46 protein-coding genes and 1 pseudogene (2 of these 47 running past the window's edge) are annotated in these 57,671 nt (G+C 71.2%); 26 read left to right on the forward strand and 21 right to left on the reverse strand.

The window, feature by feature from the left end; genetic code table 11:
* From AB0K00_RS03620 to AB0K00_RS03630, 3 genes and pseudogenes are all read left to right on the forward strand, one after another.
* A pseudogene (locus tag AB0K00_RS03620) lies at positions 1–1,603 on the forward strand (family 43 glycosylhydrolase) (its annotated part extends 191 nt beyond the left edge of the window); the annotation flags it as partial.
* A gap of 5 nt (positions 1,604–1,608) precedes the next feature.
* A complete protein-coding gene (locus tag AB0K00_RS03625) occupies positions 1,609–4,851 on the forward strand; it encodes a GH92 family glycosyl hydrolase (RefSeq protein ID WP_363514602.1) in 3,243 nt (1,080 codons plus the stop codon).
* A 5-nt stretch (positions 4,852–4,856) separates the two neighbouring features.
* The gene (locus AB0K00_RS03630) at positions 4,857–5,537 is read left to right on the forward strand and encodes an alpha/beta hydrolase (protein WP_363514605.1); all 681 of its coding nucleotides are present in this window, start codon (positions 4,857–4,859) and stop codon (positions 5,535–5,537) included.
* Between the two features lie 35 nt (positions 5,538–5,572).
* Here AB0K00_RS03630 and AB0K00_RS03635 read toward each other — a convergent pair whose 3' ends face one another.
* Positions 5,573–5,752: a DUF3073 domain-containing protein gene (locus tag AB0K00_RS03635; RefSeq protein ID WP_363514608.1), complete on the reverse strand. Its 180-nt coding sequence runs from the start codon at positions 5,750–5,752 to the stop codon at positions 5,573–5,575.
* Positions 5,753–5,912: 160 nt separating this feature from the next.
* On the reverse strand, positions 5,913–6,638 hold the full coding sequence (locus AB0K00_RS03640; RefSeq protein ID WP_363514611.1) for an SDR family oxidoreductase: 726 nt from the start codon (positions 6,636–6,638) through the stop codon (positions 5,913–5,915).
* A gap of 85 nt (positions 6,639–6,723) precedes the next feature.
* On the opposite strand from AB0K00_RS03640, the gene AB0K00_RS03645 reads away from it, so the two are divergent.
* Positions 6,724–7,401 carry a TetR/AcrR family transcriptional regulator gene (locus AB0K00_RS03645; RefSeq protein ID WP_363514614.1) on the forward strand — a complete coding sequence of 226 codons (678 nt, stop codon included), beginning with the start codon at positions 6,724–6,726 and terminating at the stop codon, positions 7,399–7,401.
* 9 nt (positions 7,402–7,410) lie between these two features.
* On the opposite strand, the gene AB0K00_RS03650 is transcribed toward AB0K00_RS03645, so the two are convergent.
* Positions 7,411–8,211 (reverse strand): LLM class flavin-dependent oxidoreductase, encoded by an 801-nt coding sequence (locus tag AB0K00_RS03650; protein ID WP_363514617.1) that lies wholly within the window; start codon positions 8,209–8,211, stop codon positions 7,411–7,413.
* Between the two features lie 23 nt (positions 8,212–8,234).
* Positions 8,235–8,789, reverse strand: coding sequence for a TetR/AcrR family transcriptional regulator (locus AB0K00_RS03655; protein WP_363514619.1), 555 nt, complete (start codon positions 8,787–8,789; stop codon positions 8,235–8,237).
* A gap of 79 nt (positions 8,790–8,868) precedes the next feature.
* Here AB0K00_RS03655 and AB0K00_RS03660 point away from each other — a divergent pair, with 79 nt between their 5' ends.
* The 3 genes from AB0K00_RS03660 to AB0K00_RS03670 all read left to right on the forward strand — a co-directional run bounded on the left by AB0K00_RS03660 (position 8,869) and on the right by AB0K00_RS03670 (position 13,019).
* Positions 8,869–10,077, forward strand: a complete 1,209-nt coding sequence (locus AB0K00_RS03660) for an FAD-dependent monooxygenase (RefSeq protein ID WP_363514622.1) — start codon at positions 8,869–8,871, stop codon at positions 10,075–10,077.
* Complete coding sequence (locus tag AB0K00_RS03665; RefSeq protein ID WP_363514625.1) at positions 10,074–11,042, forward strand: L-threonylcarbamoyladenylate synthase; 969 nt, start codon at positions 10,074–10,076, stop codon at positions 11,040–11,042. Before AB0K00_RS03660 ends, AB0K00_RS03665 begins: the two co-directional genes overlap by 4 nt.
* Positions 11,043–11,282: 240 nt before the next feature.
* Positions 11,283–13,019, forward strand: coding sequence for an AfsR/SARP family transcriptional regulator (locus AB0K00_RS03670; protein WP_363514628.1), 1,737 nt, complete (start codon positions 11,283–11,285; stop codon positions 13,017–13,019).
* 12 nt (positions 13,020–13,031) lie between these two features.
* Here AB0K00_RS03670 and AB0K00_RS03675 read toward each other — a convergent pair whose 3' ends face one another.
* The 3 genes from AB0K00_RS03675 to AB0K00_RS03685 all read right to left on the reverse strand — a co-directional run bounded on the left by AB0K00_RS03675 (position 13,032) and on the right by AB0K00_RS03685 (position 17,387).
* A complete protein-coding gene (locus AB0K00_RS03675; RefSeq protein ID WP_363514631.1) occupies positions 13,032–14,525 on the reverse strand; it encodes an amidohydrolase family protein in 1,494 nt (497 codons plus the stop codon).
* Between the two features lie 141 nt (positions 14,526–14,666).
* Positions 14,667–16,709 (reverse strand): glycosyl hydrolase family 28-related protein, encoded by a 2,043-nt coding sequence (locus tag AB0K00_RS03680; RefSeq protein ID WP_363514634.1) that lies wholly within the window; start codon positions 16,707–16,709, stop codon positions 14,667–14,669.
* A gap of 267 nt (positions 16,710–16,976) precedes the next feature.
* Positions 16,977–17,387: a VOC family protein gene (locus AB0K00_RS03685; protein WP_363514637.1), complete on the reverse strand. Its 411-nt coding sequence runs from the start codon at positions 17,385–17,387 to the stop codon at positions 16,977–16,979.
* 143 nt (positions 17,388–17,530) lie between these two features.
* On the opposite strand from AB0K00_RS03685, the gene AB0K00_RS03690 reads away from it, so the two are divergent.
* Together AB0K00_RS03690 and AB0K00_RS03695 are read left to right on the forward strand one after the other, a co-directional pair.
* Positions 17,531–17,923, forward strand: a complete 393-nt coding sequence (locus AB0K00_RS03690) for a hypothetical protein (RefSeq protein ID WP_363514639.1) — start codon at positions 17,531–17,533, stop codon at positions 17,921–17,923.
* Positions 17,920–19,296 (forward strand): hypothetical protein, encoded by a 1,377-nt coding sequence (locus tag AB0K00_RS03695; RefSeq protein ID WP_363514642.1) that lies wholly within the window; start codon positions 17,920–17,922, stop codon positions 19,294–19,296. The genes AB0K00_RS03690 and AB0K00_RS03695 overlap by 4 nt, the downstream gene beginning before the upstream one ends.
* On the opposite strand, the gene AB0K00_RS03700 is transcribed toward AB0K00_RS03695, so the two are convergent.
* Entirely contained in the window at positions 19,196–19,708 is a 513-nt protein-coding gene (locus AB0K00_RS03700) for a hypothetical protein (RefSeq protein WP_363514645.1), read from the reverse strand. The two genes, AB0K00_RS03695 and AB0K00_RS03700, sit on opposite strands and share 101 nt — an antisense overlap.
* 87 nt (positions 19,709–19,795) lie before the next feature.
* On the opposite strand from AB0K00_RS03700, the gene AB0K00_RS03705 reads away from it, so the two are divergent.
* Together AB0K00_RS03705 and AB0K00_RS03710 are read left to right on the forward strand one after the other, a co-directional pair.
* Positions 19,796–20,206 (forward strand): GNAT family N-acetyltransferase, encoded by a 411-nt coding sequence (locus AB0K00_RS03705; protein WP_363514648.1) that lies wholly within the window; start codon positions 19,796–19,798, stop codon positions 20,204–20,206.
* Between the two features lie 50 nt (positions 20,207–20,256).
* Complete coding sequence (locus AB0K00_RS03710; RefSeq protein WP_363514651.1) at positions 20,257–20,904, forward strand: LysE family translocator; 648 nt, start codon at positions 20,257–20,259, stop codon at positions 20,902–20,904.
* Here AB0K00_RS03710 and AB0K00_RS03715 read toward each other — a convergent pair.
* The 3 genes from AB0K00_RS03715 to AB0K00_RS03725 form a co-directional block, all read right to left on the reverse strand.
* Complete coding sequence (locus AB0K00_RS03715; protein ID WP_363514653.1) at positions 20,890–22,104, reverse strand: DUF6596 domain-containing protein; 1,215 nt, start codon at positions 22,102–22,104, stop codon at positions 20,890–20,892. The two genes, AB0K00_RS03710 and AB0K00_RS03715, sit on opposite strands and share 15 nt — an antisense overlap.
* 240 nt (positions 22,105–22,344) lie before the next feature.
* Positions 22,345–24,114: a gamma-glutamyltransferase gene (gene ggt / locus AB0K00_RS03720; protein ID WP_363515061.1), complete on the reverse strand. Its 1,770-nt coding sequence runs from the start codon at positions 24,112–24,114 to the stop codon at positions 22,345–22,347.
* Positions 24,115–24,195: 81 nt separating this feature from the next.
* Positions 24,196–25,179 (reverse strand): helix-turn-helix domain-containing protein, encoded by a 984-nt coding sequence (locus AB0K00_RS03725; protein WP_363514656.1) that lies wholly within the window; start codon positions 25,177–25,179, stop codon positions 24,196–24,198.
* 19 nt (positions 25,180–25,198) lie between these two features.
* On the opposite strand from AB0K00_RS03725, the gene AB0K00_RS03730 reads away from it, so the two are divergent.
* Positions 25,199–26,527, forward strand: coding sequence for an MFS transporter (locus AB0K00_RS03730; RefSeq protein ID WP_363514659.1), 1,329 nt, complete (start codon positions 25,199–25,201; stop codon positions 26,525–26,527).
* Between the two features lie 91 nt (positions 26,528–26,618).
* Here the strand turns inward: AB0K00_RS03730 and AB0K00_RS03735 are convergent, their stop codons facing one another.
* From AB0K00_RS03735 to AB0K00_RS03755, 5 genes are all read right to left on the reverse strand, one after another.
* Positions 26,619–28,901 carry a fibronectin type III domain-containing protein gene (locus tag AB0K00_RS03735; protein WP_363514662.1) on the reverse strand — a complete coding sequence of 761 codons (2,283 nt, stop codon included), beginning with the start codon at positions 28,899–28,901 and terminating at the stop codon, positions 26,619–26,621.
* A gap of 56 nt (positions 28,902–28,957) precedes the next feature.
* Positions 28,958–30,538 carry an aldehyde dehydrogenase family protein gene (locus tag AB0K00_RS03740; protein WP_363514665.1) on the reverse strand — a complete coding sequence of 527 codons (1,581 nt, stop codon included), beginning with the start codon at positions 30,536–30,538 and terminating at the stop codon, positions 28,958–28,960.
* Positions 30,535–31,005, reverse strand: a complete 471-nt coding sequence (locus AB0K00_RS03745) for a hypothetical protein (protein WP_363514668.1) — start codon at positions 31,003–31,005, stop codon at positions 30,535–30,537. Before AB0K00_RS03745 ends, AB0K00_RS03740 begins: the two co-directional genes overlap by 4 nt.
* A 33-nt stretch (positions 31,006–31,038) precedes the next feature.
* Positions 31,039–31,584, reverse strand: a complete 546-nt coding sequence (locus AB0K00_RS03750; protein ID WP_363514670.1) for a hypothetical protein — start codon at positions 31,582–31,584, stop codon at positions 31,039–31,041.
* A 374-nt stretch (positions 31,585–31,958) separates the two neighbouring features.
* Positions 31,959–32,369: a hypothetical protein gene (locus AB0K00_RS03755; RefSeq protein WP_363514673.1), complete on the reverse strand. Its 411-nt coding sequence runs from the start codon at positions 32,367–32,369 to the stop codon at positions 31,959–31,961.
* A gap of 85 nt (positions 32,370–32,454) precedes the next feature.
* On the opposite strand from AB0K00_RS03755, the gene AB0K00_RS03760 reads away from it, so the two are divergent.
* Positions 32,455–32,910 carry a MarR family winged helix-turn-helix transcriptional regulator gene (locus tag AB0K00_RS03760; RefSeq protein WP_363514676.1) on the forward strand — a complete coding sequence of 152 codons (456 nt, stop codon included), beginning with the start codon at positions 32,455–32,457 and terminating at the stop codon, positions 32,908–32,910.
* A gap of 108 nt (positions 32,911–33,018) precedes the next feature.
* Positions 33,019–38,754 (forward strand): pullulanase-type alpha-1,6-glucosidase, encoded by a 5,736-nt coding sequence (gene pulA, locus AB0K00_RS03765; protein ID WP_363514679.1) that lies wholly within the window; start codon positions 33,019–33,021, stop codon positions 38,752–38,754.
* A gap of 33 nt (positions 38,755–38,787) precedes the next feature.
* Here the strand turns inward: pulA and AB0K00_RS03770 are convergent, their stop codons facing one another.
* Entirely contained in the window at positions 38,788–39,099 is a 312-nt protein-coding gene (locus tag AB0K00_RS03770; protein ID WP_363514682.1) for a hypothetical protein, read from the reverse strand.
* 310 nt (positions 39,100–39,409) lie between these two features.
* On the opposite strand from AB0K00_RS03770, the gene AB0K00_RS03775 reads away from it, so the two are divergent.
* From AB0K00_RS03775 to AB0K00_RS03790, 4 genes are all read left to right on the forward strand, one after another.
* Positions 39,410–42,214: a nitrate- and nitrite sensing domain-containing protein gene (locus AB0K00_RS03775; protein WP_363514685.1), complete on the forward strand. Its 2,805-nt coding sequence runs from the start codon at positions 39,410–39,412 to the stop codon at positions 42,212–42,214.
* Entirely contained in the window at positions 42,214–42,636 is a 423-nt protein-coding gene (locus tag AB0K00_RS03780) for a roadblock/LC7 domain-containing protein (RefSeq protein ID WP_239136124.1), read from the forward strand. The genes AB0K00_RS03775 and AB0K00_RS03780 overlap by 1 nt, the downstream gene beginning before the upstream one ends.
* Entirely contained in the window at positions 42,633–43,604 is a 972-nt protein-coding gene (locus AB0K00_RS03785) for a TAXI family TRAP transporter solute-binding subunit (protein ID WP_363514689.1), read from the forward strand. Before AB0K00_RS03780 ends, AB0K00_RS03785 begins: the two co-directional genes overlap by 4 nt.
* A gap of 75 nt (positions 43,605–43,679) precedes the next feature.
* Entirely contained in the window at positions 43,680–44,639 is a 960-nt protein-coding gene (locus tag AB0K00_RS03790) for a threonine/serine dehydratase (protein WP_363514692.1), read from the forward strand.
* A gap of 739 nt (positions 44,640–45,378) precedes the next feature.
* Here the strand turns inward: AB0K00_RS03790 and AB0K00_RS03795 are convergent.
* Positions 45,379–47,454: a S9 family peptidase gene (locus AB0K00_RS03795; RefSeq protein WP_363515064.1), complete on the reverse strand. Its 2,076-nt coding sequence runs from the start codon at positions 47,452–47,454 to the stop codon at positions 45,379–45,381.
* A gap of 229 nt (positions 47,455–47,683) precedes the next feature.
* On the opposite strand from AB0K00_RS03795, the gene AB0K00_RS03800 reads away from it, so the two are divergent.
* Together AB0K00_RS03800 and AB0K00_RS03805 are read left to right on the forward strand one after the other, a co-directional pair.
* Positions 47,684–48,613 carry a hypothetical protein gene (locus AB0K00_RS03800; RefSeq protein ID WP_363514695.1) on the forward strand — a complete coding sequence of 310 codons (930 nt, stop codon included), beginning with the start codon at positions 47,684–47,686 and terminating at the stop codon, positions 48,611–48,613.
* A gap of 223 nt (positions 48,614–48,836) precedes the next feature.
* Positions 48,837–50,057 carry an FAD-binding oxidoreductase gene (locus AB0K00_RS03805; RefSeq protein WP_363514698.1) on the forward strand — a complete coding sequence of 407 codons (1,221 nt, stop codon included), beginning with the start codon at positions 48,837–48,839 and terminating at the stop codon, positions 50,055–50,057.
* Here AB0K00_RS03805 and AB0K00_RS03810 read toward each other — a convergent pair.
* On the reverse strand, positions 50,054–50,551 hold the full coding sequence (locus AB0K00_RS03810; RefSeq protein WP_363514701.1) for a GNAT family N-acetyltransferase: 498 nt from the start codon (positions 50,549–50,551) through the stop codon (positions 50,054–50,056). The two genes, AB0K00_RS03805 and AB0K00_RS03810, sit on opposite strands and share 4 nt — an antisense overlap.
* Positions 50,552–50,657: 106 nt before the next feature.
* Between AB0K00_RS03810 and AB0K00_RS03815 the strand changes: the two genes are divergently transcribed.
* The 6 genes from AB0K00_RS03815 to AB0K00_RS03840 all read left to right on the forward strand — a co-directional run bounded on the left by AB0K00_RS03815 (position 50,658) and on the right by AB0K00_RS03840 (position 56,419).
* On the forward strand, positions 50,658–50,903 hold the full coding sequence (locus tag AB0K00_RS03815) for an acyl carrier protein (protein ID WP_363514704.1): 246 nt from the start codon (positions 50,658–50,660) through the stop codon (positions 50,901–50,903).
* Positions 50,887–51,636: an SDR family NAD(P)-dependent oxidoreductase gene (locus tag AB0K00_RS03820; RefSeq protein ID WP_363514706.1), complete on the forward strand. Its 750-nt coding sequence runs from the start codon at positions 50,887–50,889 to the stop codon at positions 51,634–51,636. The genes AB0K00_RS03815 and AB0K00_RS03820 overlap by 17 nt, the downstream gene beginning before the upstream one ends.
* Before the next feature lie 111 nt (positions 51,637–51,747).
* A complete protein-coding gene (locus AB0K00_RS03825; protein WP_363514709.1) occupies positions 51,748–53,163 on the forward strand; it encodes an AMP-binding protein in 1,416 nt (471 codons plus the stop codon).
* Positions 53,160–54,206, forward strand: a complete 1,047-nt coding sequence (locus AB0K00_RS03830; protein ID WP_363514712.1) for an acyl-protein synthetase — start codon at positions 53,160–53,162, stop codon at positions 54,204–54,206. Before AB0K00_RS03825 ends, AB0K00_RS03830 begins: the two co-directional genes overlap by 4 nt.
* Positions 54,207–54,232: 26 nt before the next feature.
* Entirely contained in the window at positions 54,233–55,429 is a 1,197-nt protein-coding gene (locus AB0K00_RS03835) for an acyl-CoA reductase (protein ID WP_363515067.1), read from the forward strand.
* Positions 55,430–55,483: 54 nt separating this feature from the next.
* A complete protein-coding gene (locus AB0K00_RS03840; protein ID WP_363514715.1) occupies positions 55,484–56,419 on the forward strand; it encodes a glycosyltransferase family 2 protein in 936 nt (311 codons plus the stop codon).
* A gap of 9 nt (positions 56,420–56,428) precedes the next feature.
* On the opposite strand, the gene AB0K00_RS03845 is transcribed toward AB0K00_RS03840, so the two are convergent.
* Both AB0K00_RS03845 and rffA read right to left on the reverse strand, forming a co-directional pair.
* Positions 56,429–56,908, reverse strand: a complete 480-nt coding sequence (locus AB0K00_RS03845; protein ID WP_363514718.1) for a GtrA family protein — start codon at positions 56,906–56,908, stop codon at positions 56,429–56,431.
* Positions 56,905–57,671 carry the 3' portion of a dTDP-4-amino-4,6-dideoxygalactose transaminase gene (rffA, locus tag AB0K00_RS03850; protein ID WP_363514721.1) on the reverse strand. The gene runs 391 nt beyond the window's last position, so 767 of the gene's 1,158 nt are visible here — the last part of the coding sequence; its start codon lies off the right edge, out of view; its stop codon occupies positions 56,905–56,907. The genes AB0K00_RS03845 and rffA overlap by 4 nt, the downstream gene beginning before the upstream one ends.

Raw genomic sequence — 57,671 nt, forward strand, 5'->3', positions numbered from 1 at the left:
GGCGCCGGCGCCGGTGCAGCGCAACGGGAAGTACTACCTGTACTTCGCGGCGAACGACATCCAGAACAACTCTGCGCTCGGCGGGATCGGGGTCGCCGTCGCCGACAACCCGGCGGGACCTTACCGCGACGCGATCGGCAGGCCGCTGATCGGGCAGTTCTACAACGGTGCGCAGCCGATCGACCAGGACGTCTTCATCGACGACGACGGGCAGGCCTACATCTACTACGGCGGCTGGAGTCACGCCAACGTGGCCAAGCTCAACGCCGACATGATCAGTCTCGGCACGTTCAGCGACGGCAGCACGTTCAAGGAGATCACACCGTCGGGGTATGTCGAAGGTTCGCAGATGTTCAAGCGCAACGGGAAGTACTACCTGATGTGGTCCGAGGGTGGCTGGACCGGGCCTGACTACTCGGTGTCCTACGCGATGTCGAGCTCGCCGACCGGGCCGTTCACCAAGCTGGACAAGGTGCTCGCGCAGGACTCGGCGGTCGCCAAGGGCTCGGGGCACAACTCGGTGATCAACGTGCCGGGCACCGACACCTGGTACATCCTCTACCACCGGCGACCGCTGGCCGAGACCGACGGGAACCACCGGCAGCTCGCCTACGACCGGATGACGTTCAACGCCGACGGCACGATCCCGCGCATCACCATGCGGGTGAAGGACAACTTCGCCGACGGCAACGCGCTCGGGTGGAGGACCTACGGCGGCGCCTGGAGCACCGCGAACGGCAAGTACACGGCCGGCAACTCGCTGGGTGGCAAGGCGCAGCTGGACACGAACTTCGGCGACTTCTCCTACGACGCCGACGTCACCGTGACCAGCGGCGGCGGCGACGCGGGCCTGACGTTCCGGGTGACGAACCCGACCGCCGGCACCGACGGTTACAACGGCTACTACGCCGGGATCAGCCCGGCCGGCCGGGTCGTCCTGGGCCGCGCTGCCAACAACTGGACCCAGCTGGGCACCGCGAACCTGGCCGTCACCGCCGGCACCAGCTATCACCTGCGCGTCACCGCGATCGGGTCATCGCTCAAGGTGTACGTCGACGACATGGCCAGCCCGAAGATCAATGTCACGGACGGCACGTACGCGTCCGGTAGTGACGGGGTGCGGGTCTTCAACGCGGCGGCTACGTTCGACAACGTGGTGGTCGGGGCGCCGGTGGGCGCGGGTGTCAACGTCGCGCAGGGCAGGCCCGCCACCGGCAGCGCCGCGTGCGTGGCGGCGGAGGGCCCGGAGAAGGCCGTCAACGGCAGCGTGAGCGGCGGAAACTCCGACAAGTTCTGCTCGTCGGTCGCCGGCGCGTGGCTGCAGGTCGACCTCGGCAGCGCCAGGAGCATCACCCGGTTCGAGCTCGCCCACGCCCAGGCCGGTGGGGAGGCGGCGAGCCTCAACACCAGGGCGTTCACGATCTCGGTGTCCAACGACGGCACGACCTGGACCCAGGCAGTGAATGTGACCGGCAACACGGCGGCGAACACGAGTCACCCGGTCAGCGGTGTGACCGGCCGTTACGTGCGCCTCAACGTGGGTACCCCCACACAGACCAGCGAGGTTGCGACTCGCATCTATGAGCTGCGCGTGTTCGGCTAAGACCCGTGACCGAATCGTCTGTGCGTCGCCGTGCCTCGGTATGGGTTGCCGCGGGTGCCCTCGCCGCCAGCCTCGTCACCGTCATCACGACGCCGGCGACGGCGGCGCCGGGCGACTTCAGCTCCGGCTTCGAGGCCGGCGACGCGCAGCCCACCTGGACCAACAGCGTCGAGAGCAGCGCCGGCGTCGGCGGGTACTGCTGCGGCCTCACCGGCATGGAGAGCGGGACCCGCACCGAGCTCGCGCACACCGGCAGCGCCGCGCTGATGTACTCGGGCGCCGACACCAGCACCACCAGCAGCTACTCCTACAACCGGGTCTTCGACGTCGACATCGTGGTCGGCGCCTCGACGACGCTGTCCTACTGGGTGTTGCCGCAGCGTGGCGGGAACCTCGACGTGGCCGTCGACCTCGTCTTCACCGACGGCACGTATCTGCGCAACTCCGGCGCGGTCGATCAGCACGGGGTGCGGGTCAACCCGCGCGAGCAGGGCAGCGGCTGGGTCCTGAACTTCGACACGTGGAACTACGTCACGTCGGTCATCGGCGCCGCCGTCAGCGGCAAGACGATCGACCGGATCCTGATCGGCTACGACAAGCCCGAGGGCACCGGCACGTTCCGCGGCTACTTCGACGACATCCAGATCAGCGCCGGCACCGGCGGCAACCTCGCCGATCTCGTCGACACCCGGCGCGGCACGAACTCCGACGCGAACTACTCGCGGGGCAACACGTTCCCCGGTGCGACGGTCCCGCACGGGTTCAACTTCTGGACCCCGGTGACCAACGGCAACAACGACGGCTGGCTCTACCAGTACAACGCGGCGACCGTGCAGGGCTTCGCGATCAGTCACCAGCCCAGCCCGTGGATCGGCGACTACGGGCAGCTGCAGATCATGCCGATGACCGGCGGCGTCAAGTCCACCCCCGACGCGCGCAAGTCGATCTTCAACCACGCCAACGAGGTCGCGAAGCCGCACTACTACAAGACCAGGCTCGACACGTACGGGATCACCGCCGAGATCGCGCCGACGGACCATGCGGGTGTCCTGCGGTTCACGTTCCCGGCGGCGTCGGACTCCACCATCCTCTTCGACACGGTCGACAGCGCCGGCGGCTCGATCAGCGTCGACACCGCGGCGCGCACCATCTCCGGCGTCGTCGATCACCGGGGTCAGAAGCTGTACTTCTCCGCGACCGTCGACGCCGCGATCGCCGCGTCCGGTACGATCACCGGGCAGGGCGCGACGAGCTGGATCCGGGTCGCGACCACCGTCAACCAGCAGGTGACCCTGCGGACCGGCACCTCCTGGATCAGCGTCGCGCAGGCCGCGACGAACCGGAACCAGGAGATCGGCGCCAAGAGCCTGGACACGGTGCGGGACGAGGCCGCCGCCCAGTGGGACACGGCGCTGGGCAGGGTCAAGCTCGAGGGCGCGTCCGGCGACCAGCTCGTCACGTTCTACTCGAACCTGTACCGGTCGTTCATGTACCCGAACAACCGCAGCGAGATGGTCGGCGGCGTGCGCAGGTACCTCAGCCCGTACGACGGCCAGCTCCACGACGGTCAGATGTATGTGAACAACGGCTTCTGGGACACCGCGCGGGCCGAGTGGCCGCTGCTGACGCTGCTCGAACCGGGGCGGACCGGGGAGATGCTGGACGGGTTCGTCAACGCCTACAAGACCACCGGCTGGACGCCGAGCTGGTCGGGGCCGTGGAACCGGGCCGCGATGCCCGGCACCAACCAGGATCTCGCGTTCGCCGACGCCTACGCCAAGGGCGTGCGCAACTTCGACTACCAGGCCGCGTACGCGTCGATGGTCAAGAACGCCACCGTGTACTCGCCGTGGGTCAACGGGCGGATGGGGCTGGACGTGTCGACGTTCAAGGGCTACCTGCCCTCGGACGTGCGTGGGGACTCGGCGTCGTGGACCCTCGAGGACGCCACGAGTGACTTCGGCATCGCGCAGCTGGCGCAGGCACTCGGCTACACCGATGACGCCGCATACTTCCGCAACCGGTCCCTCGACTACGTGAACCTGTTCTCGCCGTCGGTCGGGTTCTTCCGCGGCCGGCAGAGCAACGGCGCGTGGCGCACCAGCGACGCCGACTTCAAACCCAACCTGTGGGGCTGCGAGTTCGTCGAGGGCGCGCCGTGGCACTACGCGACGCCGGCGCCGCAGGACCCGCAGGGCATGGCCAACCTCTACGGCGGCCGCGCCCAGCTGTCCACGAAACTCGACGCCATGCTCGCCGCCCCGCGGGACTACCTGACCGGCTGCTACGGCGGCATCATCCACGAGATGCGCGAGATCTACGACACCAACATGGGTCAGTACGCGCACGCCAACGAGCAGACGCATCACATGCTCTACATGTACAACTACGCGGGCACCCCGGCGAAGACACAGAACCAGGTCCGGCGCGTGCTCACCACGCTGTACAACTCGGGCGCCGGCACCGGCAACGGCTACCTCGGCGACGAGGACAACGGTGAGATGTCCGCCTGGTACGTGTTCTCCGCGCTGGGCTTCTACCCGGCGCGGATGGGCACCACGGAATACACGATCGGCGCGCCGCTGCACCCGAAGGCGACACTGACCCTGGAGAACGGGCGGACGTTCACCGTCAACGCGCCCGGGGTCAGCGACACCAACCGGTACATCCAGAGCGCCACCCTCAACGGCGTCACCTACACGAAGAACTACCTGACCCACGCCGACCTCACCGCCGGCGGCACACTGAACTTCGTGATGGGGCCGAGCCCGTCGTCGTGGGGCACCGGCACGAACGACATCCCCGGGTCCATCACCACCGGCACCGCGGCGCCGAAGCAGCTGGTCGACCTGGCGACCGGCGGCACCGTCGCGGTCAGCGGCGACACCGCCGCCGAGGGCCGCGCCAAGCTCACCGATGACTCGTCCCTGACGAAGTGGCTGACGGTCGCGAACACCGCCACCATCACCTGCCAGCTGACCTCGGCGGCGACGGTCACGCAGTACACCTTGACCTCCGCCGACGACCTGCCCGGCCGGGACCCGAAGAACTGGGTCCTGCAGGGCTCCAACGACGGGGTCACCTGGACGACGGTGGACACCCGCACCGACGTCGACTTCGCCGACCGCCGGCAGACGCGGGCGTTCACCGTCCCGGGAAGCACGGCCTATGCGCGGTTCCGGCTGCAGATCACCGCCAACCACGGCGCCGCCGAGACCCAGCTCGCCGAGCTGCAGCTCATCGGCTGAACCCCTTGGCCAGCAGCCACACCGGCCGGTTGCCGGGGGCCGCCCCGGTGCCGGTGGTGGCGGAACCCTACAGCGAGCTCGACGACATCGCCGCCGTGCTGGACGCGGCCGGGGTCGGCGCCGCCGTGCTGGTCGGGGTGTCCGACGGGGCGCGCCGGGCGCTGGCGTTCGCGCACCGGCATCCGGACCGGGTCCGCCGGGTTGTGGCGGTGGGCGGCGCGTTCGGCGACTTCCCGGATCCGGGTCTTGAGGAGTCTGCGGCCCGGCGGCAGATGCACGAGCACTTCGCCCGGATGGGACGCGCCCTGGCCGAGGAGGGCGTGCACGCAGCCGCCGCCGTGGACATCGGCGGGTGGGGCCCCGCGCTCGGCGAGCACGACCGGCGGCTGATGACCGGCCTGCAGGTCGCGAACTCCTACTGGGTGCTGTTGGAGGAGTCCCTCGGCACCGAGCTCGACCCGCCGGTCAAGACCCGCTTCCGGGAACTCACCACGCCGGTCGACGTCGTCGTCGGCGGTCACGACTTCCAGGCCACGCAGTTGTGGGCCCGGCGGCTCGCGGCGCAGGTGCCCGGCGCCACCCTCACGGTCATCCCCGAGGGTGATCACTTCCCGATGCTGTCGGCGCCCAGCCAGTTCGAGGGCGTCGTGCGGGAGGCGCTGCGGCAGGCAGGCATCGCGAGCTGACCGCCAGGGGCCAGCTCGCCGGGTGGCACCGCCGGCTAGCGGGGCGTGCGGTCGTCGCGGTCCGGGGTGTGATCGGTCGGGTCCGCGTCGTCGTGCTCGGGGAGGTGCACGCCGGCGAGCTCGTGCTGGAGGGCAGTGAGGTCGGTCGGCGGGGTGAAGTATTTCAGCTCCCGGGCGATCCGCGTCTGCTTGGCCTTGGCCCGTCCACGTCCCATGTCGGCTCCCCGTTTCCCGTGCGCCGAGGGGCGGTGGCAGTGCCGCGCCCGGCGTCGTGACAACTTGAATTCATCCTCGTGCCCGACACGGTACATCCCCGCCGCTGGTGTCGTCTGCCGGCGATGAGACAAGAGTCCGAAGACACTGTTTTGCGACGGGTCAGGCGACCCCGCCGTTGACATAGATCGTCTGCCCGTTGATCCAGCGCGCGGGCCCGGCCAGGGACGCGACGACCTCGGCGATGTCCTCCGGGGTGCCCAGGCGCTCCATCGGGTTCATCTTCGCCGTTCGCTCGATCGTGGCGGCGTCCTTGCCGTCGAGGAACAGGTCGGTCGCGGTCGGGCCGGGGGCGACGGCGTTGACGGTGATGTCGCGCCCGCGGAGCTCCTTGGCGAGGATCGGGCTGATCGCCTCGACGGCGGCCTTGCTTGCCGCGTACGCCGAATAGGTCGGCGCCGACAGGCGCGTGATCGAGGTGGAGAAGTTGACGATCGCGCCGCCGGAGCGGATCCGCCGGGTGGCCTCGCGGTCGACGACGAACGTGCCGCGGATGTTGGTGCGGTGCATCCGGTCCAGCTCGTCGAGGTCGATGTCGGCCAGCGGCGACAGGACCATGACGCCGGCCGCGTGCACGACCACGTCAACCCCGCCGAACTGCTGCTCAGCGGCGTCGAAGAGCGCGGCGACGGCGGTCTCGTCGGCGACGTCGGCGCGCACCGCGACCGCCTGCCCACCCTTGTCGGCGATCTCGGCCACCACGGCGTCGGCGGCGGAGGACGAGTGGCCGTATGCGATGACGACGGCCTGCCCGTCCGACGCGAGCCGCAGCGCGACGGCCCGGCCGATCCCACGAGAACCACCGGTGACGACGGCAACCCTGGTCATGACATCCTCCCGAAGGCGTGTTAGCGACGATAACGATTCGACGTTAGCACTAATCCGCTAACACACAAGTGTTAGCGTTGTTACCATGACCACTACCCGCGAACGGATCGTCGAAGCCACCGCGGCGCTGCTGAACGAGGGCGGCCGCGAGGCGATCTCCACCCGGGCGGTCAGCGCCGCCGCCGGCGTGCAGGCGCCGACCATCTACCGGATCTTCGGCGACAAGCAGGGCCTGCTCGACGCGGTCGCCAGCCACGGCTTCGAGTCCTACCTGCACGGCAAGACCGCCCTGGAGCACAGCGCCGACCCGGTCGAGGACCTGCGCCGCGGCTGGGACCTGCACGTCGCGTTCGGGCTCGAGCACCCCGCCGTCTACACCCTCATCTACGGCGAGCCCCGCCCCGGCGTCGAGTCGCCCGCGGCCCGGGCCGCCGCCGAGGTGCTCGCCGGCCAGGTGCGGCGGATCGCGGCGGCCGGCCGGCTGCGGGTCAGCGAGGAGCGGGCCGCGCACCTGATCCACGCCGCGGGCTGCGGCATGACGCTCACCCTGATCGCGCTGCCGCCGCGGCAGCGCGACCCGGCCCTGTCGGCGCTGGCCCGCGAGTCGATCATCGCCGCCGTCACCGGCGAGCGGGCGGGCCCGGGCGACGGCCTGGTCGGCACCGCCGGGGCGCTGCGCACGGCGCTGCCCGAGGTCACCGCGCTGAGCGTCGCGGAGCGGGCCCTGCTCGACGAGTGGCTGACGAGGATCGCGAGCGGCTGACGGAAGCGCTCAGCCGCTCGGGCCGGCCCGCAGCACGCCGCGCACCTCGTCGACGGTCACCGACTCGGGGTCGAAGGCGGTGAGCCACCACGTGGCGCCGGCCGCCGCGTAGGGCCCCGGGTCGACGCCCGGCGCGAGTTCGACCGCGATGTCATACGGCCCGGGCTCCCGCAGCCCGGCGATGGTCGCGGCCGCCTCGGCCAGCTGGTCCGGATGCTCGAGGTTGACCGGGAAGTAGCCGTCGTGCCGGGCGGCCCGCTGCATCGGGCGCCGCTTGCCGGGGAAGCCGGCGACCCACACGGGCACGCCGGGGCGCTGCACCGGCCGAGGCAGGAAGGTCAGCCCGTCCACGGTGTAGTGCGCGCCGGCGTGCCGCACCGGCTCGCCCGACCAGGCCGTGGCCAGGATCGCGAGCGCCTCGTCGAGCATCGCCGCGCGGGTCTTCTCGTCGCCGCCCTCCCCGGTCGCGGAGTACTCGGCGCCGAACCGGTCGCTGCCGACGCCGACGCCGAGCGTGAGCCGCCCGCCGCTGAGCACGTCGAGGCTCGCGGTCTCCCGGGCCACCTTGACCGGCCGGCGCCGGGCCAGCGGCGTGATCATCGGGCCGAGCCGGATCCGCTCGGTCACCATGGCCGCCGCGGTCAGCGCGATCCACGGGTCGGCCACGTCGCGCACCGGAGGGTGCCACCGCACGTGGTCCCACACGAAGAGGCCGTGCCAGCCGTGCTCCTCGGCCTCCGCGGCGAGCGTGGCCACGGTGCGGGGGTCGGCGAGCTGGTCGAAGAGCGGCAGCCACAGAGCGGATCGCATGCCGTCGACGCTAGGGCCTGGACCTAGTCCACGCCGAGCGTCGCGCAGACGGCGTCGAGCACGGCGGTCTTGAGCTCGGCCGCCGGCACGTCGATGAACATCACCGTGCAGTCGCCGAGGCCGCCGACCGCGACCGTCGCCCGCGTCTGCTGCGCGAGGGTGGGTGTCGGGCCGAACAGCAGGGTGGTGAGCCGGCGGCCCCACTCGGCGACCTCCGCCGCCAGGTTCAGGTCGGCGAGCACGCTCGGGTCCTGCATGACCATCTTGGTGATGTCGCGGTGGTGATACGTGACGTCGAAATACGCCCCGAGGACCGCCCGGCGGTCGGTGAGGTCGCCCGGCCAGCGGCCCGACTCGAAGTCGTCGAGGAGTGCCGACACGTCGTCGACCAGGGGCTGGAACAGGCTGCGGACGAGGTCCTCACGCGAGGCGAAGTGGTAATACAGCGCGGGCTTGCTGATGCCGACGCGCTCCGCGATCTCGCGCAGGCTGGCCTGCGCCACGCCCCGCTCGCCGATCAGCTCCATCGCCACGGCGCGGATGCGGTCGGCAGTCTCTGTGGTTCTCACCCTTGGCACGCGTCACATTCTACTTTACTTACCGGGAGGTAAGTGGTTCCCTTTACCTATCGGTAAGTAAACGAACGTAGGGGGAGTCATGCACGTGCTCATCTCCGGCGCCAGCGTCGCCGGGCCCGTCCTCGCCTACTGGCTGCACCGCAACGGGCATCAGGTCACCGTCGTGGAGCGGACCCCCGAGCTGCGGGTCGGCGACGGCGGCCAGGCGGTCGACCTGCTCGGGCCCGCCGTCGAGGTCATCGCCCGGATGGGGCTGCTGCCGCAGGTCGAGGCCGCGCGCACCACCACCGGCACGATGACGCTGATCCGGCCCGGCCGTCCCGACGTCACGATCGACGCCGCGCAGCTGCTCGCCGGGGTGTCCGACCGGCACATCGAGATCATGCGGGGCGACCTCGCACAGATCCTCTTCGACGCGACCCGCGACGACGTCACGTACACCTTCGGCACCACCATCGAACGGCTCCTGGAGCACGCCGACGGGGTCGACGCGACCTTCTCCGACGGGACCACCGCCACCTTCGACCTGGTCGTCGGCGCCGACGGCCTGCACTCCGGGGTCCGGCGGCTGGTGTTCGGCCCGGAGGAGGGCTACAGCCACTACCTCGGCGGCTGCCTCGCCGTGTTCAGCGTGCCCGACTTCATCGGCCTCGACGGGCGGGTCCTCGGCTACAACACCGTCGACCGGGCCGTCGCCCTCTACCCGACCCGCACCCCCGGCCGCACCCGGGTCGTCATCCTCTTCCGCGGGCCGCAGCCGGACCACCGCGACCAGGCCGCGCAGCGGCGGCTGCTGCGCACCGTCTGCGCCGACCTCGGCTGGGAGGTGCCGCAGCTGCTCGAGCACCTCGACACCGCCGACGACTTCTACCTCGACTCGATCAGCCAGATCCGGCTGCCGTCCTGGTCCCGCGGCCGGATCACGCTCGCCGGCGACGCGGGCTACGGGCCCGGCCCCGCGGTCGGCGGCGGCAGCAGCCTCGCGATCGTCGGGGCCTATGTCCTCGCCTCCGAGCTGGCGGCCGCCGGCGACGAGTATGCGGTGGCGTTCCCGGCGTACGAGCGGGCCCTCGCCGAAGCGGTCGCCGCCAGCCGGACGATCGGGCCTTCGGTCCTCGCCACCCTGATCCCGCGCAGCGACCTGCAGGTGTGGACGATGGCCCAGGCGATGCGCCTGCTGCCCCGGCTGCCCGGCTTCCTGCAGCGGAAACTGACCTCGTTCGGCGGTGGCCCGGCGGCCATGCTCAACGGGGTCGACCTGCGCGACCCTCTAGTCTTGCGCACATGACTGACGGGGTGGTCGCCGCCGACGCGGCCGGGCTCCGCCGCGCCGCCGAGCTGCTGCGCCAGGAGTCCGTCTGCGCGTTCCCGACCGAGACGGTCTACGGGCTCGGCGCGCACGCCTTCTCCGCCAAGGCCGTCGCGGAGGTGTACCGGCTGAAGCGCCGCCCCTCCTGGAATCCGTTGATCGTGCACGTCGCGTCGACCCCGGACGCGCGGGCCCTCGCGCACGAGTGGCCGGAGGCGGCGCGGCTGCTGGCGGCCCGGTTCTGGCCCGGCCCGCTCAGCCTCGTCGTGGAGCGGGCCCACCACCTGCCGGCCAACGGCGGCCCGGCGACCGTCGCCATCCGGGTCCCGGCGCACCCGGTCGCCCTGGCGCTGCTCCGGGAGTGCGGGCTGCCCCTGGCGGCGCCGAGCGCGAACCGGTCCGAGAGCATCTCCCCGACGACCGCCGAGCACGTGATCCGCAGCCTGCCCGACGTGCCGCTGGTCCTCGACGGCGGCCCGTGCCGCTTCGGCATCGAGTCCACAGTCGTCGACGTGACCGTCTCGCCGCCGCGGCTGCTGCGCCCGGGCGCGTTGAGCCTCCGCGCGATCCGCGAGGTGGTCGGCGCGCTGCAGCTGCCGGGTGAGGACGGCCCCGCGGCGGAGGTCCGCTCGCCGGGGCTCGCCCACCGCCACTACGCGCCGCGGGCCCGGCTGCACCTCGTGGACGACCCGGCGGTGCTGGCGGCGCGCGCGGAGGACGCGGACCCGGGCACCCTCGGCATCCTGACCCACCGCTCGACGGCGCCGCAGGGGGCGCACGTGGAGCTGCTGTCGGCCGACCCGCTCGAATACGCCGCCGACCTGTATGCCGCACTGCACCGCCTCGACGACGCCGGCGTGGCGACGATCCTCGCCCAGGCCCCGCCCGCCGGCGACGACTGGCTCGCGGTCCGCGACCGTCTCACCCGCGCCTCCGCCCGCTGACGGTTCGCCCGGAACCTTCGGCGGTCCGAGCGGGACGGCGACCCCCCGTTTGAGTCGCCGGCCCGTCCTGACTGCCGAAATGCTGCCGGTTCCCACTGCGGTGCCGCTGCCGATATGCTGCCGTCCGACCGTCTCCGCGGCTGACCAGCAGCTATCTCCACAGCTGTTGCCGCAGCTGGCGCCGCACCGTGGCTGTCGGCCGCACCGCAACTGTCGCCGCATCGCAGCTAGAGGAATGGGATGGACGGGGGCTTCCGCTTCGAGATCCTCGGCCCGCAACGCGCCTGGGCCGGCGAGCGACCGCTGGACCTCGGGCCCGCCAAGCAGCGCGCCGTCCTCGGGGTGCTGCTCCTGCAGCCGGGCCGCCCGGTGCCGACCGCGCAGATCATCGACGCGGTCTGGCCGCACGACCTGCCCGAGAACGCGACCAACGTGCTGCAGAAGTACGTCGCCGCGCTGCGCCGCCTGCTCGAGCCGGACCGGTCACCGCGGACCCCGTCGCGGCTGCTGACCCTCAGCGAGGCCGGGTACCGGCTGGCGATCGACCCGTTCAGCGTCGACGCGACCGAGTTCGAGGCCGCCGTCGACGCGGCCACGGCCGCGCACGCCGACGGGCGGGACGACGACGCCGCCGACGGGTTCCGGGCCGGGCTGCGGCTGTGGAAGGGCGAGCCGTTCGCCGGCCTCGGCGGCCCGGTGTTCGAGGCGGTGCGGGTGCGGCTGGGGGAGCGGCGCGTGTCGGCGTCGGAGGCCCTCGCCGAGATCCGGCTGCGCCGCGGCGACCACCGCGAGCTCATCGCCGACCTGGCCGCGCTGGTCGAGGAGTTCCCGCTGCACGAGCGGCTCCGGCTGCTGCTGATGCTGGCGTTGCACCGTAGCGGGCGCCCCACCGACGCGCTGCAGACGTTCCGTGAGCTGCGGGCGCTGCTCGACGAGGAGCACGGCATCGAGCCGGGCGAGGAGCTGCAGGACCTGCAGCGGCGGATCCTGCGGGCGGACCCCGCGCTGGCGTACCCGTCGTCGCTGCCGATGACCGCGCCGTCCGGGACGACCGCGCCGGCGCCGGTCTCGTCGGGCTCCTCGTGGGATCCGACCAGCCCGGCGCCCGGCGCGTCGCAGGACGAGGCACCAGTGAGCCCCGCACCGTTTCTGGTCGGCCCGCCGCCGGTCCGGTACCCACCCCTCCCGGCGCTCGTGCCGCCGTCGGTGGGTGCGCAGCGCTGGCCGCCGTTCGCGGTCGGCGTCGACCCGTTCTTCGGCACCGAGTTCAACCGGCATCCGTGGATCACCTGGCTGGAGACGATCCTCGGCGTCATCGCCGGCGCGTGCACGATGTGCGTGCTCGCCTGGGTCCCGATCCTGTATCACGCCGCCCGCCGGCACAGCGCGCCGCTGTTCGCTGCCGCGATCGGCTACTTCGGGCTGGCGGTCGTGTTCTGGGCCGTCATGACCACGACCGTCGAGGACGACCTCTCCCAGCCGGTCTGGGCCGAGGCGATCGCGATGCCGATCCTGTTCGGCGTCTCGCTGATCGTGCCGGTGCACGTGGTGCTGCTCAACGAGCACCTGCGGCACCTGTGGCAGCGCCGGCGCAACGGCCCGATCGAGCGGCGCGCGCAGGCCCGCCGGCTGCTGAACACCAGCCCGGCCGCCAGGTTCGCCCTGGCGATCGGCCGCCCCGACCTGGTGCGGACCCATAACGACGGCGGGCTCATCGACGTCAACGGCGTGCCCGACTTCGTGATCTTCAAGGTGTTCGGCACGCGCCGCGTCCTGGCCCGCCGGGTCGTGACCGAGCGCGCCGTCCGCGGCCCGTTCACCTCGATGCTGGACCTGACGATCCGCTGCGCGGTCAGCGCCGACGTCACCGCCGCGTACAACGACCGCCTGCTGTTCCTCCCGCCGCCGCCCCCGTCCCAGTACCCGCCGCTGCCCGCACCGCAGCTGCTGCAACCGCTGCAGCAGCCGCAGTCCTAGCCGGCCGCGGTCCTAGCAGCGACAGCCGATGCGGGCGGGGACCGGTGTCGCCGTGGCGGCGGCCGCGGCCACCGCCGCCAGCATCGCGTCGCGGCGCTCGGGGGTGATGAGCTCGCCCCGGACGACGACGGCGTGGATGTGGCGGGTGTTGCGGATGTCGGCGAGCGGGTCGGCGTCCAGCACCACCAGGTCGGCGGGTGCGCCCTGGCGGACCGTGCCCGAGCCGAGGCCCAGGAACCGCGCCGCGTCGCGGGTCGCCGCCTGCAGCGCGCGCAGCGCCGGTACCCCCGCCCGGACCAGCAGCTCCAGCTCGTCGTGGAGGCTGAACCCGGGGTACACGTAGGAGGTGCCGGTGTCGGTGCCGGCCAGCAGCGGCACGCCGGCGCGGTGCAGCGCCCCGACGAAGCGGCCGCGGTGCCCGAAGAGCTCCTGATGCTCGACCGCCTCCTGCGGGGTGCGCCCGTCGAGGTAGATCTCCTGCATCGCGAAGTCCCAGACGGCGCGGACCTCGGCCGGGATGTACCGCAGCCGCGGATCGTCCTGGTCGACGGTGCCGGGCAGGTCCAGGACGCGGTGCATGACCAGCGTCGGCGTCTGGTGGGAGTCGTTGGCCCGCAGCCGCCCGAACACCCGGGCCGCCCGCTGCGGGTCGTAGCCGCGTGCCGCGGCCAGTTCGAGGGGGTGGACGCGGTGCAGCCAGCCGTTGTAGTCGCCGGCCTCGACGGTCAGCTCCGACAGGACGCGGCGGATCTCGTCCTCGTGCCGGGACGTGGCGTACCAGCTGGTGAAGACGTGCTCGAAGCTGCGCTGCCCCAGGTCGCTGGCGACGGTCACCGGCACGTCGTCGGGGCAGTGCCCGGCGAACTCCAGGCCGAGCCGGTGCGACTCCTGCGCGATCGCGGTGAACGACTCCCGCGACAGCCGGCTGTACACCTTGACGAAGTCGGCGCCGTCGGCCGCGACCTGCCGCACCGCCGCCCTGGCCTGCGCGGCGTCAGCGACCTCGACGTACGGCGCGCCGAGGCCCGTCCACAGTGACGGCGAGCCGTCGATGAGCGGGCTGGCGATCACCGACCGCGGCCCGAAGAGCGTGCCGTCGGTGACCCGCTGCCGCCACTCGTGCAGTGTCGGGTACCCCGACATCTCCCGGACGGTGGTGACGCCGTTGGCGAGGAACAGCGGCGGGTCGATCGTGTCGATGCCGCTGCTGTGCACGTGCATGTCGGTGAGGCCGGGGATGACGAAGCGGCGTCGGCCGTCGACGACCGCGGCGTCGTCGGGGACCTTGACGGTCCGCGACGGGCCGAGCGCGGTGATCCGGTCGCCGCGGGCCACGACGGTCATGCCGGGCCGCGGCGGTGCGCCGGTCGCGTCGATGACGGTGCAACCGACGACCGCGACGGCGGGCCGTGTGGTGGCGGCCGCGGCGGGTGTACCGACGACGAGGCCGGCGCCGATGCCGACGCCGGAACCGAGGAGCGCGCGACGGGAAACGTTGATGTCCATGGCATCGACTCTTCGGCATGGGAGGCCGCGGGTCAGTGGCGCCAGGGAGCCGGTTGGGGTGGTGAAAAGTCCACCCTCCGGGGGCAGAAGAAAGGGCGGGCACCCCCCGAGGCACCCGCCCTTCCCGCTATCGGTGTCGCATCACCACGGCGCGGGCGCCGGCGGCACGACGACCGGCGGGCGGTCGTCGCAGGTGATGGTGTTCGGCAGCTCCCACGGGGCGAGCCACGGGCCCGTGGTGCCGCCGCCGTCGTTGCCACCCAGGTCGACGATCGAGAACTCCGAGCCGGCCGGGGTGAAGTGGAACGAGCCGCAGTTGTTGATGCCGACGGCACCGACATTGCGGGCGTCCACGTTCTCGAACGAGGCGGAGCCCGCGGCGCGGGCGCTGAGCACCGAGGTGCCCGTGCCGTCGACCTTGATGTCCTTGAAGTGGACGTTGGTGATGGAGTACAGGTCCTTCACCGGCCAGTCGGCGACGAGCATGATCGCGTTGTAGGTGTTGTCGAGGAAGTTGTCCCCGACGACCTGGATGTCCGCGTCGATGTTCTTCTCCAGCGCGAAGATCCAGATGGCACCGAGGCCGATGTTCCAGTTCAGCTCGTACGTGCCGGCGCGGACCGTGGTGTTGTTCGTGATCCGCACGTAGCCGGTGAACGGCTCGGCGCCGAAGCGGGAGCCGATGTGGATCGCGCTGCCCTCACGGATCGGGTCCGCGACGAGGTTGTTGGACACCGTGGTGTCCTTGCCGCCGTAGATCGCGATGCCGTTGGCGAGGACCGGCGTCTGCACCGTGTTGTGGTCGAACGTGTTGCCGGCGTTGGTGGTCTTCTCGGCCCACATGGCCAGGCCGTCGTCGCCGGAGTTGCGGACGAAGTTGTTGGACACGCTGGAGTTCGTCACGCCGGTGTGGAAGTTGAGCCCGTCGGCGATCTGGTCCACGATGACGTTGTTGGTGATCTTGGTGTTGGTCATCGGGCCGTCGAACCACAGGCCGACCTTGGTGTGCTGGATGTACAGGCCGTCGACGGTCGAGTTGCTCAGCGCGCCGCCGATGCCGTTGACCTGGTCGGTGTCGATGCGCTCGCGCACGTCACCGATGATCGAGAAGCCGGACAGGTGGACGTTGCTGCTGCCACCGTCCTGCGAGTACTTGCCGTAGAACCCGACCCCGGTGTGGATCGAGTTGTCCGGGGCGGGCGTGCTGAGCGCGACCTCTTTGCCCTTGATGATCGTGTACCAGGAGCCGGCGCCCTCGATCGTCACGTTGTCGACGATGATGTGACGGTTCACCTGGTACGTGCCCGGCGGGATGTAGACCTTCAGGTGGGTCTTCTTGGCGAACGCGACGGCCTTGTCGATCGCGTCGGCCGAGTCACGCCGGCCCGTCGGGTCCGCGCCGAACAGCAGCACGTTCGCGGCGATGATGTTGATCTTCGGGGCGCCGACCAGCTCGGAGTCGAGCAGGTCGATGACCGTCCACGCGGCGCTGTTGTTCGGCGCGGTGAGGCGGACCTTGTCGCCGGCCTTGTACGTCTTGCCCAGCAGCAGCCGCTGCTCGTCGTAGAAGTGGTTGGGCCGGAACGGTGTGGTGATCGTCGGCGTCGGCGTGGTGGCGGCCGGCACGCAGGCGCACTCGGTGATCCACCAGTCGGGGTGCAGCAGGCCGGCGTTCGGGTCGTTCGAGAACGGGTACTGGTTGTACAGCCACGAGTACTGCGACGTGAGCGTCATCGTGGTCTTCTTGCCGCCGTTGACCGTCACGTCCAGCGGCGAGGTGATGCCGCCGCCGTTGGGCGCGTCGGGAATGCTGTAGCGGACGTTGATCGCGTTCGCGGACTTCGGCAGCGTGAACTCCACGTACTGCCCAGGGGTCAGCTTGACCGCGCTGCGGCCAGAGGCCTCGGCGGGCAGCGTGTAGGCCGTGCGGTCCGGGCCGATGACGGTCCCGTTCGTCTTGGCCTTCTCGGCTTCCTGCTCGACGAAACCGACGCTGGCGCCGCGACCGGCGGTCAGCGCCGGGTCGATGGCGGCGCGGGTCACCGCTGGTGCTGATCCGGCCGCGGAGGCCGGGCCGGCGCCGGTGACCACGACGCCGAGACCGACGGCTGCGGCCGTTGCCGCCGCGGCCCAGCGCGGCGGACCGCTGGACCACCGCGATAAGGGTCCTGTGCTCCGTGACATCGATGACTCGATTCTCTCGGGAGGGGGCGGACGCCCGAGACGCTCTACGGCGGGGCGGCGCCATGAGGATGAGGGTGAGGTGACCTTAGGACCCGCATTCCCCACTCCACAAGGCTCTGCGAAATATTTACGCAACGTTGGAACCGGATCTGTCGTCGTCTTGTCGGTTTGTTGCGCAAAACTGCCGTCATCGTTGCGGCATCCGGACATGCGGAAGCGGCGGGACCCGATGCCGGATCCCGCCGCTTTTGCCAGACTTGAGAAGCGCTAGCCCTGCTGGGTGATGTTGACCATCCACGGGATGCCGAACTGGTCGACGCAGGCGCCGAACTCGTCGCCCCACATCTGCTTCTCCAGCGGGACGCTGATCTTGCCGCTCGTGGACAACTTGGTCCAGTAACCGTGCAGCTCGGCGCTGTCGTCGCCGCTGAGACTGACCGTGATGTTGTCGCCCGGGTTGTGCGCCATCTCCGGCGGCGTGTCGGAGGCCATGATCGTGTAACCGCCGGTGGTCTCCAGCATGCCGTGCATGATCTGGTCGGCGATCGGGCCGGCCTCCGGGTTGAACTCGCCGAACGTGTTCAACCGCAGGGTGCCGCCGAAGACGCCCTGGTAGAACTCCATCGCCTGCCGGGCGTTGCCCCGGAAGCTCAGGTACGGGTTGAGCCGAGAGGTCATCACAAACTCCCTTGGTCGCGATGCACGACGGATGTCAGCACGTCGATCCGAGACTATTCGCCCGCCGGGTCGCGCGAAGCCGAATCCGGCAGCCTGCCCCATACCGCTCCGCCAACCCGACACCGCTCTTCTAAGGTGGGGCGATGCGACGGTTGCCATCCCTTCATACGGCCGTGCGCCTGCTCGTCGCCGCGCTCTGCGGGCTGGCGCTGCTGCAGGCGATGCGCCCCGCCGTCTACTCGACCCGGATCGGCTGGGACACCGTGCGCACCGCCGGCCAGCAGCACCCGACCCGGCAGTACCGGGAGAAGCTCGAATACCTGAGCCGGGAACTGCACCGCCAGGTCCCGGCCGGGACCAAGGTCGTGATCGTGGAGAAGACCGTGGACCTGCAGATGCGGCTGGTGGAGTTCGCCACCCTGTACGGCATCGAGGTCGTGGACCTCACCGGCCGAGCCGACCTCGAGGTGTACCTGCAACCCGACCCGGCCGCCCCGCACGGCGTCCGGCTGCTGACCCGGAAGCCGGCCGCATGATCGAGACCCTGCTCGCGGTGCTCATCCTGGTCGTGACCGGGCTCCCGCTGAGCTACGCCCTGACCCGCGCCGTGCCGCTCGCCATCGTCCTCGCGCCGATCGCCGGAGCCGCCGTCGCCACCGCCGCGGTGCTGCTCATGCTCGCCTGCACCGGCCCACTGCTGCTGTGGTTCGTCCCCGTGTACCTGGCGACCGGGGTGCTCGCCTGGCGCCTGCGGGACCGGCCCCGGGTGCCGAGCAGCGGCTGGCGCGACGCCCTGCTGGTGACGCTGCCGCTGGTGCCGCCGTTCCTGCGCCTCGGCACCGAACCCGTCACCTGGGACACCCACCTGATCTGGTGGCTGCACGCCGGCTACTTCACCCAGGGCGGCGACTTCGCCCGCGCCGCGATCGGCAGCCCCGTGCTCGTCTTCAGCCACCCCGACTACCCGCCGCTCGCGTCCGCGCCGGTGGCGCTCGTGTGGCAGCTGCTGGACATCCGCGACTTCTACCCCGCCGCCTTCGTCACCGGCTTCCTGACCCTGTCCGCGATCGCCATGCTCATCCACGCGATCCGGGTCGCGACCGCGAAGGCGCACCCGCTGCTGTCCTGGCCGGCCGCGATCGCCGCCGGCTACGCCGCGTGGACCCCGCTCTGGCTCATCCCGACCGCCGGCTTCAGCGACGCGATGTGCGCGTGTGCCTTCGCCGCCGGGGCGGTGCTGCTGCTCTTCGCCCGGCCGTTCGCCGGGATGCTGCCCCTCGCACTGTTCCTGCTGTCCGCGGCCGCACTCATGAAGAACGAAGGCCTCAGCCTCGTCGTCGCCCTGGCCGTCGTCGGCACCGTCCGGTTCTGGCGCGACCGCCGCCGCGCCGCCCTGCTCTGGGTGCCCGTCGGCGTCGCCGGCATCTGGTCCGTCACCGCCCGCCTGCTGGGCGCCGAGACCGACGTCCTGGCCGGCGGGCGCTTCTCCGCCCTGCTGCACGGCGACGCCGACACGCTCGGCCGGCTGCCGATGATCCTCGAGTTCATGACCGGCCGGGTCGGCTGGATCGTCCTGCTCACCGTCGCCGCCGCGCTGCTCGGCCACCTGTTCCTGCGCCGCGCACGGACCGGGCTCGAGCTGGGCGCCGACGGCTGGCTGTGGGCCGTCACCGCCGTGCACACCGCCGGCCTGATCCTGATCTACCTGATCACGCCGTACGACATCCACTGGCACCTGAGCACCTCGGTCGACCGCGTCACGATCGCGATCGCGGTCCTCGCCTGCGCGAGCGCCGCCTGCTGGGGCGTCACCGCGATGAGCCCGAACCCACCGCCCGCGCCGCTTCCCGAGCAGGCGGAGCGGACCGGCGCCCCCACGGCTTATAGGTCGACAGCACCGTCGAAATGACCAGCAGCGTCGAGGAGACACTCGGCGCGATCACGAGGTTGATCTGGTCCCGGCGGGGCAGCGCCGAGCCGAGGTCACCGGCCTTCGCGAGCCCCGGGTACAGCAGGAACGTCACCAGGAACAGCATCACCGTGACGATGGTCAGCTTCACCGCCACCCACCACCAGCGCAGCAACCCCCACGGCGTGCCGACCGCGTTCACCACCCCGATCACCCAGACCAGATAGGACAGCGGCACGAACAGCGCGATGCCGACGAGGCTCATCGCCGGATAGGCCACGTCCTTGTCGGCCGCGCCGCTCAGGCCGGCGACACCCAGCGTCAGCAGCACCAGATCGCTGCCGAGCCAGCCCACGGCCGTGATCACGTGCAGGGTCAGGACCGCCTTGCGCCATTTCGGGGTGAACCTCATGCCCGTCAAGCCTGCCGGAACTCCTCGCCCGCGTCGCCCGCCGAGGGTGGTAAACCCGTCTACTCCCGGTGTCGTACGGTCGACGGCATGATCCTGCGTGCCGCCACCCTCGACGACGTCCCCGCCGTCCTCGCCTTCTGGAAGATCGCAGCCGAGGACACGAACCGCAGCGACATCCCCGAAGGCGTGGCGGCGCTGATCGCCCGCGACCCGGCAGCGCTGCAACTCGCCGTGGCCGACGGCGAGATCGTCGGGTCGCTCATCGCCGGGTTCGACGGCTGGCGGTGCCACCTGTACCGCTTCGCCGTGCACCCCGACCGGCGCCGGCAGGGCATCGGCGCGCAGCTGCTCGCCGCCGCCGAGGAGCGCTTCCGCGGGTTCGGCGGCCGCCGCGCCGACGCCATGGTCCTCAACGACAACACCCTCGCCCACCACGCCTGGGCCGCCGCCGGCTACGCCTCACAGGACGACTGCCATCGCTGGGTCAAGAGCCTCTGACCGCCGATTGGCCCTCGACCGGCGGCCCCTGAGCTGGCAGCGTCGACGCCGTGATCACAATGGGGGCAGCGGCAGGGGTCGCGCTGGTGGCGTTGGGGATGGTGCTCACGCCCGGGCCGAACATGATGTATCTCGTCTCGCGCAGCATCTCCCAGGGCCGGCGCGCCGGCATGATCTCCCTCGGCGGGGTCGCCGCCGGGTTCCTGGTCTACCTGACGCTCGCCTCCGCCGGACTGTCCGTGGTCTTCGCGACGGTGCCGGCGCTGTATCTCACGGTGAAACTGGCCGGCGCCGCCTACCTCGCCTACCTCGCCTGGCAGGCGGTCCGCCCCGGCGGCACATCGGTCTTCACCTACCAGGAGCTGCCGGCGGACTCGACCCGGAGGCTGCTGACGATGGGCCTGATGACCAACCTGCTCAACCCGAAGGCCGCGATCATGTACGCGTCGCTGATCCCGCAGTTCGTCGACCCCGGCGCCGGGCACCTGATGACGCAGGGTTTCCTGCTCGGCGGGGTGCAGATCGCTGTCAGCCTGCTGGTCAACGCGGGCATCGTCCTGGCCGCCGGGTCGATCGCCGTCTTCCTCGCGAAGCGCCCCACGTGGCTGCGGATCCAGCGGTACGTGACGGGCACGCTGCTCGGCATGATCGCCGTCAGGCTCGCCACGGACCGGGCGCAGCCGCTACCCGTGCAGTGACGCGGCCTTCGACAGCAGATACCGCTGCTCCGGAAGGCTGGTCGTGCGACGGGCGGCGAGCTCGTACGCCTCCCGGGCCTTTGCCGTGTCCCCGGACATCTCCAGCAGATGGGCGCGGACCGCGGCGAGCCGGTGATGGCGGGCCAGCCGCTCGTCGGCGTCCAGCGCCTCGAGGAGCCGCAGGCCGGCCGCCGGGCCCTGCACCATCGCCATGGCCACCGCCTGGTTCAGGGTCACCATCGGGTTCGGCGCGACCCGGTCCAGCAGCTGATACAGGGCAAGGATCTGCGGCCAGTCGGTGTCGGCGGCCGACGCGGCCTCGTCGTGGATCGCGGCGATCGCGGCCTGCAGCTGGTACGGCCCCGGCGGCCCCTTCGGCAGCGTCCTGGTGATGAGGTCGACGCCCTCGGCAACCATCGACCGGATCCACAGCCCACGGTCCTGGGCGGCGAGGGGGACCAGCGTGCCGTCGGGCCGGGTCCGGGCCGGACGGCGGGCGTCGGTCAGCAGCATCAGCGCGAGCAGCCCGGCGACCTCGCCGTCGTCGGGCAGGAGCCGGTGCACCTCACGGGTCAGGCGGGTCGCCTCGGTGGTCAGCTCCGGCCGGTGCAGGTCCTCGCCCGACGACGCGGTGTACCCCTCGTTGAAGATCAGGTAGAGCACCTGGAGGACCACCTGCAGGCGCCCGGCGTGCTCGTCCGGCGGCAGGTCGAACGTCGCCCCGGCCGACCTGATCCTCTGCTTGGCGCGGCTGATGCGCTGCGCAAGGGTCGACTCCGGCACCAGGAACGCGTGCGCGATCTGCGCCGTGGTCAGGCCACCCACCGCGCGCAGCGTCAGCGCCAGCTGCGACGCGCTCGACAGCGACGGATGGCAGCACAGGAACAGCAGCAACAACGTGTCGTCTTTATCGGGAATGTCCACTGTGTCCGATGTTTCATGTGAAACATGGACGGCAACCTCCCGCCGTCGCCGGGCGTCGTCACTGCGGAACTGGTCCATCAGCCGCCGCACGGCGACCGTGATCAGCCACCCGCGCGGGTTGTCCGGCACGCCCTCGCCCGGCCACTGCATCGCCGCCGCGAGGAGCGCCTCCTGCACGGCGTCCTCACAGGCGTCGAACTGCCCGTACCGGCGGATCAGGACCCCGAGCACCTGCGGCGCGAGCCGGCGCAGCTCGGATTCGACGTCGACACTCACGAGGACCAACAATCCCACGCTGCTGCTCTGGTCAAGAGCCAGGTATGCCCGCCTCGCACCTTCCGGGCCGCTGCGCCCGGACCGGCAGAGGTGCGCCACCCTCATGGGCGGCGCACCTCCTTGTGGCTCCTCTAAACTGGGCCTCGACACTGCGTTATGGGGCGGTGACGGGTCCAAAGGTCAATTAGGTGGCCTGGGGTACGGTGCTAGTGAAGCGGCCGGGCGCCACCGGGCTCGGCGTTACCGCGACCCTCCCTGAACGGTGCCGGCCGATCCGGTGCCACGGCGGACTGGTTCGGCGCAGGCGAGCAGCTTCCCGCGCGGCATGAACTCGATCGCCGTCGCCGCCCCGATCTCGGCCATCGGCGTGAACGTGTGCCCGAGCGCGCCCAGCGCGGTGCCCGGCCCGGCGATGAACGCGGGCTCCGCGACCACCGCCGCCGTGTTGCGCTGCGTGGCCCGCGGCGCCGCGAGCGCCTCCGGCAGCGTCATGCCGAGGTCGATCCGGTTGATCAGGATCTGCAGCACGGTGGTGATGATCGTCGAGCCGCCGGGGGAGCCGAGGGCGAGGAACGGCCGCCCGTCCTGCAGGACGATCGTCGGGGCCATCGAGCTGCGCGGCCGCTTGCCGGGGCCGGGCAGGTTCGGGTCGTCGGCGGGGGTCTGGGTGTTGGTGAAGTTGAAGTCGGTCAGCTCGTTGTTGAGCAGGAAGCCGCGGCCGGGCACCACGATGCCGTTGCCGCCGATCTGCTCGATGGTGAGCGTGTATTCGACGACGTTGCCCCACTTGTCGGCGACGGTCAGGTTGGTCGTCGACTTGCCGAAGTCGGTGCTCGCGCCGCCGGCGGCCGTCGCGCACGAGTCGTAGCGTCCGTCCGGCACGCCCGGCGGCACCGGCTTCGTGGCGGCGTGCAGCGGGTCGATCCGGCAGGCCCGTTCGGCCGCGAACCCGTTGGTCAGCAGCGCGTCGAGCAGCGGCCGCGGGGTGTAGTCGCCGACGTAGCGGTTGCGGTCGGCGAACGCGAGGGCGCTGGCCTCCAGGTAGCGGTGCAGCGCCTGGGTGCGGTCGAGCTTGCCGAGGTCGGAGCGTTCGAGGATGTTGAGCGCCTCGCCGACGGTCGAGCCGCCCGAGGACGGGGTGGCCATGCCGTAGACGTCGTAACCGCGGTATTCCATGTGGGTCGGGGCGGGGCGGCGGACCTCGTAGGCGCGCAGGTCCGCGAGGGTCATGCCGCCGGGGCGGATCTCGTACTGCCACGGCAGCGTGGGGCTGGCCGCGACCGGCGGGTGCTGGACGGTCTGGACGATGTCGCGGCCCACCTCGCCGCCGTAGAAGGCGTCGATGCCCCGGCGCGCGACCAGGTCGTAGGTCGCGGCAAGGTCCGGGTTGCGCAGTGTGCTGCCGACCGCCGGCGCAGCGCCGCCCGGCAGGAACAGCGCCGCCGTCGGCGTGAACTGCGCGAACGCGGCGGCATTGTCGCTGACCTGGGTCGCGAACGTCTGGTCGACGGTGAACCCGCGCCGCGCGACGTCGCTCGCCGGCCGCAGGTTGGTCGCGAGGGACCGCTTGCCCCACCGGCGCAGCGCGGTGTCCCAGGTCGCCAGGGTGCCCGGCACGCCGGCGGAGATGCCGCTGACCCGGGCCTCCTGGAACGCGTACGGCAGGCCGGTCGCGGGGTTCACGAACGCCGACGACGTCATCGACCGCGGTGCGGCCTCCCGGCCGTCCAGTGTGGACACCTTGCCGCTGCGGGCGTCGTAGTAGACGAAGAACCCGCCGCCGCCGATGCCGGAGGAGAACGGCTCGGTCACGCCGAGGGTCGCCGCGACCGCGACGGCCGCGTCGACGGCGTTGCCGCCCCGGCGCAGCACGTCCAGGCCGACCGCGGTGGCCGTCGGATCGACGGAGCTCACCGCCCCGCCATAGCCGCTCGCCGTAGGCCCGGCAGCAGCCGGCGCACCGGCAAAGGCCGGCGCACCAGCAAAGGCCGCGCCGAATAAGGACGGCACGAGCAGGAGTGGGGTCAGAACGAGCGGGACGAGCCTGCGCACGGTGCCTCCCGGAGGATCGACGGCGATCGTTCCTCCTGCCTACCGTCCCGGCGCGCCGGGCACAACCCGGAACGTGCGACGGTACGCGCTCGGGGCGACCCCGATCGTGGTCTGCAGGTGCTGGCGCAGCGACGCGGCCGTGCCGAGCCCGGACCGGCGGGCGATCTGCTCGACCGCCAGGTCGGTGCTCTCCAGCAGGCCACGGGCGTGATCGACCCGCTGCTGCAGCAGCCACCGGGCCGGGCTCACCCCGGTCTCCTCGCGAAAGCGCCGGGTGAACGTGCGCACACTCATCGTGGCGTACCCGGCCATGTCCTGCAGCGTCAACGGCTCACCAAGCCGCTGCAGCGCCCACGCCCGCGTCGGCGCGGTCGTGGTGTCGGTGGCCCGTGGCAAGGGCCGCTCGATGTACTGCGCCTGGCCGCCCTCCCGCCACGGCGGCACGACGCTGCGGCGGGCCGCCCGGTTGGCGACCTCGCTGCCGAAGTCGGTGCGCACCACGTGCAGGCACAGGTCGATCCCGGCGCCGACCCCGGCCGAGGTCAGCACGTCGCCGTCGTCGATGAACAGCACGTCCGGGTCGAGCTTGACCTGCGGGTACAGCGCCCTGAACTGCTCCGCCCAGCCCCAGTGGGTGGTCGCCGGGCGGTCGTCGAGCAGGCCGGCCGCGGCGAGCACGAACGCGCCGGTGCAGATCGACATGACCCGGGCGCCGCGCGCCAAGGCGGCCTGCAAAGACAAAGCCACGGCGGGCTCGATGGTGGCGTCCTCGACCGGGCCGCCACGGTGGATGCCGGCCACGATCACCGTGTCGGCCACCGAAGTGATCTCCAGGCCGTGCTCGGGCAGCACCTGGAATCCGGCCGCACTGCGCACCGGCAGTCCACCTGGGCTGCACACCTGGATGCGGTACCGGCGGCGACCGTCGTCGTCACGGGCGGCCCCGAAGATCTGCGACGGCGTGCCCAGGTCGAATGCCACGACGCCGTCCAGCGCGATCACGGCCACGAGGTGCTTCTCCATGGCCCGATTCTTGCGCACTATGGCTGTCGGGCCACTCGTCCGCCGATACCAATTCCAAGATTATTGTTCTGTGAAACGTATCCACCCTGCTTGGACCGTCGCCGTCGTCGCGTTCGTCGCGCTGGTCGGCGCGGCAGGCTTCCGCGCCACACCCGGCGTGATGCTGCACCCGCTGCACGAGGAGTTCGGCTGGTCGCTGGGGACCATCTCCCTCGCCGTCTCGATCAACCTGCTGCTGTTCGGGCTCACCGCGCCCTTCGCGGCCGCGCTCATGGAACGCTTCGGGATCCGGCGGGTAGTGGCGTACGCGCTGCTCCTGGTCTCCGCGGGCAGCGGGCTCACCGTGTTCATGCGGCACAGCTGGGAGCTCATCGCGCTGTGGGGTGTCCTGGTCGGCCTCGGCACCGGGTCGATGGCCCTGGCGTTCGTCGCCACGATCACGGGTCGCTGGTTCGTGAAGCGCCGCGGCCTGATCACCGGGGTGCTGACCGCCGGCGGCGCGGCCGGACAGCTGGTGTTCCTGCCGCTGCTCGCGCTGCTGGTCGACGCCCGCGGGTGGCGCGCGGCCGCGCTGACGGTCGCCGGGGCGGCGCTGCTGGTGGTGCCGCTGGTCCTGTGGCGGCTGCGGGACCACCCGTCCGAGCTGGGCGTGACCGCGTACGGCGCCGACCCGTCGGACGTTTCGCCGCCGCCGGTGCCGACCGGTGGCGCGGCCCGGCGGGCGCTCGGCGCGCTGCGCGACGCGTCGAGGGTGCCGGCGTTCTGGCTGCTCGCCGGCGGGTTCGCCATCTGCGGGGCGACGACCAACGGGCTCATCGGCACCCACTTCATCCCCGCCGCCCACGATCACGGCATGACCGAGCCGGTGGCGGCGTCGCTGCTCGCGCTCATCGGCCTGTTCGACATCGTCGGGACGATCGCGTCGGGCTGGCTCACCGACCGCATGGACAGCCGCATCCTGCTCGGCTGGTACTACGCGCTGCGCGGCGCCTCGCTGCTGGTGCTGCCGGTGCTGTTCGCGGCGACGGTCCGGCCGAGCATGGTGGTGTTCATCCTCTTCTACGGCCTCGACTGGGTGGCGACGGTGCCGCCGACCGTCGCGCTGTGCCGCCAGTACTTCGGCGCCAGCGGCCCCGTGGTCTTCGGCTGGGTGTTCGCGTCGCACCAGTTCGGGGCGGCGATCGCGGCGACCACGACCGGCCTGCTGCGGGACCGGCTCGGCAACTACGACCTGGCCTGGTACATCGCGGGCGGGCTGTCCATCTCCGCGGCGGCGCTGTCCCTGCTGCTGTTGCGCACCCGGCGGGGCATCGCGGTGCCCGCCAAGGTGGCGGTGGCCGCCGCCTGACGCGACGCACGACGCGACGACCAACGCCGGCCGATCGGGCTCTCCTGATCGGCCGGCGTCTGCGATGTCGCCGGTGTCTCCGGTACCGCGGTCAGACGGCCCGACGGCGGGTGCGGTTGGCGAGCAGCAGGCCGCCGCCCGCGAACGTCATCGCGAGGCCGAGCTGCAGCATCGCCGCGACGGGCGGGCCGGTCACGGCGAGCGAGTTCGGACGCCGGGTGGTGGCGGTGCCCGCCGCGACCCGGATCGCCATCTTCAGGCTGTGCGGCAGGCCGTCGGGGTCGACCCCCGCGGCGACCAGCGAATGGCCGCCGGCCACGAGGTCGGCGGGCACCTTCACCGGCTTGCTGAAGTTGCCGAGGCCGTCGGTGACCGCGCTGCCCAGGTTGATCGGCTGCGAATAGATGATGATCGTCGCGGTCGAGTACGGCATGAAGCCCGTGCCGATGACCACGATGTCCTGGGACGGGACGGCGGTGGTGATGATGCCCTTGTCCGTGGTGAGCGTCAGGTTCGTGTCGGGCACCGTGGTGCTGATCGGCGGTGCCGTCGGCGTCACCGGGTTGGACGGTCCCGCCGGCGACGAGTTGGCGCCCACGCCCCTGGCGACGACCGTGACCGTGTACGTGACGCCCGCGACCCCGCCCATCACGCACGACGTGTCGGACGCCGAGCCGGTCGAGCACGTCGCGTTGCCCGGGCTCGCCGTTGCGATGTACCCGGTGACGGCCGACGTGTCGGCCGGCGGCTGCCACTGGGCGCTGATCTGCGCCACCCCGGCCGTCGCGGTGACCTGACCCGGCGCCGGAGCGGGCGTCGGATCCGGGGTCGGGTCCGGGTCCGGGGTCGGGGTCACGACCGGCGGACCGACCGTGAACGAGCGCGTCACCTGCGCCGCGGCCTCGTACCCGGCGCTGCCCTGCTGGTTGGCGGTGATCGTGCAGGTGCCGGGCGTCACCAGGGTGGCGGTGCCGCCGCTGACCGTGCACACGGCCCCGGTCGAGCTGATCAACGTCAGTGGCAGGCCCGACGTGGCCGCCGCGGCCAGTGCTGCGGTCTTCTGGGAGACCGCGACGTTCGCCGGCTGGTCGAACGTGATCGTCTGCGGCGCCTTGTTCACCTGCAGCGTCGGCTCGCAGATGTCCTCGGCACGGGCCGCCGCCTCCCCGCAGTTGCCTTCCAGGTTGCCCTCCACGCCGGTGGTGACGCTCAGCGCGGCGTTGAAGATCGTGTACGCGCCCGCCGCCGCGGAGGTGACCTGGAAGGTGGCCGCGCAGAGTGACGGGAACCCCGTCATCGACGCGCCGATCAGCGTCACGGACGAGGCGCCGGCGGTCGCGGTGAGCGTGCCGCCGCAGTCGTTGGTCGTGGCACCCGCGGCGACGACGAGCCCGGCCGGCAGGTCCAGCTGGTAGGCGAGCCCGCTGGACACGGCGGTGGCGTTCTCGTCGGTCCGGGTCATTGCCACCGTCAGGGTCGACGTGCTGAACGCGTCGACGGTGTCCGGGCTGAAGGCCGCGACGACCTGCGGTGGCGCGGTGAGGACGGTCAGCGTCTGCGGCGTCTGGCTGGTGGAGACCACGGCGGTCAGGCCGGTGAACTTCGCCGCGTCGAAGACGAACAGCCCGGACGTGAGGCTCCTGACCGGGAGCTTGATCGTGCAGGTGGTGAAGGTGTCGAAGATCGTCGCCCCGACGACGGTGAAGGTGGTGTCGCCGGCGGAGCCGGTGACGGGGCTCGCGGCGCAGTTGTTCACGACGCTGGCGTATGAGCGGGTGAGGCCGGTCGGCAGCGTGATCACGTAGCCGAGGCCGGTGGCGTCGCCGCAGTCGGTCGGCCTGGTGAGCGTCACGTCGAGGGTGGTGTCCTCATGGTCCGCGACGGTGGCGACGGACCAGACGGCGGTGGCCGTGATGGTGCTGGTCTCGACGCAGGTGGCGATGCTCGCCCCGCCCGTCGTGCTGGGTGTGGCGGCGATGGTCAGCGGCCGGGCGAAGTCGACCCGGTCGGCGCCGGCCTTGGGGGCCTGCTTCGCCCCGGCCTTCGCGGCCTTCGCCTTCTTCGCCAGCTTGGCGTCCTTGGCCTGCTTGGCGTCCCTGGTCTTCTTGGCGTCCTTGGCTTTCTTGGCGTCCCTGGCCTGCTTGGCGTCCTTGGGTTCCTTGGCTTTCTTGGGCTCCTTGCTGTCGGTGGCCGGCTTGCCGGTGCCGCCCTGGTGTGTCGCTGACTTGTGCGCGCCTGCCTTGTGCGCGCCGGCGGTGTGGCCCGCGGCGTCGGACCTCCCGGCCGCGAACGCCGTCTGTGGCACCGCGACGGTGCCGCAGACGACGAGCGTCGCCGTCGCGACCCAGCGGATGGTTCGAATTCGGAACTGCATGGTCCCCCCGTAGAGGGGTCGCCCGACACGAGCGTGGACGACCCCTGTAGGGGAATTTACGTCAGATATCCGATTTGTTCTTGATTGAGCCGGTAATCCAGGTCAGGAGTGATCTCCAGCGTGTCCATCTGCGCGCGCTGCAGCCGGCCGGAGTAGTCCCAGTTCATCGACTGCCAGCGGGTGAACTGGTCCAGCACCCACACGCCCGACTGGCGGCTGCCGTTGCCCGACTTGCCGTTGCCGCCGAACGGCAGGTGGGCCTCCGCGCCGGAGGTCGAGTTGTTGACGCTGACCATCCCGGCCCGGGTGCGGCGCCGGAACGTGAACGCCTTGCGCGGGTCGGTGGTGTAGATCGCCGCGGACAGCCCGTAGCCCGGGGCGTCGGCCAGCTCGATCGCCTCGTCGAGGGTGCCGTAGCCGGTGACGCCGACCAGCGGGCCGAAGGTCTCCTGCTGGAAGATCTTGTCCTCCGGGCGCACGCCGTGGACCAGCACCGGATGGTGGTAGAGGCCCGCCTCCGGGTCGCCGACGAACCCGTCGCGTGGGTTGGCGGCACTGATCCTGCCGACGCCGGACGAGCCCGACACCCGGTGGTGGCTCTCGACCCAGTCGAGGAACTCGCCGAACCGGGCCTCGAACCGCTCCGTCATCAGCGGGCCGTAGAGCACCGACGGGTCGGTGGGGTCGCCGATCGGCGCCAGTCGTACCGCATCCTCGAGCCGCGCGGTGAACTCGTCGAGGACGTCTTCGTGCACGATCAACGTGCCCAGTGAGGTGCAGCGCTGGCCGGCGGTGCCGAACCCCGCGAACAGCGCGCCGTGCACGGCGAGGTCCAGGTCGGCGTCCTCGGTGACGATCATCGGGTTCTTGCCGCCGAGCTCCAGGCAGGCGCTCTGCAGGTGCCGGCCGGCGAGCTCGCCGATGCGCGCGCCGACCTCCGAGGAGCCGGTGAACCCGATCTTGTCGACCAGGCCGGCGTCGAGGGCCCGGCCGAGGCCGGCGAACGCCGTCTCACCGTCGGCGAAGACCACGTCGAACACCCCGTCGGGCACCCCGGCGCGCCGGATGAGCTGGGCGAACGCGTCGGCGCAGGCGGCGGAGTACTCGGCCGGCTTCCACACCACGGCGTTGCCGCACAGCAGCGCGGGCACCACGTACCAGCTGGGGACGGCGACGGGGAAGTTGCCGGCCGTGATGATCGCGGTGACCCCGACCGGCACGCGGAACGTGAACAGCTGCTTGTCGGGCATCTCGCTCGGCACGGTCTGCCCGTAGAGGCGGCGGCCCTCGCCGAGGAAGAAGTCGCAGGTGTCGACGATCTCCTGCACCTCGCCGCGGGCCTCGGCGATAGTCTTGCCGACCTCCCGCGTCACCAGCGACGCCAGCTCCTCGAAGTTGGCCTCGACGAGGCGGCCCAGGTTGGCGATCACGCGGCCGCGCACCGGTGCCGGCACGTCCGCCCAGTCACGCTGCGCGCGGCGGGCGGACCGGCACGCGGCCACGAACGTGTCGGCGTCCGCGAGGGCGACCTCGGCGACGACCTGGTCGAGGTGGGCCGGGTCGATCGAGCGGTAACGGGCAACGCCCTGCGCGTCGACGGATCTGCCGCCGACGGTGGAGACGAGGAGACGGGTCATTGCTCCATCTTGCCGTGGGGCGTGTCCGCCGGGTGCTGGGACGTCGGCGGCGGTGCGAACGCCAGCTCGCCGCCGAACTGGTCGTGCAGCCGGACGTCGTAGTAGTCGGCGGCGTCGGCGACCCAGTCGCAGGCGTTGCTCAGCTCGGTCGCGTCGAGCGTCTCGGCCATCAGCTCATAGGACGCGATGACGGACTCGTCGCGCCAGAACAGCCGGACGAAGTTGAGCCGGCCGTTGAGCTCGTTGAGCTCGGTCAGCAGCTTCGGCGAGCAGGCCAGCCGGCGCAGCAGCGGGGAGAAGACCCGCACGAACGGCGGATCGTTGGCGACCAGGCGCAGGTAGACCACGGCCGTGCCGCTGCGGATCGCGGCAGGTGTCGCGCTCAGGTCGGCCGGCACCGGTTGCCCACCGAGATAGTCGGTGAGCAGGCGGTGCACTCGCGTGCGCACAGCGGCGTCGATCGACACTCTGTACACCTTATCGAACGAGCGCATCGTCGCTCAGCCCGTCTTTCCGGGACGGCCCGGCGGCAGGAACCCGCGCCGGCGGGCCTCCTTCACCCACCGGTGCGCGGTGCTGACCGGCACGCCGTGCTGGTCGGCGAGGTCGCAGGCGGGTCGCGGCGAGTCCTGGGCGAAGTCGAGATAGACGTCGGCCACCTCGCGGTAGAAGACGTCGGGGCGCCCCCGGGACCGGCCGCCGGCGGCGGGAGCGGCCCGGGACACCGCGAGGGCCGGCTCGACCATCTCCCACCCGGCGTCGACGGCGACCGGCGGCGCGACCGGCCGGCGGCGCGGGTTGAGCACCGGTGGCGTGTCGACCGACTCGTGGACGACCGCAAGCTGCGCGTTGGCGGCGGCCTCGATGCGGCCGACGGGGATGGCGCGCAGCAGGTCGGCGCTCGGGCTGCCGTCGATGCGCAGCCCGGTGAGCACCAGCCGACCACCCATCGCGACGCCGACCCGCACCTGGACGGTCTGCGCCAGGGGCGGCTCCTGGCGCCATTCATACCAGCCATCGGCGACTGGAAAGAGCCGGCCACGCACCCGGCAAATCTAGACCACGAATTCTCAAATCAACAATTGCGCGAACCTAGACGTCTAGATACGCTGATCTGGACACGCCAGCCAGAAGACTTCACGGGGGTGGTCGGAGTTGACGATGCATGGCCGTGCATCGATCGATTCCGGCCGAGGTCAGCGGGGCACGTTCGCGTCGATTGGGGGATCACGGGGCGACGCGGATGGGCGGTTGCCGGGCGGATGCGCAGCAGTGCGCGTTCCGCCCGGCGACGTCGGTGACGAGCTGCGGTCGCGGAGTCTCGCCGGGCTCCGCGACCGTTCCGTCGCCGAGGGGGCGTCGGACGGAGCGCCAGACGTGAGTGCCCGACGATCAGCGGACGACGGTCAGGGGCTGGCGGTCAACGGCCGACGAAGAAGATGAACACTCCGGTCAGGACGACGCCGACGCACAGCAGCGACACCGTTGCGATCGTGATGAGCACCCAGATGACCGCGCCGACCCTGCGGCCGGGGTTGATCTCGATCGGCGCCTCGGCGGCAGCGCGATGACCGGCGGCGTCGTGTTCGGCTGTTTCGAGCTCGCCGGCCAGCTCGTGCGGGTCACCCAGCAGGTCGAGGACGGAGCGCACCTCGGACTCCGACGCGTGGGCCGCCGGAGCCTGCTCGGCCCGCCGGGTCTCGGCGAGCTTGGCGGCGATGTGGTCGCTGAGATCGGCGAGCAGCTCGTCGCGACGGGCGGCAGGCACGCCGTCCAGAGCCTGCTCGACGGCGCGCAAATAGTCGTTGACCAGGCCATCGTAGGTGTTCATGGCGTCCCCGTCCGGAAAAACTGGCACTCTCCAGCATGATCAGTAAGACTTTTCCCGCAGGCAGGCACTCCTGGAGGGGAGCGATGTGAGTCCACCGACCCGCTGGCTCGACGCCGACGAACAACTCGCCTGGCGTGCTTTCTACACCGCCACGACGCAACTCATCGACCGGCTCGACCGCGAGTTGCAGCACGACGCGGGCATGCCGCACGCCTACTACGAGATCCTTGTCGTGCTGTCGGAGTCACCGGGACGCACCCGGCGGATGAGCGAGCTCGCCGACCTCACCCGCTCCTCCCGTAGCCGGCTCAGCCACGCGGTCACCAAGCTCGAGGCCCGCGGCTGGGTGCGCCGGCGCGACTGCGACGACGACAAGCGCGGGCAGTTCGCCGACCTGACCGAGGTCGGGTTCGCCGCCATCGAGGCCGCCGCCCCCGGGCACGTGGAGACGGTGCGCACCCACCTGTTCGACCCGCTCACTCCGGAGCAGGTGGAGCAGCTGCGCAAGATCAGTGAGGCGATCACGGCCTCGCTCAAATAACGCCGGGCGAAGGACAGGCAACGACGGGGGTCGCTGCGCGGCAAGCCTTGTGTCGATCATTCTGTGTCGATACGTTCACGGCCTGCCGCGAGATGATGAGGCCCCGCCATGAAGCGTCTGAAACTCACGCAAACCATCGCCGCCGCGGGCATCGCCGTGGCCATGATCGCCGCGGTGCCGGGCAGCGTCCCGACGCTCCCGGACCAGGCGAAGGCGCCCAGTGGCTACGCCGACGGCGTCCCGCAGTGGGAGGGCGAGCCGTCGATCGCGAGCCTGCTTGCCGGCTCCACCGAGCGGCATGCCGAGCAGTTCTACTTCGTGCTCCCGGACCGCTTCGCCGACGGCGACCCGGCCAACAACACGGGCGGTCTGCCCGGCGACCGGTTGAGCACCGGCTACGACCCGGTGGACAAGGGCTTCTACCACGGCGGCGACCTCAAGGGCGTCATCAGCAAGCTGGACTACATCGAGCACCTGGGCACGACCGCGATCTGGCTCGCGCCCGTGCTGAAGAACCGGCCGGTGCAGGGCAGCGGCGCCGACATCTCCGCCGGCTACCACGGCTACTGGACCACCGACTTCACCCAGATCGACCCGCACTTCGGCACGAAGGACGACCTCAAGCGGCTGATCCGGCTCGCGCACGGGCGCGGCATCAAGGTCTACCTCGACGTCATCACCAACCACACCGCCGACGTCATCCGGTATGCGCAGAACCAGTACACGTACCGGAACAAGACCGACTACCCGTACAAGGACGCGGCCGGCAACAAGTTCGACGACCGCGCCTTCGCCGACGGGCAGCACGGGTTCCCGCCCGTGAACACGCAGTCGTTCCCCTACACCCCGGTCTTCGCGAATGAGGCGGACAAGACGGCCAAGAAGCCGGCCTGGCTCAACGACCCGCTGATGTACCACAACCGCGGCGACTCCACGTTCAGCGGCGAGAACAGCGAATACGGCGACTTCTTCGGCCTCGACGACCTGTGGACCGAGCGTCCCGAGGTGGTCCGCGGCATGACCAAGATCTACGCCGACTGGGTCAAGGACACCGGCATCGACGGCTACCGCATCGACACCACCAAGCACGTCAACCTGGACTTCTGGCCGCAGTTCGTCGACGGCATCGACAAGGTCGCCAAGCCCGACTTCTTCATGTTCGGCGAGGTGTACGACGCCGACCCCGAGTTCGACTCGATCTACGTGCGCAAGGGCCGGCTCCCGGCGACCCTGGACTTCCCGTTCCAGCAGGCCGCGACCGACTACGTGGCGCGGGGCGGCTCCGCGGCGGGGCTCGCCGGCGTCTACGCCAAGGACGACCTGTACACCTCCGCGGGCACGACCGCGGGGACCCTGCCGACGTTCCTGGGCAACCACGACATGGGCCGCATCGGCATGTTCGTCGCCGGCGGCGGCACCGACCCGGCCAGCCACCTGCGCCGCGACCAGCTCGGCCACGAGCTGATGTTCCTCACCCGCGGGCAGCCGGTCATCTACTCCGGCGACGAGCAAGGCTTCACCGGCGCCGGCGGCGACAAGGACGCCCGGCAGGACATGTTCCCGAGCGTCTCGCCCGACTACCTCGACGACGACCTGCTCGGCACCGACACGACCCACGCCACCGCGCACTACGACGAGACCCACCCGATCTACCGCACCATCGCCGACCTGGCCCGGCTGCGGCAGGCGCACCCGGCGCTCAAGCAGGGCGTCCAGGTGACCCGCTACGCGGCGCAGGGCGCGGGCGTCTTCGCGTTCTCCCGGATCGACCCGCAGCAGCGGGTGGAGTACCTGGTCGCGACCAACAACGCGACCACGACCCAGACCGTCACCGTGCCCACCTACATGGCGAGCACCACCTTCGACCGGATCTACCCGGCCGGTGGGGGGATCGCCGCGTCCGCCGGCGACGGCGGGCTGCAGGTCGACGTCCCGCCGCTGAGCACCGTGGTGTTCAAGGCCCGCGGCGCGATCGCCAAGCCGGCCGCCAAGCCGACGGTCAAGCTGGTCGCGCCCGCCGCCGGGCAGCCGGTCCCGGGCCGCGCCGAGGTCAAGGCGGAGGTCACCGGCGACCCGCTGTCGACGGTCACGTTCGCCGCGAAGGTCGGCAACGGCCCGTGGAAGCTGCTCGGCACCGACAACGCCGCACCGTACAGCGTCTACCACGACCTCGACGGGCTGCCGGCCGGCACCCCGCTGACGTACAAGGCGGTCGTGCGGGACGGGTCCGGTCGCACCGCCGAGACGAGGATCACGGCGAAGGTCGGCACGCCGCCGAGCGCGGCCGCGCCCGACTACGCGATCGTGCACTACCAGCGTCCGACCGGCGGTTATGACCCGTGGAGCCTGTACGCGTGGGGCGACATCGAGTCGCCGATGACATGGCCGGTCGGTGCCCCGTTCGCCGGGGAGGACTCGTACGGGCGCTTCGCATGGGTCAAGCTGAAGCCGGGAGCGGCGAATGTCGGTTTCCTCGTGGTCGACTCCGGCGGGGTGAAGGACGTCGCCGTCGACCGTTCGCTCGACCCGACGAAGACGCCGGAGATCTGGCTCAAGCAAGGAGACGCGACCATCTACACCTCACAGGCCGCGGCCACCGGCACCGTCGCCGTGCACTACGGGCGGCCCGACGGTGACTACACCGGCTGGGGCCTGCACCTGTGGGGCGACGGCCTCGCGCCCGGCACCGGCACCGACTGGTCCGCGCCGCGCCAGCCCGACGGCACCGACGCCTACGGCGCCTTCTGGCACGTGCCGGTGACCGACCCGGGCAAGCCGGTCAACTTCATCGTCCACAAGGGCGACGTGAAGGACCCCGGCGCCGACCAGTCCGTCCTGCCGAGCCGGCAGGGCGAGGCATGGGTGCGTTCCGGGGACGCGACGGTGCACCCGACCCGCGCCGCCGCCGAGCACACCGCGGTGCTGCACTACCGCCGCCCGGCCGGCGACTACACCGGGTGGGGCCTGCACGTCTGGACCGGCGCCGCGACCCCGACGGAGTGGGCGAGCCCGCTGCCGCCGGAGGGCTTCGACGCGTTCGGGGCCCGGTTCCGCGTACCCCTCGCCGACAACGCCACCACGCTCAACTACATCGTGCACAACGGCGACACCAAGGACCTGCCCAGCGACCAGGCGCTCGACCTCGTCACCGTCGGGCACGAGGTGTGGATCCTGTCCGGGCAGGAGCGGTACCTGCTGCCGATCCCGCCGCAGGGCACCCCCGACACCGACCTGACCAAGGCCAAGGCGGTGTGGGTCGACCGCGACACCATCGCCTGGCGGGCCGGGCCGACCGACGGGCACAGCTACGAGCTGCTGTCCGCGCCCGCCGGCGGGCTGTCGGTGGTCGACGGGCAGGTGGTCGGCACCGCCACGGCCCTCGCCATGCGGGCGACCGGCAGCCTGACCGAGCCGCAACGGGCGAAGTACCCGCACCTGTGGGCGTATCAGGCGTTCCACGTCACCGGTGACCGCACCGCGATCGCCACGGCGCTGCGGGGGCAGGTCGTCGTCGTCGAGCGCGACGCCGCCGGCACCGTCACCGAGGCCAGCGCCGTGCAGGTCGCCGGGGCGCTCGACGACCTGTACGTGGGTGCCGTCGGGGCCAAGCTCGGCCCGCACTTCGAGGGTGGCCGGGTCGCGGTCAGCGTCTGGGCGCCGACGGCGCAGAACGTCGTGTTCGAGCTCTTCGACGACCCGGCCGCCCAGCCGGTGCTGAAGCCGATGCAGCGCGACGAGCACACCGGCGTGTGGAGCGTGGTCGGCGACCGGACCTGGAAGGGCCGCTACTACCGGTTCCGGGTCACCGCCTGGCAGCCCGCGGTCCGGGGGGTGACGACGGCGTCGGTGACCGACCCGTACTCCGTGTCCCTGGCCGCGAACTCCACCCACAGCCAGATCGTCGACCTGTCCGACGCCGCGCTGCAGCCGCCCGGCTGGTCCGCGGTGCGCAAGCCGCCGGCGCCGTCCCGGCCGCAGATCCAGGAACTGCACGTGCGGGACTTCTCCGTCGCCGACACCACCGTGCCGCAGGAGCAGCGCGGCACGTACCTGGCGTTCACGCAGGCGCAGTCGGCGGGCATGACGCACCTGCGGGAGCTGGCCCAGGCCGGCGCGTCCTACGTGCACCTGCTGCCGGTCTTCGACATCGCCACGATCCCGGAGCGGCGGGCCGACCAGCTGCAGCCGCCGTGCGACCTGGCCGCGCTGCCACCGGACTCCAGCCAGCAGCAGGCCTGCATCGCCCAGATCGCGGAGCAGGACGGCTTCAACTGGGGCTACGACCCGTTCCACTACTCCACCCCCGAAGGGTCCTACGCGACCGACCCGCAGGGCACCCCACGGATCAACCAGTTCCGCCAGATGGTCGCCGGGATCAACGGCGCCGGGCTGCGGGTCGTCGTGGACGTGGTCTACAACCACACCACCGCCGCCGGCACCGACGCGCACTCGGTCCTCGACCAGATCGTGCCCGGCTACTACCACCGGCTGCTCGACGACGGCACCGTGGCCAACTCGACCTGCTGCGCCAACACCGCGCCGGAGAACGCGATGATGGGCAAGCTGGTCGTCGACTCGGTGGTGCTGTGGGCCAAGCAGTACAAGGTCGACGGTTTCCGCTTCGACCTCATGGGCCACCACCCGAAGGCCAACATCCTGGCGGTGCGCGCCGCCCTGGACCAGCTGACCCTCGGCAAGGACGGTGTCGACGGCAAGAAGATCCTGATCTACGGCGAGGGCTGGAACTTCGGCGAGGTCGCCAACGACGCCCGCTTCGTGCAGGCGACCCAGACCAACATGGCCGGCACCGGGATCGGCACGTTCAACGACCGGCTCCGCGACGCGGTCCGCGGCGGCGGCCCGTTCGACGGCGACCCGCGCATCCAGGGGTTCGCGTCCGGCCTGTACACCGCGCCCAACGGCGACCCGGCCAACGGCAGCACCGCCGAGCAACGGGCCAGGCTGCTGCACTACCAGGACCTGATCCAGGTCGGGCTCACCGGCAACCTCGCCGCCTACGAGTTCGTCGACTCCACCGGCCACCGGGTCACCGGCGCGCAGGTCGACTACAACGGCTCGCCCGCCGGGTACACGAGGCTGCCCGCCGAGGGCGTCACCTACGTCGACGCGCACGACAACGAGATCCTGTATGACGCCCTCGCCTACAAGCTGCCGCCCGGCACGACCGCGGAGCAGCGGGCGAGGCTGCAGGTGCTCGCCCTGTCCACGACGGTGTTCGGGCAGGGGACCGGGTTCGTCACCGCCGGCTCCGACCGGCTGCGCTCCAAGTCCCTGGACCGCAACTCGTTCAACTCCGGCGACTGGTTCAACCAGATCCGGTGGGACTGCGCCGGCGGCAACGGCTTCGGCGCGGGCCTGCCACCGGCCGCCGACAACCAGGACAAGTGGTCCTACGCGCAGCCGCTGCTGGCCAACCCGGCCCTGGTGCCCGACTGCGCCGCGATCGACCTGGCCGAGGCCCGCTTCCAGGAGCTGCTGCGGATCCGGGCGAGCTCGCCGGCGTTCGCCCTCGGCACCGCCGCCCAGGTCCAGCAGCGGGTGGCGTTCCCGCTGTCGGGCCCGTCGGCCACGCCGGGCGTGATCACGATGACGCTGGACGCCCGCGGTCTCGACCCGCGGTACCGCACCATCGTCGTGGTCTTCAACGCCGGCGTGACCGCCGCCACGCAGACGGTCGGCGGCTACACCGGCGCGCAGTTCGCGCTCCATCCGATCCAGGCGGCCTCGGCGGACCCGCTGGCGCGGCAGGCCACGTTCGACGCCGCACACGGCACGTTCACCGTCCCGGCCCGCACCGTCTCGGTGTTCGTCCAACCCGCATAACGGCACTGCACCGGCACCGGCCGCGCAAAGTTCTCAGGAACGGGCGGTCGGTGCCGTTTTGTCCGGTGTGAAGGCGTTCACTGTCGCGGGGCTGCTGCTGGTCGCGGTGCTGGCCGGGGCCACCGGCAAGCCGTCGCCGCCGCCCGGGCCGCCGCTGCCGGGTCCGCCGGCGGTCATCGAGCCGGGCGCGCCGCCGTCGACGCTGCCCACGCTGCACCAGCCGCCGTCGCTGCGGGAGCCGTCCGGCCGGTCGGTCGCGCCGTCGGCGTCGGCGTCGGTTTCGGGGGGCGTCGCATCGGCCGAGCCAAGCGTTAAAGCAACCTCAAGTCCGAGCCCGGTGGGCAAGACCGGGACCAGCCGCCGGTCGGCGGGGTGGATCGGGCTCGGCGTGGTCGTCGCGCTGGCCGGAGCGGCCACTTTCGTCGTACTGCGACGCCGTCGTCACGCATAGTCGCAAATCGCAGGCCGTTTGGCTTGTGACCGCCGCCGTTCGGCGAATGAAGTCTTATCGGCGAAGCGCCTTTCCAGTAGCGTGCCCTTTCGTGCTCCTTAACGTCCTGTCCCGCTACAGCGGGTCGACGGGGCGCACTCGCCTTCACTCTCCGCACACGCGTGCGGACATTGCGTGTCCTCTGTGACGAGTAGGGGATGACGGTTGGCAGGCAGCAGCTCCTCCCGAGCGACCGGCGCCGACTCGCCCCGCGCGATCGGCAGCGGCGGTCGGCAGCGCGGGTCGGGCGCACCTGACACGTCGGTCGCCGGCCACCGCCGCGGCGGTGCCGCCCGGCCCAGCCGGCTGCGGTCCGTCCGCACCCAGCTGCTCGCGCCGATCATCGTCGCCATGATCGGCCTCGCCGCGCTCAGCACCGCGCAGGCCGCGGCCGCCACGTCCGCCGCGCGGGACGCGGTCCGGGCCCGTACCCTCGCGTCGACCGCGACCAGCGCGGTGAGCTTCGTGCACGAGCTGGAGCGCGAGGTCGCCGAGACCGCCGCGCTGCGGCAACGTGGTGGCAAGTCCGGCGTGTCGCTCGTCGTGGCGCAGCGGCAGCGCACCGACGTGGCCGCCAAGCGGTACCTCGACGACAGCCGCGCCGCGGTCAAGGCCGTGCCGGCGCTCGACGAGGCAGTCCGGGCGGTCAACGGCATCTACAGCCGGCTCGGCGCGACCCGCGAGTCCGCCGACAACAACGCCGCGATCTCGCTGATGGCGGACCCCGTGTACCGCCCCCTGGCCGAGGCGCTGCTGGCCATCGCCGACGCGGTGCCGGCGCAGATCGCCGACATCGAGCTGGCCAACGCGGCCCGCGCGGTCGCCGCCGTCGGCGCGGTCGAGCACTTCGCCGCCCTGGAACGTGACCTGCTGCGCGTCGTCTTCTCCCGTGGCTCCGTCGAACCCGGCGACCTTGGCGCGATGTCGGACCTGCGCGGCGCCCGCAACCAGCGGGTCGCGGAGTTCCAGCGGGCCGCGACCAGCGCCGAGCGCACCGTGTACGACGGCGAGATCCGCGGCCTTGACGTCGACAAGGCCGACAAGCTCAGCGCCGCCGCCCGCAACGCCGAGAAGGACCCGGCCGGGCTGAAGGTCGACGCCGACACCTGGTTCGTGGCGCAGTCCGGCTTCATCCGCCGGCTCAACATCGTCAGCCTGAACCTGTCCGACCGGCTCGACGGCCGGGCCGAGCAGATCGCCGTCACCGCGCAGCGGCGCGCCTGGGCGACCGTCATCGGCACCGCCGTCGTCGGTCTCGCCGCGCTCGCCATCGCGATCACGCTCGCCGTGCGGACCGCCCGCCGGCTGCGCCGGCTGCGGGCCGCCGCCCTCACCGTCGCCCGGCAGGAACTGCCCGACGTCATCCACTCCGTGACCACCGGCGCGCCGCTGCCGACCGGCACCTCGGCCGCGGCGGCGACCCGCAGCATCGCCGCCACCAACGACGAGATCGGGCAGGTCGCCGACGCCTTCGCCACGGTGCACCGCACCGCGCTGCGGCTCGCCGGTGAGCAGGCGGAACTGCGCGTCGACGTGTCCCGGATGGCGGAGGTGCTCGCCCGGCGCATCCGTACCCTCATCACCCGGCAACTGCGGCTGCTGGACGAGTTCGAACGCGACGAGACCGACCCTGACGTGCTGGCCCGCCTCTTCGCGCTCGACCACATCGCGGCCCGCCTGCGCCGCAACGGGGAGAACCTGCTGGTCCTCTCCGGCGGCGAGCCGGGCCGGCCGGCGACCCAGGCGGTCGGCATCGGCGCGGTCATCACGGCCGCCGCGTCGGAGATCGAAGACTTCCAGCGGGTCGAGGTCCAGCCCGCCGAACTGGCGATCACCGGGCCGGTCGTAGGTGACCTCGTGCACCTCCTGGCCGAACTGCTGGAGAACGCGACGACGTTCTCGCCCCCGACGCAGCAGGTCCGCGTCGACGCCCGGCCCACGGTCGACGGGGCGATCATCCGCGTGCACGACAGCGGGATCGGCATCGCACCCCGGCGGCTCGTGGAGATCAACTCGCGGCTGGCCACGCCGACGACGCTGAGCAGCGCGGCGGCCGGCACGATGGGGCTGCACGTGGTGGCCCACCTCGCCGCCCGGCACCGGATCCGGGTCGAGCTGCACGCCACCGGCAGCGGGACGGTCGCCTACGTGGCGCTGCCGCACCGGGCGCTGGAGCGGATGAGCGCGCTGCCGGTCGGCTCGCCGGCGCTGCACCCGGTCTCCTCCGCGCCGTTCCCCTCCGCCCCTGTGTCGTCGGCTCCCGTCTCGTCGGCGCCGGTCTCCTCGGCTCCCGTCTCCTCCGCGCCGGTCTCCTCCGCGCCGATCTCCGCGGTGCCCGTCTCCGCCTCGCCTGGGTTCGGGTCGTCGCAGGGGTTCGGGCCGCCGCCGGTGGTCGTGCCGTCGACCGTCGGCGCGCCGCTGGGTCGCCCCCGCGCACCGCAGCCGCCGATGCCCGTCGCGCAGCACTCCGTCCCTGGCGCGGCACAGCATCCGGTGCCTGGCGTCGCGCATCACCCCGTGCCTGGCGTGGCACATAACTCCGTGCCTGGCGTGGCGCAACACACCGTGCCTGGCATCGCACAGCAACCACTGCCGCAGGTACCGCGGCAGCACCAGCCAACTCCGTCCGGGCCGCCCGCACCCTGGTTCCGCCCGTATCTCAGCGGTGGCGACACCCCTGCGCCGCCCATCCCCGGTTCGTTCACCCCGCCGCCCCCCGGTGCCTGGCCGCCACGGCCAGAGGTCCCGTCCAGTACCGGAGGTGGCTCGATGAACGAGCAGGGCGACCTACCCCGCCGTCGCCCCGGCGCGCAGCTCGCACCCGGAGTCACTGAACCGCAGCCGCAGCCCTCCCGCAGTAACGCGGTCGACCCGGACGCCGTCCGGTCCCGGCTCTCCGCGTTCGCAGAGGGCGTGTCGGCCGCCGCGCGCCGCACGAACAGCACAGCCTCAGGACAGAAGGACCAGTGATGGCGATGCCAGACGCTCAGAACCCGACCGGCGCAGGCCAGCTCGACTGGCTGATGGCGAGTTTCGCACGGCAGGTCCCCGATGTCGCGCACGCGATCACCGTCTCCGGCGACGGCCTGCGCCTGGCCTGCTCCGCCGACCTGCCGGTGGACCAGGCCGACCACCTCTCCGCCGTCATCAGCGGCCTGGCCAGCCTCACCTTCGGCGCGGCCCGCGTCATGCAGGCGGGCCAGGTGCGCCAGACCATCGTCGACATGGACGGCGGCGTCATGATCGTCATGTCGGTGGGTGACCGCGCGCTGCTCGGCGTGCTCGCCGCACCCGGCTGCGACCTCGGTCAGGTCGGCTACGAGACGGCAATGCTCGTGCACCGGGTCGCCGACGCGCTCGACCCGCTGCCTCGGGATGCGATGCTGCGGTGAGGCGTTTTCCCGGTGTACTGGTAGCGCTCGTCGTCCTCGCTCTCGCCGGGTGCGGCTCGACGACGCCGCCGCGGGCCGGCGCGGACCTGTGGCACGGCGGGCGGATCTACATCGCCACCGGCAACACCACCGGCGTCTACTACCAGTTCGGTGGCGGCTACGCCGACCTGGTCACCAAGCACGTGCCCGGCTACGAGGCGCGCGCCGAGGCGACCGGCGCCTCCAGCGAGAACATCGAACGCGTCGCGACCGGTGACATGGACGTCGCGTTCAGCGTCGCCGACGCCGCCGGCGACGCCTACCTCGGCAAGGGCCCCTTCGACGGCAAGCCGCAGAAGGTCGTCGCGCTGGCCCGGATCTACCGCAGCTACGCCCAGGTCGTCGTGCGCAACTCCGCGAAGATCACGAAGTTCGCCGATCTGCGGGGCAAGCGCGTCTCGACCGGTTCGACCGGCTCGGGCGCCGACGTGCTCGCCGGCCGGCTCCTCTTCGCCGGCGGGATCAACCCCGACACCGAGATCGTCCGTTCGCGGCTCTCGCTGCCCGAGACGACCAAGGCCATGCAGGCCGGCACGGTCGACGCGCTGTTCTTCACCGGCGGCCTGCCCACCCCCGGCATCGCCGACCTGATGGCCAGCGCACCGGGGGAGTACTCGCTGCTGCCGCTCGCCGATCTGCTCAAGCCGCTCACATTCCGGTACGGCGCCGTGTACGCCGCCGGAAAGCTGCCCAAGGCGGTCTACGAGACCCCGACGGACATCGACACGATCGTCATCGGCAACCTCCTGCTGGTGTCGCCGGACATGCCGGAGCAGCTGGCCCACGACCTGACGAAAATCCTGTTCGACTACCAGCTCGAGCTGAGCCGCGTACACCCCGAGGGTGCCAACTATGACAAAGCCGGCGCTCTGGGCACCGATCCGGTGCCGCTGCACCCCGGTGCCGCAAGGTTCTACAGCAGCGGCTGACGTGTGACGTTATGGATCTCTCATTCGCCGAATGCGAGGAGGGTGATCATGCCCTTGGGCTGTCAAGATGACCTCGTGACCGCCACCCAGCAAGACCTCGTTCGCCTGGACGACATCCGCGACGCCGCCGCGCGGATCTCCGGCCTCGTGGTCCGCACCCCGCTGCTGCCGTGCCCCTGGGCAGACGAACTGTGGCTGAAGCCGGAAAGCCTCCAACCGATCGGTGCGTTCAAGCTGCGCGGCGCGACCAACGCCCTGCACCGCCTCGACCTCGACCACCGCCGCGCCGGCGTGGTCACGCACTCCTCCGGCAACCACGGCCAGGCCCTCGCCTACGCCGGCCGGGCCCTGGGCATCCCCGTCGCCGTCGTCATGCCCGACGTGTCGACCCCGCTGAAGATCGAGGCGACCCGCGGCTACGGCGCCGAGGTCATCCTCGTCCCGCAGGCCTCCCGCGAGACGGTGGCGAAGCAGTTCGTCGCCGAGCGGGGCATGACCCTCATCCCGCCGTACGACCACCCCGACATCATCGCCGGCCAGGGCACCGTCGGCCTGGAGATCTTCGAGGACCTCTCCAACGTCGACGTCGTCGTCGTCCCCGTCGGTGGCGGCGGCCTCTCCTCCGGCGTCGCGACCGCGATCAAGGCCCTCGCCCCGCACGTCGCCGTGATCGGCGTCGAGCCGGCCGTCGCCGCCGACGCCGCGGAGAGCCTCGCCGCCGGCGTCGTGCGCATCTGGCCCGAGCAGCGCATGCTCAGCACTGTCGCCGACGGCCTGCGGACCCCGCTGTCGGAGCTGACCCTCGCCCACCTCAGCGCCCACCTCGACGCGATCGTCACCGTCGCCGAGGACGAGATCCTCGACGCGGTGAAGGTGCTCGCCCGCCGCGGCCGCCTCATCGCCGAGCCGAGCGGCGCCGTGACCACCGCCGCCGTCCTGCACCACCGCGACGAACTCCCCGCCGGCCGCACCGTCGCCGTCGTCAGCGGCGGCAACATCGACCCCCGCCTGGCCGCCACCCTTTTCGCCTCCTGACAGTTATCCACAGGCTGTGGGTAACACCTGTGGGCATCGCCACCGTCACCCGCTCACGGATTGACCCCGATCACCGCTGATTGCGTGACGAGCAGGCAACACGCAGGTGGATCCGGGCTGTACTCCACGTGGTTATCCACAGGCGTCGCCGTGTTCATCCACAGACTTCCGCGATGTTATCCACAGGTGGGGACAGTTCGCTGTGGACATCCGCAGGGGCCGTCCCCACCCGCACCGTCATCCCCCACCACAGGCGCAAGCCGCACTGCGGCGACCTGTCCGTTTCGCGCCGGGCGTCCGGTTGCCGGGATGCGGCGGCGGGACGCGGGGCACGGCCGGTGAGGTCGTCGCCGATGGCAGGCAGGCGACCGAGTCCGCCGCCGCTGCCGAGCCCACCGCGGACGCGGGCCGTCACAGCCTCCGAAATGCGATTACTCGAAGGATCCGCGTGGTCCCGACCCCACGGATCTTTCGAACTATCGCAGGAAGCCGCCTCCGTCGTGGGCGGCGGCCGTGGCCGGTCCGCTGCCGGCACACCGGGGACGTCTTGGTCGAGTTGTCGCTGCCGTCGTCGAGTGGCGGCCGTCCGCCGAGCAAACTGCGACATGGGCCGCCTGCGGCGCATGGCTGGCTAAGGCCTATCGGCGGCACTCAACCGCGCGACGCCTCAACCACGCGACGCCCCGCCCGCGTTCATGGCGGGCGAGGCGTCGGCGGCCGTGCAGGGCTCAGCGGATCGTCAGGCGAGGCCGACCCGGTCGAGGACCCAGGCGGTGATGAACGCTTCCTCGCGCCAAGCGTCATAGCGCCCGCTCGGGCCGCCGTGGCCGGCGCCCATCTCCGTCTTCAGCAGGACGTCGGAGTTGGGGGAGAGGGTGCGGAGCCGGGCGACCCACTTGGCCGGCTCGTGATACAGGACGCGGGTGTCGTTGAGGCTGGTCACAGCCAGGATCGCGGGGTAGGGGCGGGGCGAGAGGTTCTCATAGGGGGTGTACGACTTCATGTACGCATACACCTCCGGGTCCTCCAGCGGATTGCCCCACTCCTCCCATTCGGTGACCGTCAGCGGGAGCGACGGGTCGAGGATGGTGTTGAGGGCGTCGACGAAGGGGACCTGGGCGACGATGCCGGCGAAGGCCTCCGGGGCGATGTTGGCCACGGCGCCCATGAGCAGGCCGCCGGCGGAGCCGCCGCGGGCGACGAGCTTGTCCGACGAGGTCCAGCCGGCCTTGACCAGGTGCTCGGCGCAGGCGACGAAGTCGGTGAACGTGTTCTTCTTCGCCAGGAGCTTGCCCTCGTCATACCAGCGGCGGCCCATCTCGCCGCCGCCGCGGATGTGGGCGACGGCGAAGACGACGCCCCGGTCGAGCAGGGTCAGGCGCGGGATGGAGAACCAGGGGTCCATCGAGGCCTCGTAGGAGCCGTAGCCATAGAGGACGGCGGGGGCGGAGCCGTCGCGAGGGGTGCCGGCGCGGGCCACGATGGAGATCGGGACGCGGGTGCCGTCCTCGGCGAGGGCCCACTCGCGGTGCTGCTCATAGCGGGCGGGGTCGAAGTCGCCCAGGACCGGCTTCTGCTTGCGCAGGGTCAGCTCGCCGCTGTCGAGGTTGCAGTCGAAGACCGAGTCGGGCGTGACGAGCGAGACATAGTGCAGGCGGAACGAGGTGGTGTCGTATTCGAGGTTGGCCTCGGGGCCGGCGGAGTAGATCGGCTCGGGGAAGGCGATGTCATAGGACGCGTCGCCGTGCAGCGGCACGACCCGGATGCCGGTGAGGCCGTCGCGGCGCAGCGAGATGACCAGGTGGCCGGAGAACGCGTCGACGCCGAGCAGGCGGGTGCCGGGCTCGTGCTCGATGAGCGTGTTCCAGGCGCCCGGGGCGTCGGCGGAGGTGTAGGACAGCGCGAAGTCCTCGGCGCCGTCGTTGTGCAGGATCAGGAACCGGTGGCCGTGGTGCTCCACCGAGTATTCGATGCCCTGCCGGCGGGGCGCGATCGACACCGGCGGGCTGGTCGGCGCGTCGGCCGGGATGACCAGGACCTCGCTGGTGATCTTGCTGTGGATGTCGATGAGGATGAAGCGCTCGGAGCGGGTCAGGTCGACGCCGACCCAGAACCGCTCGTCGGTCTCCTCGTGGACGATCACGTCCTCGCCGGCGGTGCCCATGGCGTGCCGCCAGATCCGGTTGGGCCGCCACGCCTCGTCGACGGTGATGTAGAACAGCGTCGAGCCGTCACCGGACCACGCGGAGCCGTAGAACGCGTCCTCGACGGTGTCGGGCAGCAGCTCACCGGTGTCGAGATCCTTCACGCGCAGGGTGAAGCGCTCGTCGCCGGCGAAGTCGGTGCTGTAGGCCAGGCGGCGGCTGTCGGGGCTGATGTCGAACGTGCCCAGCGCGAAGAACTCGGAGTCGCCGGCGAGCTCGTTGCCGTCGAGCAGGATCTGCTCGCCGGGCAGGGCGCCGCCGTCGCCGATCTCGGGCGGGGTGCTCTGACCCGCGGCGACCGGGACGCGGCAGTGGATCCCATACTGCTTGCCCTCTTCGGTGCGCGTGTAATACCAGAACGCGCCCTTGCGGGTCGGCACCGAGAGGTCGGTCTCCTTGGTGCGGGACTTGATCTCGTTGAACGCCGTCTCGCGGAGGCTCTCCAGGTGCGCCGTCGCCGCGGTCGTGAAGGCGTTCTCCGCCTCGAGATAGGCGACCGTGTCTGGATCTTCCTTGTCCTGCAGCCAGAAGTATTCGTCGACCACGGTGTCGCCGTGGTGCGTCCGCTCGTGCGGAACCTGCTTCGCCGTCGGCGGCTGAACGCCCGTCACACCTGAAGTCACGCTTCAAGACGTTACCCGTACCCACCGACACTTTCCGTCGCGTCGCCCCCCTCAAGACACCCCACGGGAAAAGCAACCAAGGGGGTAAGTCGGCAGTCTGTCCTGTAGGAGAAAGCGGCGCCGGTACCGTCATGGTCTCGAAGTTCGGGCGAGCCCATGGAGGAGTGCGGTGCGGCGTCGCGGGGTGTTGCACATTGGGGTGGCGGGACTGGCAGCGATGCTGGTCCAAGCGTGCGCCGAGGAGTCGAATGCACCTGACGTGAAGGGTGGCGCGGCGCCGGGCTCCTCCGGCGCGGTCCGACCGACCTCCACGTTCGACCCCTCGGTGTACGTGCCCGCCCCGGTGCCGATCACCGAGCTCAGGAAGCTGTTCAACTACGACGCCAAGGCGACGCTCAACGCCCAGCTGACGGACAAACGGACCGGCGACGGCGTGATCCTCGAGGACATCACGTATTCCGACACCAGGGGTCGCGAGGAGATCCCGGCGTACGTGCTGGGCCCCGAGAAGTTCACCGGCCGGCTGCCCGCGGTGGTCTACGCGCACGGCAGCGACGGCAACCGCGACACGCTGCTGGAGGAGGCGATGGCGGTGGCGCGGCTGGGCGCGCTGGTGTGCGTGCCGGACCTGCCGCTCAAGCCGTCGGGTGATCCGGTCGCGGACAGCAAGGTGGTCGCCGACTCCGTGGTGGCGTTGCGGCGCGCCTTCGACCTGCTGATCCGCCGCTCCGACTGCGACGGTTCGCGGGTCGGATTCGCCGGGCACAGCTGGGGTGCCGCTCAGGGCGCCGTCCTGTACGGGGTCGACTCCCGCATCACAGCGAGCGTGCTCGCCTCCGGCACCAGCCGGATCTCCAGGTGGATGGTGCGGCAGCCGCCGGTGCCGGCCGACTGGCACGCCTATCTGGATGCATTGTCCCGATTCGATGCTCTGCCATATGTCGCGGTGACAGGACGCAAGCCGGTGCTGCTGCAGTTCGGCAAGCAGGACGCGGTGGTCCCGGAGGCCGAGCGCACGGAGCTGGCGAACGGCGTCGCCGGGCCGAAGGAGCGCAAGGACTACGACACCGGTCACGATCTTGCCGCGTTCGAGGCGGCGGTCACCGACCGGGTGGCCTTCCTGCGGAAGCAGTTGCGGCTGAAGTAAGGACCGACTACGCTTCGAACATATGTTCGATGTCGCTTGGTGCATCATGTGCATGGTTCCTGCGCTCGATCATTCATGAACGCGTCGTTGGGAAAGCTTGGATCATGCCCTCACCGGCCTGCCCAGGCTTCCGCGAATCCCGCCGGCGAGCACTTCCCCGTGTGGTCGTCTCGTCGGACGGTCCAGCTGGTGCTGGACCGTGAGCAGGGAAGCGTGGGCTGCGGTGAGCGTGATCGAAGTGCTGGCGGAGGCGTGCGGGCCGGAGCACGTGTGGGAGGCCGGCCCGGCCGACCGGGTGGACGGCGTGCCGGCCAGCTGGGTCGTGGCGCCCGGCACCGCCGAGGAGGTCTCCGGCGTGCTCCGCGCCGCGGCCGCCGCAGGGCTGTCGGTCGTGCCGTCCGGCGCCGGCACCAAACTCGACTGGGGACTCCCGCCCACGCACGTCGACGTGCTGGTGGACCTCCGTCGCATGACCGGCGTGCTCGATCACGCACCCGACGAGCTCGTCGCCACCGTCGCCGCCGGCACCCCTATGCGGGCGCTGCGGGCGTACCTCATGCGCGAAGGCCAACGCATCCCGCTCGACGTCGCCTCTCCGGGCGCGACCCTGGGCGGCGTCCTCGCCACCAATGAGGCCGGCCCGCTGCGCCACCGGTTCGGCACGCCGCGGGAGCTGATCGCGGGGGTGCGGGTGGCGCTGGACGAGGGCAGCCTGGAGCGCCACGTCGACGGGCACGACCTGGCCAGGCAGATCTGCGGGTCGCTCGGCACGCTGGGCGTGATCACCGAGGCGACCGTCCGGCTGGAGCCGCTGCCCGCGTCCAGGGCCTGGGTGGTGCGCCCGGTCTCGACCCCACGCGAGGTGCAGCAGCTGACCGAGGCGCTGGTCTCCTCGTCGCTCGGCGCCGCCGCCATCGAGGCCGACCTGCCCGGCGGTGCGGGCCGGCCCGCCGAGATCGCCGCGCTGTTCGAAGGCAGCCGCGCCGCCGCCACCGCCAGGGCCGAGGCGGCCGCCCGCTTACTCGGGGGCGGCGCCGCCGTCGAGCAGGCGCCGCCCGACTGGTGGGGCAGCTACCCGTTCGACGCCGACGACGTGGCGCTGAAGATCTGGGGCCAGCCCAGTGAATTGTTCGCCGTCGTGTACGCGTTGCGCGACGCCGCCGGCATCCCGGTGCCGGTCCGCGGCTCGGTCGGCGCGGGCGTCGCCCACGTGGCCCTGCCCGGCACGATCCCGGCGGATCGGCTCGGCGGGATGCTCACCGCCGCCAGGACCGTCCTGCTGGCCCGCGGCGGCGGCGGTTGCACGCTCCTGCGCGCCCCCGTCGACCTGCGCGAACTCGTGGAGACCTACGGCCCGGGCCGGCTGACGGACGACACCGTCCGGCTGAAGCTCGCCCTGGACCCCGAGGAGCGGATGGCTCCCGGTCGGCTGCCCGCCTGCTAACGGCGGGTCTTCTCCGTCCAGACAACCAGTTGGTCGACACCGTCGATCTCGGTCGTGTACTGCCGTGCCGGCACCTCGACGAAGCCGAACCGCCGGTGCAGGGCGATCACCTGCTTGTTCCACGCGAGCGTGCGGCCGCCGACCGACGTGAGCTTCATCTCGTCGAAGGCGTAGGCGACCGCCGCCTTCTCCAGCTCCATCCACGCGGGCAGCAGCTCGCCGCGCTCCTCCAGGCCGTCGACGTCGAGGAAGAACCCCCACTCGGCGGTGCCGGCGTCCTCGTCGTGGTCGTTGAACGTGACGACGCCGCAGTCATTGCCCTTGTAGGCGAAGATGAGCGCCCGGCGGGACGGGTCCGACTGGACCTTCGCCCACCACTGTGCGTGACCCTCAGGGGTGATGAACGCGGTGTAGATGCTGGCACCGCGGGTCTTCGGGTGATTGCGCCAGCGGCGGATGGTCTCGACATCCGATTCGTCGGCTTCGCGCAGCACCTGGAAACCTCCCGTGGGTCAGGCGTGACTCATTGAAAGACCGGCCAACGGTACACTCGCTCGCGGATGCCAGCCCGCTTTCCCGATCGAACAGGACCCTGAGCTGATGAGCAACCTCGATCGTCTCCGCGTCGCCTTCCGCACCGCGCTGGCGCTGCCGGAGGACTATGACGTCGACAAGCTCGAATACCGGGGCATCGAGAAATGGGACTCGCTGGCGCACCTTTCCCTGGTCGGCGAGATCGAGGACACGTTCGACGTGATGATCGACACCGACGAGGTGATCGACCTCAGCTCGTTCGACAAGGCCGTCGAGATCCTCGGAAAGCACGACGTTGAGTTCTCCGACTGACGCCAGGGTCGCCCTCGTCACGGGATCCTCACGGGGGATCGGCCGTGCAGTCGCGCGGAAGCTCGCTACCGAGGGTTACCAACTGGTCCTCCACGGCATGCGGGAGGGCTCGGCCAAGACCACGGCCGACGAGATCACCGCCGACTTCGACATCGAGCCGCTGGTCGTGCACGGCGACGTCAGCGACGCCGCCGAGGTCAAGTCCATGCTGCGGCTCGTCTTCGAGCGCCACCGCCGCCTCGACGCCCTGGTCGTCAACGCCGGCGTGCACGAGGCCGGCCTGCTCGGCATGATGGGCGACGCGGCCATCGAGCGGCTGTTCGCGATCAACGCCGTCGGCGCCACCTACACCGTCAACGGCGCGGTCAAGCTGCTGCGCCGTGGCAACGCGCCGTCGGTCGTGCTGCTGTCCTCCGTCATGGGTACCACCGGCGCCGCCGGCCAGGTGGTCTACGGCGCGACCAAGGCCGCCGTCGCCGGGTTCGCCCGCGCCGCGGCGAAGGAGCTCGGCCCGGCCGGCATCAGGGTCAACGCGGTCGCGCCCGGCTTCATCGCCACCGAGATGCTCGACTCGCTCGACGAGTCGGGGCGCGCCGAGCGGGTCGCGGCGACCGCGCTGCGCCGCCTCGGTGAGCCCGAGGACGTCGCCGACGTGATCGCGTTCCTGCTCTCCGACGCGTCCAGGTTCGTCACCGGCCAGGTGATCGAAGTCGACGGCGGTCTGGTCGTATGACGTACCGTGATGGACTCGTATACGACATTTCGGGCTGCTTTTTCGGGTGGTGTACGGTGAGAAAAATCCGTGTCCACCTCGACGGCATCAGTGCGCTGCGGAGGTGACGGCGTGACCTTGCTGCACCCCGACGCGCGGCTGATCGACGCGGCGACCGGCGCCGAACTCGCTGGCGTGCCGCTGCGCGAGGCAGTGCACGCCGCGGTCGCCGGCTTCGCCGAGATCACGCCCGGCGTGGTGTTCCTGCGCACGCCGACGACCGTCGAGGCGATCATCCGCTACATCGGCGCGTTCGAGGCCGGCCGCCCCTTGGCGCTGCTCGACCCCGGCCTGCCGGCGGAGACGCTCGCCGACTTCGTGGAGCGCTTCGAGCCCGCCGCCGTCTGCGGGCCGCTGCCAGAGGACGTGCACAAGGGGTACACCCGCCGCAACGACGAGCTGTGGGAGCGGGACATCCAGTCCAGCACCGCGGCGCACCCCGACCTCGCCACGCTGCTGGCGACCTCGGGCTCCACGGGCAACCCGAAGCTGGTCCGGCTGTCGCGGGACGCGATCCTGGCCAACACCACCTCGATCATCGAGGCACTGGGCATCACCGCCGCCGACGTCGCGGTGAGCAGCCTGCCGTTCTACTACAGCTTCGGCATGTCGGTGCTCAACACGCACCTCGCCGCCGGCGCCACCGTCGTGGTCGAGTCCGAGGGCCTGGTCGCGCGGTCGTTCTGGCCGGCGATCACGAAGCACGCGGTGACCTCGCTGGCGCTGGTCCCTTCGCAATACGAGATGCTGCGCCGCCTGCGGTTCGACCCGAAGCGGTATCCGAGCCTGCGCACGCTGACCCAGGCCGGCGGCCGGTTGCGGGCCGAGCTCGTCCAGGACTTCCACGACCGGATGGCGACCGTGGACGGTCGACTGTTCGTCATGTACGGGCAGACCGAGGCCGCTCCGCGGCTGACCACGCTGCCCGCGGACCGCCTCGCGGACAAGCTCGGCTCGGTCGGCCCGGCGGTGCCCGGCGGCACGCTGACCGTCCGGCTCGAGGACGGCACGGAGACCACCGCGCCGGGCGTCGTCGGCGAGGTGCTCTACCGCGGCCCCAACGTGATGATGGGCTACGCGGAGTCCGCGTTGGACCTTGCCCGGGGCGACGACCAGGGCGGGCTGCTGGAGACCGGCGACCTGGGGCACCTCGACGAGGAGGGGTATCTCTTCATCGACGGCCGGCTGAAGCGCTTCGGCAAGGTGTTCGGCGTCCGGCTCAACCTGGACGACATCGAGCAACTGGCCGGCGCCACCGGTGCCGCCACCGGCGGCGCCGTCGCCGCGATCGCCGGCGACGACAAGATCATCGTTTTCGTTGAAGGCGAGGGCGAGGGCGTCACCGCGGAGGAGCTCGCGCCGCGGGTGACCGAGCTCGCCGACCGGCTGAAGCTGCACTGGTCGGGCTTCGAGATGCGCGGCATCCCCGCGCTGCCGCTGCTCAGCAACGGCAAGGTCGACTATCGAGCGTTGGAGTCCGCACGATGAGCGTGTTCACCCTGCCGCAGCCGGACCGCGAGGCCCAGCTGCTGCCCCGTCTGATCGAGCTGACCGAGCAGCACCGCGCGCGGGGCCAGGCGTATGCCAACATCCTCGCCGCCACCGGCCACGACACCGGCCGCGCCTACGAGCGGGTCAGCGACCTGCCCTGGCTGCCGGTCCGGCTGTTCAAGACCCACCAGCTCAAGAGCATCCCCGACGACGAGGTCTTCAAGGTCCTGACCTCCAGCGGCACCACCGGCGACGTCAGCCGCATCTACCTGGACAAGGAAGCCGCGGCGGCGCAGACCCGGATGCTGGCACAGACGCTGCAGGCCGTCCTCGGCCCGAAGCGGCTGCCGATGCTCATCGTCGACACGACCGCGATCATCAAGAACCGCCGCTCGTTCAGCGCCCGCGGCGCCGGCGTCCTCGGCATGATCACCTTTGGCCGTGACCACGTCTGGGCGCTCGACGAGGACAGCAAGCCCGACCTCGAGGCGGTCCGCGGGTTCCTCGCCAAGCACGGCGACAAGCCGTTCCTGGTCTTCGGCTTCACCTTCATGGTGTGGCTGTACCTGTACGAGCTGGCCCGCGACAACGGCCTCGACCTGAGCAACGGGATCCTGGTCCACTCCGGCGGCTGGAAGAAGCTGGTCGACCAGCAGGTCGACAACGCCGAGTTCCGCCGCGCGTTCCAGGCCGACACCGGGCTGAGCCGGATCCACAACTTCTACGGCATGGTCGAGCAGATCGGCGTCGTGTACCTCGAAGGCCCCGACGGCAACTCCCTCTACTGCCCCGACTTTGCCGACGTCGTCATCCGCGACCCGGAGACCTGGGAGCCGCTGCCGCCGGGCAAACCCGGGCTGGTCGAGGTGATCAGCACGCTGCCGGAGTCGTACCCCGGGCACGTCCTGCTCACCGAGGACATGGGCGTCATCAACGGCATCGACGACGGCGCGTGGCCCGGCAAGCGCTTCTCCATCCTGGGCCGGCTCCCGCGCGCCGAGGCCCGCGGCTGCAGCGACACATTTGTGAGTGCATCGTGAAAAGTGTCTTTCCGGTTATTTCCGATATATCCCCCGAGCGGCTCCTCGCCGAGATCACCGACGAGCCCACGGACGGCCGGCTCACCGTCGGCGACGAGCGGGTCCGGGACTTCCTGATCGCGTTCTCCCGGCGGCTGCTCAAGCCCGACCTCGCCCGGCGCCACCCCGAGCTCGGCTCGCTCGGCTTCTTCCTGCGCAAGGGCGAGCTGGCCCGCGCCGTCGAGCGGCTCGCCGACGGTGTCGCCGGCCAGCGCCGCGCCCCGCGCGGGCTCGTCCTGCATTTCCCCCCGGCGAACGTCGACACGATCTTCGTCTACTCCTGGGCCCTGTCCGCGCTCGCCGGCAACCACAACATCGTGCGCGTCTCCGCTCGCGCGGCCGGCGCGGCGCAGACCGTCCTCGAAGCGCTCAACGACGTCCTCGCCGACGCCCACCCGGCGATCGCGCAGACCCAGCGCATGATCACCTACGACCGCGACGACGCTGTCACCGGCGCGCTGATCGGCGCCTGCGACCTGCGTGTCCTGTGGGGCGGCGACCAGTCCGTCAACGAGCTCCGCAAGCACCCGATCCGCCCGCTGGCCCGGGACCTCGCGTTCCCGGACCGCTCCTCGTTCGCCGCGATCTCCGTCGCCGGCTGGCAGTCCTCGACGCTCGAGCAGCGGCGGGCGGCGGCGGACGGGTTCGCCAACGACCTGTACTGGTTCGACCAGGCCGCCTGCTCCTCGCCCCGGGACCTGTTCTGGGTGGGTGCCGCCGAGGACGTCGCCGCGGCCCGGACCGAGTTCGACGAGCTCCTGGCCGAGGTCGTCGCCCGGCGCGGCTGGGGCGTCGACCCCGCGATGGCCGTCGAGAAGTACGTGGCCACCTACGGCCTCGCCGCGACCGGCGCCGCGACCAGGGTCGCCTTCACCGGTAACGCAGTCGCCAACGTGTCGCTCGCCGGGCTCGGCGATCTGCAACGGCACTGGCTCGGCGCCGGCACCATCTGTCACGTCACCGTCGGCTCGCTCGCCGAGCTTGCCCCGGCGATCCAGCGCAAGGACCAGACGCTCAGCCAGTACGGCTTCACCATGTCCGACCTCGACGACTTCGTCACCACCCTCGCCGGCCGCGGCATCGACCGGATCGTGCCGTTCGGCCAGGCGTTGACGTTTGCGGGGACCTGGGACGGTTTCAACCTGCTTCACGAGTTCACGCGCATCATCACGATCCAGGCCTGACCGGGAAGACGGAGTACTCTCCTCCGTACACGTTTTTGTGAGGAGCTCCACAACGTGTCATTGTCCGTCGTCGTTCCGTGCTACCGCTCCGCGCGTATCCTTCCGACGCTGGTGGAGCGGCTCAACGGTGTCCTGCCCGGCATCACCCCCGACCACGAGGTGATCCTGGTCGTCGACAGCACCGACAACACCTGGGACGTCGCCAGCCAGCTCGCCGGTAAGTACGAGCACGTGCAGGCGATCCGCATGGCCCGCAACTACGGCCAGCACAACGCCCTCATCGCCGGCATCCGCGCGGCCTCGTTCGAGCGCATCATCACCATGGACGACGACCTCCAGCACCCGCCGGAGGAGCTGCCGAAGCTCGTCGACGCCCTCACCGACGATCTCGACGTCGTCTACGCGGTGTCCGAGCAGGAGGAGCACGGCGTCTTCCGCAACCTCACCTCGTGGGGCGCGAAGACGCTCGTCATGGGCCGCACGATGGGCATCCCCAACGCGGACGTCCTCGGCGCGCTGCGGATCTTCCGCACGTTCCTGCGCGCCGGCTTCGACCAGGTCAGCGGGCCGCACGTCTCCGTCGACATCGTCCTGTCCTGGACCACGACCCGCGTCGGCTCCACCACGGTGCGCATGGACCAGCGCAGCGAGGGGCGGTCGGGCTTCACGTTCCGCTCGCTGATGAAGCACGCCGTCAACATGATCCTGGGCTACTCGACGAAGCCCCTCCGGCTCGTCACGTATCTCGGGTTCTTGATCGGCGTTTGCGGTTTGGTACTGACGATCAGGCTGATCTGGCTCTACTTCAGCGGGGACACGACGGTGGCCGGCTTCACGACCGTGGCGTCGCTGGTGACGGTCTTCTCGTCGGCGCAGCTGATCGGGATCGGCGTGCTGGGTGAGTACCTCGGCCGGGTCCACGCCCACGGCATGGGCCGCCCGACGTACGTGATCCGCGAGCACGTGCGCACGCCCCGCGTGCCCAACTGAGCAACCGGGTCAGCGGCGGAAGGCCCACAGCTTGCTGAGCTGGTAGTTGATCAGCGGGGCGACGACGATCAGGATCGCCTGGGCGATCAGGACCGGCACGTTGAAGACCTCGACGAGCAGCGGCAGGCCCGCCCACGTGAACAGCAGCGCCCACAGGCAGATCAGGTAGAACTTGAAGAAGCCCGTCAGGACCGGGCCCTTCGACTGGAAGACGAAGTGCCGCTGCAGCGGATAGGTGACCACGCCGCAGAGGAAGTTCGCGATGACCGTGGGGACCAGGTAGTGCATCTGGTCCGCGGTCAGCATGAAGACCCGGCCGTAGAAGTCGTCGGGGGTCAGCAGGTAGAGCGCGGTGTAGAAACCGTAATACGAGACGGCGGAGACGCCGCCGACCCCCAAATACCGCACGCGGCGGTCGTTGTAGAGCGCGATCGCGGTGCGGGAGAGCCAGGAGCGCGGCTGCGGCCGGGCAGCGGTGACCTCGGTCATCCGCGGGGCTGGAACGACTCGACTGCGGTGATGACGAGGTCGATGTCGGCCTCGGTCATGCCGCCGTAGAGCGGCAGACGCAGCAGACGGTCGGCGACGTCCTCGGTGACGGGGCAGCCGTCGGGCCCGGTGCGGCCGAACTTCACCCCGGCCGGGGCGACGTGCAACGGCTGGTAGTGGAACGTGCCCAGGACGCCGTGGCCGAGGAGGTGCTTGAGCATGCCCTGGCGGCTCTCGAGGTCGGGCAGCAGCAGGTAGTAGAGGTGCGCGGGCTGCTCGCGGTCGTCGGGGACCGTGGGCTGGGTGACCTCGTGCTCGACGGCCCAGGTGGCGAGGCGCTGGTGGTAGCTGTCCCAGATGTGCTTGCGGCGGCGCTGGATGTCGGTGAAGTGCTCCAGCTGCGCGGTGAGGAACGCGGCGAGCAGGTCCGAGGGCAGGTAGGACGAGCCGATGTCGATCCAGCGGTACTTGTCGACCATGCCCCGGAAGAACTGGCCCCGGTTGGTGCCCTTCTCGCGGATGATCTCGGCCCGCTCGTAGTAGGTGTCGTCGTTGAAGATGAGGGCGCCGCCCTCGCCGCACTGGACGTTCTTCGTCTCGTGGAAGCTCTGGGTGGCCATCGCGCCGATGGAGCCGAGCTTGCGCCCCCGGTAGGTGCCGCCGATGCCGTGCGCGTTGTCCTCGATGACGACGAGGCCGTGCTTGCGGGCGATCGCATCGATCGCGTCCATCTCGACCGCGACGCCGGCGTAGTGCACGACGA

Origin of the sequence: Dactylosporangium sp. NPDC049525 (genome assembly GCF_040676755.1) — a bacterium.
Taxonomy (GTDB): domain Bacteria; phylum Actinomycetota; class Actinomycetes; order Mycobacteriales; family Micromonosporaceae; genus Dactylosporangium.

Bases quoted from the DNA above. Each gene is read 5' to 3' on its own strand.
- AB0K00_RS03635 (WP_363514608.1), bottom strand. From the start codon at position 5,752: ATGGGACGTGGACGGGCCAAGGCCAAGCAGACGCGGATCGCCCGGGAG.
- AB0K00_RS03640 (WP_363514611.1), bottom strand. From the start codon at position 6,638: ATGACCAGGGTTGCCGTCGTCACCGGTGGTTCTCGTGGGATCGGCCGG.
- AB0K00_RS03645 (WP_363514614.1), top strand. From the start codon at position 6,724: ATGACCACTACCCGCGAACGGATCGTCGAAGCCACCGCGGCGCTGCTG.
- AB0K00_RS03650 (WP_363514617.1), bottom strand. From the start codon at position 8,211: ATGCGATCCGCTCTGTGGCTGCCGCTCTTCGACCAGCTCGCCGACCCC.
- AB0K00_RS03660 (WP_363514622.1), top strand. From the start codon at position 8,869: ATGCACGTGCTCATCTCCGGCGCCAGCGTCGCCGGGCCCGTCCTCGCC.
- AB0K00_RS03665 (WP_363514625.1), top strand. From the start codon at position 10,074: ATGACTGACGGGGTGGTCGCCGCCGACGCGGCCGGGCTCCGCCGCGCC.
- AB0K00_RS03670 (WP_363514628.1), top strand. From the start codon at position 11,283: ATGGACGGGGGCTTCCGCTTCGAGATCCTCGGCCCGCAACGCGCCTGG.
- AB0K00_RS03675 (WP_363514631.1), bottom strand. From the start codon at position 14,525: ATGGACATCAACGTTTCCCGTCGCGCGCTCCTCGGTTCCGGCGTCGGC.
- AB0K00_RS03680 (WP_363514634.1), bottom strand. From the start codon at position 16,709: ATGTCACGGAGCACAGGACCCTTATCGCGGTGGTCCAGCGGTCCGCCG.
- AB0K00_RS03685 (WP_363514637.1), bottom strand. From the start codon at position 17,387: ATGACCTCTCGGCTCAACCCGTACCTGAGCTTCCGGGGCAACGCCCGG.
- AB0K00_RS03690 (WP_363514639.1), top strand. From the start codon at position 17,531: ATGCGACGGTTGCCATCCCTTCATACGGCCGTGCGCCTGCTCGTCGCC.
- AB0K00_RS03695 (WP_363514642.1), top strand. From the start codon at position 17,920: ATGATCGAGACCCTGCTCGCGGTGCTCATCCTGGTCGTGACCGGGCTC.
- AB0K00_RS03700 (WP_363514645.1), bottom strand. From the start codon at position 19,708: ATGAGGTTCACCCCGAAATGGCGCAAGGCGGTCCTGACCCTGCACGTG.
- AB0K00_RS03705 (WP_363514648.1), top strand. From the start codon at position 19,796: ATGATCCTGCGTGCCGCCACCCTCGACGACGTCCCCGCCGTCCTCGCC.
- AB0K00_RS03725 (WP_363514656.1), bottom strand. From the start codon at position 25,179: ATGGAGAAGCACCTCGTGGCCGTGATCGCGCTGGACGGCGTCGTGGCA.
- AB0K00_RS03730 (WP_363514659.1), top strand. From the start codon at position 25,199: ATGGCTGTCGGGCCACTCGTCCGCCGATACCAATTCCAAGATTATTGT.
- AB0K00_RS03735 (WP_363514662.1), bottom strand. From the start codon at position 28,901: ATGCAGTTCCGAATTCGAACCATCCGCTGGGTCGCGACGGCGACGCTC.
- AB0K00_RS03740 (WP_363514665.1), bottom strand. From the start codon at position 30,538: ATGACCCGTCTCCTCGTCTCCACCGTCGGCGGCAGATCCGTCGACGCG.
- AB0K00_RS03755 (WP_363514673.1), bottom strand. From the start codon at position 32,369: ATGAACACCTACGATGGCCTGGTCAACGACTATTTGCGCGCCGTCGAG.
- pulA (WP_363514679.1), top strand. From the start codon at position 33,019: ATGAAGCGTCTGAAACTCACGCAAACCATCGCCGCCGCGGGCATCGCC.
- AB0K00_RS03780 (WP_239136124.1), top strand. From the start codon at position 42,214: ATGGCGATGCCAGACGCTCAGAACCCGACCGGCGCAGGCCAGCTCGAC.
- AB0K00_RS03800 (WP_363514695.1), top strand. From the start codon at position 47,684: ATGCTGGTCCAAGCGTGCGCCGAGGAGTCGAATGCACCTGACGTGAAG.
- AB0K00_RS03815 (WP_363514704.1), top strand. From the start codon at position 50,658: ATGAGCAACCTCGATCGTCTCCGCGTCGCCTTCCGCACCGCGCTGGCG.
- AB0K00_RS03830 (WP_363514712.1), top strand. From the start codon at position 53,160: ATGAGCGTGTTCACCCTGCCGCAGCCGGACCGCGAGGCCCAGCTGCTG.
- AB0K00_RS03845 (WP_363514718.1), bottom strand. From the start codon at position 56,908: ATGACCGAGGTCACCGCTGCCCGGCCGCAGCCGCGCTCCTGGCTCTCC.